Below are 57,060 nucleotides of genomic sequence, written 5' to 3'. Positions count from 1 at the left end.
CCGCCAGGACCACATAGGCATCGTTACTGCCCAGCTCGAGAACCGTTTTCTTCAGTACTTTGGCAGCACGCTGAGCAATCATGCGCCCGGCGTTGGGGCTGCCGGTCAGCGTGACGCCGCGCACCAGAGGATGCTCGATAACCGCGTCTGACACCTCGTGATCAATTAACAGGGTGCGGAAGCCGTGTTCCGGTATGCCGGCATCCCGGTACAGTTTTTCCACTTCCATCGCCATGCCCCACACGTTATTGGCGTGCTTTAAAAGTACCGTATTGCCAGCCATCAGGTTGGCCGCGCTGTAGCGGATCACCTGGTACAGTGGGAAATTCCAAGGCTGTATACCGTAGATCACGCCCTGGGGCTGGTAAGAGACCACGGCGCTGCCCCCCGGGAGTTCCCTGGCCTCATTCGCCAGCACGGTGGGGCCCTGGTCGGCGGTGTATTCGCAAATGGCAGCGCACAGCTCGCATTCCTGCTTGCCTTCCGCCAGGGTTTTCCCCATTTCACGGGTCATTAAGTCGGCGTAGTCGTTCTGGCGTTCGCGAATCAGGGCCGCGGTCTTGCGCAGAACCTCGGCACGCTCGGCGAAGCCGGTTTTACGCCAGCTCTGAAAAGCCTGGTGGGCCAGTTCGATGTTGCCTTCGGCCTCTTCTCTGGTCATCAGAGTGTAGGTTGCAAGTGTTTCTTCGGTGGCAGGATTGATGGTTTCATGCTGGTTTGACATCGGTTTGCCTCCTCAATAGGCAATGAGGATTGAGCCTGCGACGGTTCAACCCTCCTGAAATGGAACCGCACGTATAATCTATCACGGCCGCCCGGCCGACAAAGCGAAGGTTACATAATCGTATAATTGAGTATGGAAGTGGGCTCGGACGTTCGTGCCGGGGGAAACACGCCCACAACCTTGGTAGGATTCCGTTATTCGTTATTAACTGGCATGCTTCGGCTTATGCTGGCTGATGGGAAGCAACGCTCAGCCCAACAACCAGGCAAGCTGGGGCGTCGTACTATCCCGGTACTTTAATTGGTGGAGTTTATTCATGCAGCCGAAAGACCTAGTGGCAAACTACATTGCCCATATTCATGCCCAACGATTTGATGAGGCAAAAGCCTTACTGGTTGCAGAGGGGTTCGAGTACGTGGGGCCAAATATGCGGTTTCTGAACCCGGACGACATGATGTCCTACCAGTTCGGTATGGCTGCCATCCAGAAAGATCTGATACTTCGTCAACTCAGTGCTGACGGCGAGCACGTGTTTGCAATTCTGGATTATCAAACCAACTTTGAGCCTATTGGCGATGTGCGGCTGGCCGTGTGGTTTCGCGTTCGGGGAGATAAAATTCAAACCGTTGAAGCGTTTTATAATGCAGCCATTGTTGAAAACATGTTGGGCGGCATTCTTCCTCCCGCTGGTTAACGCCTGCCAGTGGGCCGGTGTCAGTATAAGGTTTGCGCGTGGGGGGCAACCTGAAAACAAAAAACCGGTACTTGCACGAAAGCAGGTACCGGTTTTGTCAGTCAGTTACGGTTATAAATGCCTAGAGCCTGGAAAGCTTTTCCCATTCTTTCTCTGCATCATCTTTTTCCATACCGTACCTCTCTTGAACCTTGCCAATAAAGTGGTCGCGACGGCCGGCAATTTCGTCTACATCGTCGTCTGTTAGCTTGCCCCAGTTTTCGCGTACCTTGCCTTTCAGTTGCTTCCAGTTACCTTCAACAATGTCGTTGTTCATAACCATTCCCTCGCTTTAAACGGGCGGCGTCTAAAAAACCACCAAGTGAAAGACCTGTGCATGCGATTTGCCGTTCCTACAGCAACTCGCGATGCCAATTACAACTTGTCACAGGCGTCTTCGTTTGACAATGGTTTGCATGTTTCGATTTATTCATCCGGATGATCACCGGGCCAGCCCTGCACATCGCCCCGCCAAAATCTCAATATATGCCCTTTAAAAGGTCGTTCAAGATAATCGGTATGCTGGGGCTTTGTGTGGGAATAATTATAACCATGGGTTTCCATGCGCCGACTGAATTTGTTTTTGCGGCCTCGGCCGGGGTCAACCAGAATCACCTCACAGGTGGGATTTGAGTGCTTGTGGATGAAGTCGGCTAGCAAGCCAATATGTTCGTCTTCGTATAGCAGGTCACTGCCAATGATCATGTCGAACACACCGAGATCGCTGGTTTTATCTGCCCAATCAAGCCGCTGATACCCTATGGCCCTTCCCTGATTCAGCTCAGTGTTTCGCTCAAGAAAAAAACCGACCTCCGGGTGGTAATCTGTCGCTGTGATGTCGTCATGGCGCTGATTCAATAACAGGCTGGACAACGCCATTCCACAGCCAATCTCTAAAATGCGCTTGCCCGCGGTTTGGTGAACGGCCATGTAATGGGCAAGTACCATGCTGGATGGCCAGATTATGCCAAAGAGCGGCCAGGTGGCGGATGAAATGCCCAACTTGAGGGCAACGTCGTTAGGGTCGTCAAATTGCTGGTTATCACGCAGGGTGCAAACGTGAATATCCACGTTTCCGAATTCAATGGTTTGATAACGAAGACGCAGTGGTGCTTTCATTGTGGGTCACACTTAAGGAGTTAGGCCCGCCAACCTGTGGAAAGAAGCGGCAAAATCCTATACGTCCCGAGTATACCTGCATTGTGCATCCACAACGACACTACTGTTTTTCCAAATCTTCCAGAAAGGTCTGAATTCGTTCGGCATTGGTGCCCACATCGCTCGTCCCCACCCTTGAGGCGGAGCGCATATCAACCTTTACGCCGCTTGCCAGTTTTGTCATACGGATAACCACATCGTCTTTGAAGCCAAACCAGCGAGTCGTCGCCGTCGCCTCGATGGTATTGCCGGTTGTGTCTGCAATATCCCAATCACGAGCCCGGACGATCGCTATCGCATTATCCATGGCTTTCGCCAATGGCATGTTGAGGGTAATCGGTTTCAGCTGTGGGTAGCCTGCTTTTTGCTGGCGCGCTGTATCTGCTCCTGGGTAGTCGACTTCATTTGGCGCTTCTTCCCGGGCGGTGGCCAGCGCCTTAAAAGCCGGAGGGTTTTCCATATCGGTCGTAATATCGTGAATAGGCGGCACACTCTGGGCACGTTGTTTAAGCTGCATAGGCATAGCAATCATGGCTACCACCGCCAGGCTTACCAATGCTCCCACCAGCGCCGGGCGCCAACGGCGGCAAACGGCACCCAAAATCAGTGCAAAAACACCCACTACGGCGGCCGCTACCGAGAGCTTTGCTCCCTGGCTCAACCATACAAAAGATTTACCTAACCCAATCCACTCAGCTTTGTACGCATACCCGGAACCAGCCATTAACACGGCGGCTGTCAACAGCAGAATAATGGCAAGCCAGGCAATAATTAACGGCCACTTTCCACCACGGCGCGAGGTATTTGTCAGTGCAGACATTTTCGTTCCTTTCTTTATGTATGAGCTGTAGATTACGCTGTTAAGGCTACGCCCCCACACCTTAGCCCGATCACTGCAGCTTTGGTATGCTGAAACCTCAAGCACTTTGCAGGAGCAACATTATGGCTGGTGGCTGGGCCCGCGATGGGGCCGTTCAGGATCAGATTGATGCCAGTGTGGAGGATGCCGTTGCCGAGGCCCGTAGCCGGTTAAGCACGGGTGAAAGCGCAGAGTTCTGTGAAGAGTGCGACAACCCTATTCCGGAAGCTCGGCGAAAAGCCATTCCCGGCGTGCGGCTATGTGTAAACTGCCAGGCAGAACTGGAAAAGCAAGACACGTCAGCAGGCGGCATTAACCGCCGGGGTAGTAAGGATAGCCAGCTGCGATAGCCCAGCTGCAACAACGAGGGAGCTAGTATGAGTGTTCAAAACGAATTACGTTCAACCATTCAGGATCTTGTCCAGCCAGGCAAAGGCATTCTTGCCGCCGACGAAAGCCACCCCACCATAGCCAAGCGCTTCAAGGCCGTTAATGTGGAGCCCACAGAGGATAAACGCCGGGAATATCGCAGCCTGATTTTCTCCACGCCGGGGCTGGGTGAGTTCATCAGTGGTGTGATTCTTTTTGAAGAAACCCTGGGGCAAAACAGCCTGGATAACCTACCCATGGCAAAGTTGCTGGAAAGCCAAGGCATTGTTCCAGGCATTAAGGTAGATAAGGGAAAGAAGTCTCTGATCAACGCCCCCGGTGATGAAATAACTTATGGCCTGGACGGCCTGGACGACCGACTGGAAGCCTACAAAAACCAGGGTGCCCGCTTTGCCAAGTGGCGCGGTGTGTACAACATTGCCGACACGCTGCCGTCTCGCGCCGCAATGGAAGCCAACGCTGAAATGCTAGCCAGGTACGCGGCACTGTGCCAGTCGATGGGCATTGTCCCGATTGTGGAGCCGGAGGTTTTGATTGATGGGGATCACACCATTGAACGATCTGCACAAGTGAACGAGTCGGTGATTGCGGAAGTGTTCAATGCACTTCGTCGCCACCGTGTGCAGCTGGAAAGTATCATACTGAAGCCAAGTATGGTGACGCCCGGCAAAGCCTGCGCAAAGGCATCTCCGGAGGCGGTGGCAGAGGCCACCTTGCGGGTATTCCGCAACGTTGTCCCGGCGGCGGTTCCGGGGATCAGTTTTCTTTCTGGCGGACAAACGCCCGAAGAAGCGACGCTCAACCTGAACGCCCTCAACAGTCTTGGCCAACTGCCCTGGCACCTGAGTTTTTCCTACGGCCGCGCGTTGCAGGAACCCGCTCAGAAAGCCTGGGCCGGAAATTTGAACAACAGCTCAGAAACCCAATCAGCGATGCTTAAGCGGGCACGGCTGAACGGGCTTGCAACGAAAGGCCAGTACGCGCCTGATATGGAAGATTAAGCAGGAGGTCAGGCTGCCTGAATGGCAGCCCTGGAAGTAATAACCGAGGCAGGAACAACCTGTTCAAGGCATGCCAGCATGGGCGCAACCTCACGAAACTTCCGGGCCTGCGGCCATAGAGCTTCTGCTTCGGGAAACCCTTGCCGTAAAAAGTTCAGCCATTGCTTGATGCGACCGGTTACAAACCGGTCCTCCAGCCAGCCCTGAAGCACGCTGGCGTATTCTTTTACCAGTGCCACGGCTTCTGGCCAGGTCATATCTGCTACCTGTGCGCCCTGCTGGCTGGCTTTGATTTGCAACGCCAGGTCTGGCCTGGCAATCAGGCCGCGGCCAATCATCACATCCTCACAGCCAGTAACCTCAAGGCAGCGCCAGTAGTCTGCCACGGTCCAAATCTCACCATTGGCGATTACTTTAGCCTTCACCGCTTCCCGTGCCTTGGCGATTTCTTCCCAGTAAGCCGGTGGTTTGTAGCCATCCACTTTACTGCGGGCATGGATAACAATTTCCTCTGCTCCGGCCGCATCCAGCGCCTGAGCACAGGCAACGCCCATAGAGCGGTCGTCATATCCCAGGCGCATTTTTGCCGTTACAGATACATACGCAGGAACAGCCTTGCGAACCGCCGCTACAATCTCATGCATCAGTTCTGGCTCACGCATGAGCACACACCCGCCTTTGTGCTTGTTCACGGTTTTGGCGGGGCAGCCAAAATTAATGTCTACCTGAGCAGCACCCAACTCCACAGCTTTGAGCCCACTCATGCCCATGCTCTGTGGGTCTGAACCCAAAAGCTGAACCGCCACGGGTGTACCTACCTGCGTAAAGCACTGGTTATACAACTCGGGCGCGTACTTATAGAAAACCCGAGGCGGTAACGGGGTCCGGGTCACGCGGATAAATTCGGTTACGCACCGGTCGATACCACCAACTTTGGTCAGGGTTTCACGAATAGGTGCGTCAACTAACCCCTCCATCGGGGCAAGAATTATCCGCATGAAGTCTCCGGGTATTTAGGAATGTGTTCAAAGAAGCGAGCGCGATTGTAGGCAATTCGCGCTCGCTTTGGTAGTAAAGGCTACCTGCCTATTGAACGGACTTGGCCCACTCCTCTTGAGGGCGTTTTCATTGCAGGTCGATATTACTCTGCCAATTCGGGGTCGGCAGACAGCTCATCGGGCGACTTGGCCGACATACCCAGAGCCTTGGCAACCCCTTCGCCATAAGCCCGGTCGCAACGGGTGCAGTTGTCGATGTGACGCTGTTTAATGAAATCCGGTGCGTCCCCCATGGCTCGTCCCGTATTTTCAAATAGAACCTGTTGTTGTGCAGGTGTCATCAATTGAAAAAGTGCACGCGGCTGGCTGTAATAATCGTCATCATCCTCGCGGAAATCGAACATGGCCGCATTGCCATCAATCTTGAGCGGTGGCTCTGCAAATTCTGGCTGATCTTTCCACTGACCAAAGCTGTTTGGCTGATAGTGAGGCAAACTACCGTAATTGCCATCCACCCGGCCAATACCATCCCGGTGGTTGCTCATAACCGGGCATTTGGCAGCATTCACTGGCACCTGTTGATAGTTTACGCCCAGGCGGTACCGCTGCGAATCCGGGTAGTTGATAAGCCGCGTCTGCAGCATCTTGTCCGGAGACACGCTGATACCAGGCACAAGATTAGCTGGCGAGAAGGCCGCCTGCTCAACATCCATGTGGTAGTTTTCCGGATTCCTGTTCAGTTCAAATTCGCCTACCTCGATGAGTGGGTAATCCGCTTTTGGCCATACCTTGGTCAGGTCGAACGGGTGAACGTGATAGGTTTCCGCGTCGGCTTCTGGCATGACTTGTACATACATTTTCCAGCGCGGGAAATCGCCACGCTCGATCGCCTCAAAAAGATCCCGCTGATTGCTTTCGCGGTCATCAGCAACAACCGCTGCTGCCTCGGCGTCGGTCAGATTCTCGATGCCCTGCTGGGTTTTGAAGTGAAACTTCACCCAGTAACGCTCACCTGCCTCGTTCCAGAAGCTGTAGGTGTGGCTGCCGAAGCCATGCATATTACGGAAGCTTTTGGGGATACCCCGATCCGACATGACCACAGTTACCTGGTGCAGAGCTTCGGGCAGAAGCGTCCAGAAATCCCAGTTGTTCGTCGGGGAGCGCATGTTGGTTTTCGGATCGCGTTTTACTGCTTTATTCAGATCCGGAAACTTCTTGGCATCCCGCAGAAAGAACACAGGGGTGTTATTACCCACCATGTCCCAGTTGCCTTCTTCGGTGTAGAATTTTAACGCAAAACCGCGAATATCACGCTCGGCATCAGCCGCGCCCCGCTCCCCTGCCACCGTGCTGAAGCGGGCGAACATTTCGGTCTTTTTTCCTACGTCGCTGAAAATACTGGCGCGTGTGTAGCGGGAAATATCTTTGGTGACGGTGAACGTGCCGAACGCACCAGAGCCTTTGGCGTGCATACGACGCTCAGGGATGACCTCGCGCACGAAGTTGGCGAGCTTTTCGTTGAGCCACACGTCCTGGACCAATACGGGCCCGCGCTTGCCAGCGGTCATCGAGTTCTGGTTGTCGGCGACTGGAGCACCAAAGGCGGTTGTCAGGTGTGATACCGGACATTTGCTTTTGTTCGACTTTTCATCGGTCATGGTAAATTCCTCCGCAGTTCATAACACTGTTAAACAGCTTATACCCAGACTTGGAGTTACTAAAGCGTTCGAGAATGGATAAGCCAAAGTTCGTGCTTAACAATTCTTCCCCAAACGCTTGTTTCGGTATAAGCCTCAAGCACTATTGAGCCACTGCAATCGCGGTCTGGATAATCAATTCGGGAAAAGATCTCTATAGCTTAACGCTATTAAAATAGAGGACTCGTTAAATGCGCTCGATATACTCAAACTTGCCCTGTTCATTGAACACAATTCGGAAGGAGCCGCGAACGCCGTCGCGCAAATAAAAGCGGGAAAGAATACGGGCCGGGAAGCGGACGGAGCGTCCGTCCCGGGCCGTGGTGCGGACATCGATGGCAACGCCCTGGTAGAGTTTTATCCACTCTTCAGGGCTGATGCTTATGTCCACAATAATCTGATGCATGGCGCTTAGTTAGCCAGTTCCAGCAACAGACGGTTCAGGCGGGTTACATAGGCGCCCGGATCCTGCAATTGCTCGCCGCTGGCCAGTGTGGCCTGGTCTAGCAGAACCGCGGAGAGCTCACTGAAACGCTCATCGCCCTTTTCACTTTCCAGACGCTGAACCAGCGGGTGATCCACGTTGATTTCAAAGATCGGCTTGCTGTCGGGCACCTTCTGGCCCGCCGCTTCCATGATCTTCTTCATTTGGGCACCCATATCAAAGTCACCCACTACCAGGCACGCCGGTGAATCGGTCAGGCGGTTGGTTACCCGTACTTCCTGCACCCGGTCGGTAAGGGAGGTCTTGATACGCTCAAGCAGGTCTTTGTGCTCTTCTGCGGCTTCTTCCTTGTGCTTCTTGTCTTCCTCGGTTTCCACCTCGCCAAGATCAAGATCACCCCGGGCCACGTCCTGCAGCTGCTTGCTGTCGTACTCGGTGAGGTAACCCATCATCCATTCGTCAATACGATCAGAGAGGATCAACACTTCGATGCCTTTCTTGCGAAAGACTTCCAGGTGCGGGCTGCTTTTGGCAGCCATGAAGTTATCAGCGGTAATGTAGTAGATCTTGTTTTGACCCTCTTTCATCCGCTCGATGTACTGGTTCAGAGACACGTTCTGGGTCTCTTCGCCTGTGTGAGTAGACGCAAAGCGCAGCAGGCCGCCGATTTTTTCACGGTTGCCGAAATCTTCAGCCGCACCTTCTTTGAGAACCGTGCCAAACTCGCCCCAGAATTTCTGGTACTCGTCTGCGTCTCTCTTGGACAGCTTCGACAACATATCCAGCACACGCTTGGTCAGTGCGGTGCGGATGCTGTCTACCGTAGCATCGTTCTGCAGGATCTCACGGGATACGTTCAGGGACAGGTCGTTGGAATCCACGATACCTTTGGCAAAGCGCAGATAAAGCGGCAGGAACTGTTCGGCGTCGTCCATGATGAATACGCGCTGTACATATAGCTTCAGGCCACGGGGTGCGTCGCGGTTGTACATATCAAACGGCGCACGGGCCGGGATATACAGCAGGCTGGTGTAGTCGAGCTTGCCTTCAACCTTGTTGTGCGACCAGATCAGTGGGTCTTCAAAATCGTGAGCAATGTGCTTGTAGAACTCTTTGTATTCCTCGTCTTTAATTTCGGTACGGGGAAGAGTCCACAGGGCAGTTGCGTCGTTAACGGTTTCGTCTTTGCTCTCTTCGCCTTCTTCCGTCGGCTCGGATTTCATGATCACCGGGAAGGAGATGTGGTCAGAGTACTTCTTCACGAGGTTGCGCAGGCGTGAGCCGTCGGCAAACTCGGTGGCTTCATCTTTCAGGTGGATCACTATTTCGGTGCCGCGCTTTTCGCGGGCAACCTGTTCAATGGTGAACTCGCCGTCGCCGGCAGATTGCCAGTGAACGCCCTCTTCAGCCGGTGCACCTGCACGGCGGGTGAACACGTCTACTTTGTCGGCAACGATGAAGGCGGAGTAAAAGCCCACACCAAACTGGCCGATCAACTGGCTGTCTTTTTTCTCATCGCCGGATAGCTGCTGCAGGAATTCTGCAGTGCCGGAGCGAGCGATGGTGCCCAGGTTTTGTACCACGTCATCACGGGTCATGCCGATGCCGTTATCGGCCAGTGTGATGGTTTTGGCGTCTTTGTCGAAATCCAGGCGGATTTGCAGATCGGAATCGCCTTCGTACAGGCCGTCGTTTTTAAGCGCCGCAAAGCGCAGTTTGTCTTCGGCATCGGAGGCGTTGGAGATTAGCTCTCGGAGGAAGATTTCCTTGTTCGAGTACAGGGAATGGATCATCAGCTGAAGTAGCTGTTTTACTTCTGTCTGAAAACCCAGGGTTTCTTTTTGCGTTTCAACCGTCATTTTATTTGTCTCTCCTGCTGCAAACTTGGGGGGAAGACGCGGGAGCAAAGGGCCTTTCCAAAACACGCTGTGAATACATCCCTGTACGCTCGGCTCCACCTCTCACTGCTTCTTGCTCCTGCGTCGCAGTGAGAGTCCTGGGCTGGCCGTCCTTGGCCAGCCCGTAAAGAGCGACAGCTCTTTACCCATGGCTCCGCACGGTTTTTGAAAGGCCCTTTGCTCCCGCGTCGTCTAGCTTTTAATTTGATCTTGCAGCAAAAGTGGGGGCAGGCCGGGGCATTTCAAGGCCCCGGGGGCGAACCAGATCAGTCTTCTAACAGAAAGTGCGCTCTTGCGGTTGAAATAGGCGTGGAGCGGGATTTTTGCCAGGCGGTGATCATTACGTTTGCTACCCGGTTTCCCTGTCGGGTTAGCTGGCATTCTGCGTAGGTTTCGCGATCTAGGCCGGCGCGCAGGTAATCCAAAGAGAAGTTGACGATTCTAGGCATGCGAACGGTTTCTTGAGCCAGCATTAAGTAGATCGCGGCAGAAAGTTCCATAAAACCGCCGATTACGCCGCCGTGAATGGCGGGTAAAACTGGGTTGCCCAGGTTTTGGTCTTTTGCCGGTAGGCGGAAGATCAGGTCGTCGCCGAACTGGTCACACTCCACGCCAATGAAGTCTGCGTAAGGAATGCTTTGGATCAAACGCGAGAAATCGCCTGTTTCGCGGGTGTAGCGCAGAATTTCCGGGTCGGTCATAGCGAACCTCCGGTAATTTGTTCGCGGTAGGCTTTTGGCAAGGCTTGCGGGCCTATGCGCATGAAGGTGCCCACGCAGTTAGCCACTGTTTCGCCACCTTCCTGGTAGGCTTCACATCGGGTAAACACAATGTTTCGGGTCATTTTATAGACTTCGGCCCTGGCATATACGGGCTTGCATGGTTCGGCCGGGCGCATGTAATCCACTCGCAGATCCAGCGTGGGGCAAAGCTCGAATTCGTCGAGCGCACATATAAAAACAGATCCGGAGGTGGTATCCATCAACGTTGTGATGGCACCGCCGTGTATTACGCCGGTATCCGGGTTGCCGATAATCCGGTCGCTGTATGGCAGGCACAGAGTAAGGCTGTTCCCGGTGGTTTCGGTAACAGCCAGGCCAAGCTCTTTGGCTTGATTAAGCGATTCAATAAACCGGGTAACCCGGTCGGTTCGGTTTTGATCGTCCATTCAGAACAAACCTGTGGTTCGTGTGTGGGTTTTGGGCCTTCGGTATTTAAAGCCGGAATTAGCCGTGTAATTATATCTGTCAGGATAGTCAATTACAGGAGTCGAGAGTGAAAAACGCCATCTTGCAACGCTGTGCCGCCGTTATGGCACTTATGCTGCTTTTTACCGGATGCTCAGTTAACCCGGTAACTGGCGAAAATGAGCTTTCGTTGATTGGCGAGAGTCAGGAACTCGCCATGGGCGCGGAACAGTATAAGCCCACTCAACAAACCCAGGGCGGGCAGTTTTATATCGATCCCGAGTTGACCCTGTACGTTCGGGAAGTTGGCAACAAGCTGGCCCGGGAAAGTGATCGCCCTGACCTGCCCTACGAGTTTGTTGTGCTCAATAGCAGTGTGCCCAATGCCTGGGCTTTGCCTGGTGGCAAGATTGCCGTTAACCGCGGTTTGCTGACCAAGCTTGAAGATGAGGCGCAACTGGCCTCTGTGTTGGGTCACGAGATTGTTCACGCTGCGGCACGACACAGTGTTCAGCGTATGCAGAAGGGTATGCTGATCAACGTTGGTATGGCTGGCCTTGGCTTTGCGCTTTCTGAAAACGAGTGGGCTGGCCTGCTTATGGGCGGTGCGTCCGTAGGTGCACAGCTTGCGCTGGCTCAGTACGGCCAGGGGGATGAATTGGAGTCGGATCACTACGGTATCCTGTACATGAAAGAGGCCGGTTATGATCCTCAGGCTGCGGTAGAACTGCAGGAGATTTTTCTCAGGCTTTCCGAAGGCCAACAGGCAGGATTTGTGGATGGCCTCTTCGCTACGCACCCCCCCTCCAGCAAACGTGTCCGCGAGAACAGCAAACTGGTTGATGAGATAGGCGGCGGTGGCTACCGGGGCGCCGATGTTTACAAGAAAAAAACCGCCACCCTGCGCAAGGTTCAACCAGCCTACGAGGCCCACGATCAGGCTATGAAGCTTGCCTCTGAGGGCGACATGGATGCGGCTTTGAAAAAGATCAACCGGGCCATAGAGATACTGCCCCGCGAAGCTATGTTTTACGCCCTGCGCGGCCGTATTTATCAGGAGCAGAAAAAGCAAACCAGGGCGACCGAAGATTTCGAGAAAGCCGTGTCCATGTACCCTGAAATGTTTATGTATCGCATATATAATGGCCTGAACGCACTGAAACTCAACAATCTGAGTAAAGCACGGGAAAACCTGGCCAGGGCAAACGACGTTGTACCCACCTCTATCGCGTTTCTGCGGCTTGGCGATGTTGCAGTAAAGGAAAACAAACGCGACGAGGCCATCGCTTATTACAGCAAAGCGGCAGAATCCAGTGGTGACATCGCGGAGGAAGCACGCCGAAAACTGGCCGCCCTTACTCGCTAACACCGTCATTATGGACATTGACTTTTAGAGCAATAACTCTAAAAATCAATGAATCAATAATCAACAGCGGAAAACGGTCATGTTAGCGAAACGTATCCAGCCTATGGCCTCCCAGGCTCGGCGCCTGTATGTCGAGCTTATGTTTCAGGTAATGGGCCGGGCTCTTCAGGCGGTCAGCGAAGTGGATCGCGAAGTGCGCCAGGAAACCTGGACGCTGCCAGAAGGTTTCCTGTTTGAAATGATGGTAATGCCCGATGGGCCAAAGCTGATTGTGGAACACGTTGGTGAAGGCCGCCTCAGTTATCACGGCAAACGGCCTCCCAGCCCTGTAGATGTATCCATCCAGTTCAAACACGTTACCCACGCCTTTTTAGTGCTTTCATTCCAGGAAAAAACGTCCATTGCGTTTGCCAACGACCGCATGCTGGTGGATGGCGACGTGAGCTACGCCGTGCGCATGACCCGTGTGCTCAACCGGCTTGAATCTTTCATTCTGCCCAAGGTTGTTGCCAAAAGAGCAGTGAAAGAATACCCGGAAAACCTGCACTTGCCTGAAAAGCTGATCAATGCCGCTCAGATTTACCTGAAGATTGCCACTCACTTTACCCAGACAGCGAGAGCCTGATGACCAATACTTACTATGAGTTCTTCTGCCCGGTAAAAGTCATTGCCGGTAAGGCCGCCCTTGAACATATTCCCTACGAATTGAATGGGCTGGCTGCCAGGCGCCCAATGATTGTGACTGATAAGGGCGTTCGTGCTGCAGGGTTGCTGGACCCGGTGATTACAGCCTGCGAAGAAAGCGGGCTGGATATCATCAGTATTTACGACGATGTTCCACCCGACTCTTCAACCGATGTTGTGGGAACTATCGCGGCGATTTATCGCAAGGAAAAGTGTGATTCCATTATTGCTGTGGGTGGTGGTTCGGCCATTGATACGGGCAAGGCGGTAAACATACTGGTTTCTGAAGGCGGCGATGATGTTGCCAAATACACGGGTGCCGGTGTACTCAAGCGCGCCCTTAAACCATTTTTTGTGGTGCCCACAACGGCGGGCACTGGTTCTGAGGTAACGTCTATCGCAGTGATTACCGACGAGGCCAAAGGTGTGAAGCTGCCTTTTACCTCCTCTTTTCTTTTACCAAATGCGGCCATTATCGACCCGCGCATGACCCTCACTCTGCCACCGCACGTTACGGCAGCAACGGCCATGGACGCTATGACCCATGCCATCGAATCCTTCACTTGCATGGCCAAGAACCCGCTGAGCGATGCCTACGCCACCGCAGCGGTTAAAAAAGTGAGCCAATCCCTCTTGCAGGTGATGGATAACCCGAAAGACAGCCTCGGCAGGCTGGAACTGGCACAAGCTTCCACCATGGCGGGCATTGCTTTTTCCAACTCTATGGTTGGGCTGGTGCATTCTCTTGGTCATGCCACCGGTGCCATCTGCCACTTGCCTCATGGGTTATGCATGAGCCTGTACTTACCTTATGTGCTTGAGTTCAATCTGGAAACCATACGCGAGCCGCTGGGCGAGCTATTGCTGTACCTGGAAGGGCCAGAGGTGTACGCCGCCACGCCCGCCAGTCGCCGGGCAGAAGCCAGTATTTCAGCCCTTCGCATACTCAGAGATGCACTTTACAAGCGCTGTAAGTTACCTAGAACGCTTAAAGAAACAGGTAAGGTGACTGAAGATCAGCTGGACCAAATTGCAGGTATGGCGATAAATGACGGCTCCATTATGTTCAACCCAAAAGAGGTTTCGCTAAAAGATGCCCGAGCGGTTCTTCAACGCGCCTGGGCCTGATTTAGCCCAATACCAGGCTTCTGGGCTCAACACCAAGTCCTGAAGCCTGAAAACGTTACACTCAAAAATTGAAGTACTAGGGCAAAACAGTAACAATTATATCTTTTCTGGCAGGGATAAAGCCGGGGCAGTTCGCTTATGGACAGTATTGGCCGCTTAGAGTCCCTCCTGATGACACATCGAAAATACCCCAGGCTTACAGTCTTCGCAAAACGCTTGGCTTTCCTGCTGTCTTTGCTCACGTTTGCAGCTAGCTCACACGCTGCCCTGTCAAGTGATCAAAAAGTATTCCGCTTCAACATATCGCCCAATGGTTATCCGCCTTACATGATTGTGGATCAGGGAGAGCCCTCCGGCATTATGTGGGATGTCGTTGCGTTGATATCGAAACGTTTGGGATACCAGATTGTCGCTAAGCAAATCCCGCGCAAGCGCGTGGACCGTATGCTTCAGAATGGTGATATCGATGGCACATCACGAGCTAAAGAATGGACACACGAGCCGGCGAACTTCCTCTTTACTCAGCCGATAGTGAACATACAGGAGATGTTCTTTACGCCAAAGCATGCCGGGGTAACCTATCAGTCTGCGGAAGACCTTTTTTCAAAAACGGTAGTGGCTCATCTGGGCTATCTATACCCGGAGCTGCAGCCACATTTTAAATCTGGCGCTATAACCCGTTTTGATGTTTCCAAAGATCGGGATATGTTTACTTTTGTACTTCACGGTGACCAGTTTGACGCCGCAGTGGCCGATTTGCTTGTGGGTAAGTGGATACTAAAACAAGAGGGGTTACAGGATAAGTTCACGACATCTGAAAGAGGGATCACTTCGTACGGCTTTCGAGTAATGCTGAACAAGGAATGGCATTCTTTTGCCAGCAAGTTCAATGCCGAGCTTGCACGTATTCGCGAGAACGGCGAACTGGAAGCCATCCTCGCGAGCTACCGATAAACCGGCCTTACTCCAGCCTGCGCAGCAACAGCATGGGCGAAACACTTAACACCGGCCGAAGTTGCCAGCGCCCGAACAAGGCCAACACCAATGCGCTCATAACAGGTATGGGAAGCACTACTTGCCAATGCCAACTGAACTGACCCTCAAACATTCGGAACTGTAACGCCCATACAGCCGCCTCGGCCGCCGCAACGCCTAAAACGCCCGCAAACCCACCAAGCAGCGCAAACTCCAGCATAGTGCTTCGTACCAGCAAGCTTTGGCGACCGCCAAGTGTGCGCAACAGCGCCCCTTCCCTCTGTCGATCTTGAAGTGTAGCGCTAACAACGGCGGCCATTACCACAAGCGCTGCCGCCAGTATGAGTACGAGAATAGCCTCTATGGCTTGGGTCACCTGCCGAACAATTTCCTGTATGCGTTCAATAATGTTGTCAATTTCCAGCAACGAAACCGTCGGAAAGCGCCGGGAAAACTCATTAAGCGCACTTTTTTGATCTCTCGGGAGATAAAAACTGGTTATCCAGGTAGCCGGCATACCAGTAAGGCCGCCATTTGGTGGAAAGGCCATGTAGAAGTTGGGCTTCATGCTGTCCCATTGAACCGTGCGAATGCTGGTGACAGCTTCCGTAACCTTGTCAGAACCGATGGTGAACGTAAGCTCATCACCCAACGTCAAGCCAAGTTTGCCGGCCAGCTCAGCCTCCACCGATACACCTTTGTTATCATCGCCTTCAAACCAACTGCCCTCGACGATGTTGTTGTCTTCCGGCAATGCAGTCATCCAGGTCAGGTTCAATTCCCGGTTAAGCGCCCCCACCCTTTGATCTTTGCTCACCACTTCTTTTACCGGCTGGCCGTTAAGTTCCGTTAGTCGGCCACGCACCATGGGGTAAAGCTGATCGAGCGGCTGGCCGCGTTCTTCCCAGAAGCTTGCAACCTCATCTACCGCGTCCGGGGCAATATTAATCAGAAAATGATTAGGAGCGTCGTCCGGAAGTTGTGCTTGCCAGTCATCCAACAAGGACGTGCGCACCAGAATCAACGTGGTCGCAAGCATCAGTGTCATAGCAAACACGGCAATTTGGGACAGGCTGGCACGGCGGTGGCGATAAAGCCCTACCAGGGCCAGGCGCCAGGAATGGCCACCGCCACGCACCCTTCGAAGTGCAGCCACCAAAAGCCAGCCCAACGATGCCAGAGCACCGAGCAACAGCACCAGACCGCCCAACAAGGCCACAACCAATGACAGCTCGCCGGCGTACAGCCACACCAGCCCAAACACTGCCACAATAGCGATCAACATATCAGGTATGGCTTCGCGGCCAGTTTCACCCGGCTGACTTCGCAGCACCCGCATGGCCGGTACGTGCTTCAAACGCCGAATGGGCGGGTAAGCGAAGGCGAACAGTGAGACCAGTGCCGTAAGCAATGCTGGCATAAGGGCTGATGAATCCAGTTGAAACGCTACCGGCCGGTCGAGTGCTTCACTTAATAGTTGAGTGAGCAGCCAGAACAACGGCACAGCCACCAGAAGGCCACCAACCATACCGGTTACGCCCCACAGCGCTAGCCGCTTCAGATACAGCGCACCTATTCCGGAACTGCCCAGGCCCAGGGTTTTCAGTAGCGCGACGGTATCGCGCTGGGATAATGCATATTGTCGGCTGGCGACTGCCACGGCAACAGCTGCCAGCAATACCGCCAGACTACCGCCCAACAGCAGAAAGCGTTCAGCCCGCTCCAAAGATCGTGAAAAGGTTTCGCCATCGCGAACGCCTTCCCATTCATGGCTGGGCTCAAGCTGTGGTTGCAACCATTGATAGTAGCTCTCAAGCGCAGTTTCGGTGCCGGCAAACAGGTAAATATACTCCACCCGACTGCCCTCCTGGATAACGCCGGTGGAGGCTACGTCATCCACATGCATCATTACCCGGGGCGCGAGTGCAGAAAGGCTGAAACCGCCATCAGGTTCCCGGAGCAGCACGCGGGACACGGTCAGGTTCCGGCTTCCCACTTCCAGAGTGTCGCCGGTGCGCATATCCAGCAACCGTAACAACCTGGGGTTAATCCAGACCTCACCGGGCGCCGGCCCATGTTGCACCTGCTCCCGAGAGTCTTCTGAACTACCCTGGATTTCGAGCTCCCCCCGTAGGGGGTATTCGTTGCTCACGGCTTTTACCGACACCAGCTGGAACGCATCACTGCCAAACACCATGGTGGAAAATTCAACCATGCGCCCGGTTTCAAGCTCACGCTTTGCCGCTTCGGTAATCCACTCCTCAGGCACTGGCCGGCCGTTTTCAGCTTCCAACTGCCGATCAGCTGCTAAAAATGAGCTGGCAGAAGACACCAGTGTGTGTTGTAACTGGCTGGCGAACAAAGCAATGGTGGCAACCGTGGCAACGGCAATAATCAATGCCGCCAACACCACACGCACATCCCGTTCACGCCAATCACGGCGTACAGACATCAGTTTTTTTGCAGCAGCCATCAGTCTGCCAGCTCCAGCTGGGTAGCCGGCTCGGTTAGCTCACCGGCTTCAATATGGAACTGCCGGGCACAGCGGGCCGCAAGTTGTTCATCGTGAGTCACCATCACCAGTGTGGTGCCTTGCTCCTGGTTCAGGGCCATCAGCAAGTCTGAAATGTCCTGACCGGTGCGGTTATCCAGGTTGCCGGTTGGCTCATCGGCAAACAGGATGGCCGGATTGGACGCGAACGCGCGGGCAATCGCCACCCGCTGCTGTTCGCCGCCAGACAATTGCCTTGGTGTGTGAGCAAGGCGCTCACCCAGCCCTACTCGTTCAAGAAGCTCCCGGGCACGTTTTTCAGGCGCATCCATACCGGCAAGCTCCAACGGTAACATCACATTTTCCAGTGCAGTGAGTGCCGGCAAAAGCTGGAATGACTGAAATACAAACCCTACCCGGTGAGCGCGCAATTTGGCCCGCTCGTCTTCACTGAGCCGGCTGATAACCGAGCCGTCGAGCTCAACAGTGCCTTCGGTTGGTGTGTCCAGACCGGCAAGCAAGCCCAGCAACGTGGTTTTTCCCGATCCGGAACGGCCCACAATGGCTACGGACTCTCCCCGATTGATTTTGAGACTGACCCCCTTCAAGATCGTCAGCGTATCGGTTTCCAGGCTTACACGATGGCTCAGGTGTTCAACGCGCAGCATTGGGGGCTGGCTATCAGGGTTAGTAGTCGGCATGTTGCTTATGGGGCTCCCGAAAAAACAGGTTCATTTATCAAGGGTTACAGGCTGTCTATGAATACGGTGCTGCTGTACGTCAGATCAATTATCTTCCTTCTCGTGGCCTTGTTTGCCCTGCCAGCGATGGCGGGTCAGCAAACGCTTCTGATTCTGGGCGACAGCCTGAGCGCAGCTTACGGCGTACCATCGGAAACCGCCTGGGTGCAGCTTTTGCGCCAACGCATGCAAGACAACGGCCTGGACAACTGGCAGGTGGTAAATGCCAGTATAAGCGGCGAAACCACCGACGGCGGCGTTCGCCGGTTGCCTGAGCTGATTGAGAAGAACAGCCCCTCAGTGGTTATTATTGAACTAGGCGGTAACGACGGCCTGCGCGGTTTTCCCCCCAAGGTGATCAAATCCAATCTTGCCTCGATGGTTGAGCGTGTTCAAAATTCCGGCGCCCAAGCCGTTCTGGTTGGCATGCAAATACCGCCCAACTACGGCCAGCGCTACACACACATGTTTGCCGAACTCTTTCCAGCGATTTCAGACAGCTACAATACCGCTCTGGTTCCCTTCTTTTTAGAAGGGATCTACAACAAAGACACATTAATGCAGGATGACGGCATTCACCCAACCGCCGAAGCCCAGCCTATGTTGCTTGAGAACATTTGGCCGGTGCTCAGCCCTCTTCTGGAATAACACTCTGTAAAAACGCCAGTGCGCGGCGCTCAGACCAGTAATAGCCATTAGGGCTATGCTCTACAAATCCTACATGGCCACCCCACCTGGGTGAATCCAGGCGCACATGGGCGCCAAGCACAGAAGGCGATTCAGGAAAGCACTTTGCGGATAAAAACGGATCGTCTGCCGCGTTAACCATCAGAGCTGGTACCCGGATATCCTTCAGTCGGCCCAAAGCAGAGCTCTTGGCCCAGTAATCTGCCGCACTGCTGAACCCATGCAATGGCGCTGTGTAGAGGTCATCAAACTCGTGAAAACTCTGAATCCTGTCAAAGCCGGACACATCAATAAGATCGGGGAATGTTTGCGCTTTTACGGTCATTTTTACACGCAGGTCCTTCAAAAATCTCTGCATGTAGAGCTTACGACTGGGCAACGCCAGCATGTCCGCACTGCCCGCCAGGTCGCAGGGTACTGAATAAGTGACGGCGCCGCAGATTCTGCTGTCCACACGTTCACCTTGTTCACCGAGATACAGCAGCGTGAGGTTGCCTCCCATACTGAAACCAGACAAAAACACGGTTTGATAACCCTGCGCCAGGCCATGGTTGACCACCTGGCGCAAATCTTCAGTGGCACCGCTATGGTAAAACCTTGGCTGCCGGTTCATCACTCCGCCGCAGGAGCGAAAGTTCCAGGCCAACACATCCCAGCCCTCCGCCAACAGCGCCCGGGTTAGCCCCAACACATAAGGCCGGCGGCTATGCCCCTCAAGCCCATGGGAGACAATGGCTAACCGGTTGTTCCCCCGGCGATGCCAATCGAGATAGAGCTCATCGTTATCGGTTGTTGGCAGCCGTTCCGTTTCAGGCTCCGCCACTTTCACCTTGCGAAATAATGACGGCCATACGGATTGCAAATGACCACTGCGCAACCAGCGAGGAGGACGATATTGCCGAGCCATACCAGAGTACAAATTTTGACCTTTTATATCAGGGGGTTGACCAGTTAATTCAAAGCGCTTACTATGCCGGCCGTCTCACCGCTGTTCCCCGATAGCTCAGTTGGTAGAGCAACGGACTGTTAATCCGTTTGTCGCTGGTTCGAGCCCAGCTCGGGGAGCCATTTCTTTTTTCAGAAAACCTTCTCACGCTGCATGAATTCCGCCAACACGCGGTATAACGTGAAGCCATCTTCAGTGCCTATCAGTTCACGAATAGAGTGCATACCAAACTGCGGTACGCCAATGTCCAGCGTGGTAACCCCCAGACTAGCAGCTGTCAGTGGCCCAATTGTGCTGCCACAGGCCATATCACTGCGCACCACAAACGTTTGGTGAGGCAAACCCAGTTCGTCACTGATATGCCGGTAAACGGCGGCTGAACGGCTATTGGTCGCGTAGCGCTGATTGTGGTTCACTTTGATGACCGGGCCCTGATTCAGGATGGGGCCATGGTTTTCATCGTGTTTATCCATATAGTTCGGGTGCACACCGTGGGCATTGTCTGCCGAGATCATCATGGAACGGGCAATGGCCTTGGCCTTGCCGGCACCACACCAGCGATCAAGCACTGAAATCAGGAATGGCCCCTGCGCTCCCTCCGAAGACACACTGCCTACCTCTTCATGATCGTTGCACACCAGCAACGCAGCCTCATCGCCGGAGGTGTTCAACAAAGCCTGCAGGCCAATGTAGCAGCTCAGCAGGTTATCCAGCCGGGCCGACGCAATGAATTCATCGCGCAGACCAACAAACCCGGCCTCCTGGGCATCGTAAAAGCCCAGCTCATAGCCCAGAACCTTATGAACCTTGGCTCCGGATTGGCGGGCAGCCTGCAGTTTGATCAGATCGTCAAAACTGGTTGTATCACCCTCCGCAACCTGCATCAGAACCGGCGGCAAATCTGTTTGAGGGTTAACGGTGCGGCCGGTGTTGGCCTCTCTGTCCAGGTGGATTGCAAGGCTGGGAATAAAGGCGATGGGCTTGTGGAAATCGATCAGGGTATCGTTAACCCGGTTGCTGCCATCGAGAAACGTCACCCTGCCAGCCAGCGAGAGATCCCGGTCGAACCAGGGGTTCATCAACACGCCACCGTAAACTTCGACACCCAGCTGAAAAAAACCTTTTCGACGCAGCTCGGGGTTGGGCTTCACTTTCAGGCAGGGGCTATCGGTGTGAGCGCCCACCATGCGAATACCCGATGCGGTGGCATCTTGAACGCCAGTGCGAAAGGCAACGATAGAGGAGCCATTACGAACCACGTAATAACCGTGACCCGGCTCAAGAGACCAATCCTCTTTCTCATCCAGCGCCTCAAAACCTGCCGCATCCAGTTGCTGTTTCATGGTTGCCACGGCATGCCAGGGCGTGGGTGATGCATTCAGAAACTTCAATAAATCTTTGTTGAATTCAGCGTGTTCCATGGTGTCCCTGATAGAATAGTAACAATAGCAGTAGTATGGCATGAAGCCTCAACACCTCATACCGCCCAGCAGGCATCAGCCTTAACTCAAAAAACGGAGCCCCACATGCCAGCACCCAGATTTATAGACATCGAATACTGCCAAACTGACGATGTTCTTTTTCCAACTGCCATGGCCTGGTCACTGGAAAATGGCCAGATGAAAACTGTGGTGATTGCGCCCGCAGACGATTGGCTGCCCGAAGACGGCGACCTGGGTGATTTCGATTTGCACTACCTTGAAGAACAGGGCGTGCCATTGCTGGAACTTGTGCATGAACTGCACCAGGACCTGCCAGACCAGACAGTATACGCAGATGGCCTGGACCCGGATGAAATACTGGTTGACCTTATTTTCAGTGCCATGAACCAGGAGCCGCCTTTTGAAATCGCACCCATCACCGAGCTAACTGTAGGGCTGAGCAGCGATGTGCTGGAAGATCGACGCCGCGAACTGCTGTTTGAGGATAGCCTCGAGCCACAACTGCCAGAAAATGGCGTTTATGCCCTGTTAAGGATGGCCCAGGAGGAAGGCTTGTTCGAGGAGGACTAAAATGTGACACGGGTCGACGTAACAATAGGTTACACAAGGCAAACTCATGCCGTAACCGCCTACGTCAGGAAGCCCGATAATAATGAACAAGGTTTTGCGAACACCGGCAGCACTCGTATTGATGCCTGCCTGTCTGCTTTTTGCCCATACCGCTCTGGCCCAGGAATCCCTCCGGGAAGACAAGCACTACGTTGGCTTACTGGTAACAGCGTTTAATCACCGCTCTATTGGTACCGTATCCAAGGAAAGTGCCACCGGAACAGGTGGCACGCTGATAGCGGGCAGCCACCTGAACGACCTGTTTCATGCAGAGTTTCGAGCGGGGGGAGGTTATCGGGATGCAGAAGTGCCTGGCAGCGATTTTAGCCTTTCAATCGATTACTTTGCCAGCTGGTACATAGGCCTGCACTACCCTGTCACCCATTACGCCAACGTTTATGGCCAGGCGGGGTTCTCGTTCATTCACGGAACCGGCAAGCTAGGCTACCCGGAAGAAAAGCGAAATGCTGAGTTTCGTGAACTGGAAGGCGACTTTCCAGACAGCAGTTTTGGCGTTGGTTGGGTAGTGGGGCTTGATGTTGAAGTTCTGAACGACACCTTCCTGGTTTTTGAGGGTGGAAAACTACTGAAAGATACCGGCACAGATGCCAATATCTTTCAGTTCTCCACCGGCCTCAAGTACGAGTTTTAACGCATCTGGCGTTTGTACTTGAGCCAAACGTCAGGTGCTTTGCCGAATATGCCAGCACCGGTGAATGCGCGCGTTGCGCTGAAAATCCTTATCCAGAGTGCTGCGGCTAACCTCTTCCACCTCAAACTCCGAAACCAGCACTTCATCAAGCTTAAAGCGACGGAAGTTATTGGAAAAAATCAGCAAACCGTCTGAACTTAACCTGGCCATTGCCTGGCGAATCAGTTTGGCGTGATCTTTCTGAATATCCAGCACGCCCGCCATACGGGCCGAGTTGGAAAAGGTTGGCGGGTCCATGAAGATAAGATCGAAAACCTGGTCAGGCCTGGGCTTTGCCGCCAACCAAGCCAGGCAGTCTGTCGCCTCCACCTTGTGCTTGCGAGGGTCTGCCCGGTTCAGTGCCAGATTATCCTCAGCCCAACCCACATAGGTCTTCGACAAATCCAGGCTCAGTGAGCGGCTGGCCCCACCAACAGCGGCATGTACCGTAGCGGCTCCGGTATAACAGAACAGATTAAGAAAACGCTTACCCTGAGCGTTATTCTGAATCCAACGGCGAACCGGACGGTGATCCAGAAACAACCCGGTATCCAGATAATCTTTTAAGTTAACCTTCAAGGTGCAACCGTGTTCCTGCACCCGAAAAAACTCACCGCTAACATCTTGTTTTTCGTACTGGTTAGTGCCCGACTGCCGCTGGCGTTGCTTACAGACCATTCGTTCTGGCTCCACGCCCAGTGCCCCGGGTATAACAGCCAGGGCTTCAGACAAGCGCTCTTTAGCGGAGCGCTCATCAATGGACTTGGGCGCGGCGTACTCCTGCACATGCACCCAGCCTTCATAGATATCAATAGCCAGTGCAAACTCCGGCATATCTGCATCGTACAGGCGGTAGCAGCCTATCTGCTGCTTGCGGGCCCACTGACCCACGGTTTTCATGTTTTTCTTTAACCGGTTGCGCAGCATGGCCGCGCGTTCTTCATTGGCAATTCGGGGCAAAACTTCACCTGGCGCCGCGGGCTCCCGAGGGGTGCGCACACTGGCTTCATCGACGGTAAACAGTAAAAGCTGCGCCGGCAGCTTGCCGTTAAACAGCTTGTATTGCTTAAAACTGCGCAGGCCTATGGATTTGCCAAACTCCGGGGCGCCGGTAAACACACCCAGGCGCCAGCCTGACGCAGCCCTTTTTACAGCGTCGCCAAGTGACTCATACAGGCCGGCAAGGGCCCTCCTGTCGCTTAGCCGCTCGCCATAGGGAGGATTTACCAGAACCAGGCCCGCCTCAGACAAATCGGCTGCCAAGCCAAGTTCCTCAATCGGTTGGGCCTGAAACTCAATCAGGCTATCAAGGCCTGCCCGCTGAGCGTTATTTTGCGCCGTGGCAATGACTCGGTGGTCCTGATCGAATCCCAGGAACCTTGGTATTCTGCCCTGCTTGCCTTCGTAGGCGCGCTTTTCGGCCTCCTGACGCAGTGAAAGCCAGATTTCTGGCTGGTGCCCGAGCCAGTTTTCAAAGCCAAACCCGTCACGGCGACGTCCCGGCGCAATATCCAGCGCCATCATTGCGGCTTCAATAACCAGTGTGCCAGAGCCGCACATGGGGTCGACAAAATCGCCACCAGCGGCTGCAATGTCTGGCCAACCGGAACGCATCAGCAACGCGGCTGCAAGGTTTTCTTTCAACGGTGCCAACCCCTTCTCTGTTCGGTAGCCACGCTGATGCAAACTGTGCCCGCTGATGTCTATACCCAATGCAAGCCGGCCACGGTGCAGCCGCGCTGATACAATTACATCGGGCATTTTTGCCTCTACCGCCGGGCGCTTTCCGCCGCCCATTGTGAAACGATCCACTATGCCGTCTTTTACCCGCTGGGCACCAAACTGGGTATTGCGAATCTCTTCGTTTTCACCAATAAAATTAACCCGAAAACTGCCATTCACCGGAATGTGCTGCTGCCAATCAAGATGAACCACGCCATCGTATAACTGATCAGCGCTGGTGGCTGCCACTTCGTCCACATGAAGGATCACCCGGTTTGCCAGGCGTGACCAGAGGCAAGCCCGATAGCTGGCTTCCAGCGCCCCCTCTACCCATGCGCCCGCAGGTGCGTTTTTTACCAGCCCAAGACCAAAGGTGCTGAGCTCGTCCGCCAAAAGGTACTCGACTCCCTTTGGGCAGGTTACAAAAAAGACAGATTTGGACAAGTTCAACTCCAGATTCTTTGGCAATTCACGGTAAGTCACGGGAATTGCAGCGTTCATAGGTTTGGGTAAATCTTTTATTCATTATCAATCTATTAAACATAGTTTATAGACTAAAATGATGGTGTACTTATGCGCAAGATTAAGCTTACCTTGTAACTGACGCGTCGTTCGGGAAGGGTAACTCCCCTTCAGTAACAGGATCCTGACTGCTCTGGCTAAAGCTGGCAATAGTGGGTTATCCCGGAGGGGATTCCACAGGCCATGGCCACGGCAGAAGTGTACACGCTTGTTCTGTTAATCCATTAGTGAGGAACGGCATGAAAAGACAGAAAAGAGATATGTACGCTCGTGCATTCAAGCGGGGCTACCTCGCCGGTGTGTCCGGTAAATCCAAAGACAGCTGCCCTCTCAAGCAGGCAGAGGTTCGACAAGAATGGTTGAATGGGTGGCGTGAAGGCCGCACTGATCAATGGGATGGCATGACCGGTGTTTCGGGTATTCACAAGCTGGCAAATGTCACCACAGCGTGATATTCGCTTCAATCCCGATATCGTAATCTGATCTTTCAAGACTCAAGTAACGGGGTCTTTTCCCCGCAAGGGCCCGCTATGCGGGCCCACTCAGTTCAGGGCATCCTTACGCTGATTTCAGACCGCGAATTGCCTCAACCGTTTCATTAATGAGTTCCGGCCCCCGATAAATAAACCCCGTATAAAGCTGAACCAGCCTGGCCCCTGCCCGGATCTTCTCTGCCGCACTTTCGCCATCGGTAATGCCGCCCACACCGATAATTGGCAGATCGTCGCCCAGCTCAGCATACAGTCCCTTTATGACCCTCAAAGAAGCCTCCCGAACCGGTGTGCCGCTTAACCCTCCCGCTTCTTCAGCATGGGCGTGTCCCACAACCGCTTCCCGGCTTATGGTTGTATTGGTTGCAATAACGCCATCCAGACCGGCTTCTTTCAAGGCAGACGCCACAAACCGGACACCTTCGTCGTCCATATCCGGGGCCATTTTTACCGCGATGGGTACGTAGCGATCGAACCGGCTCTGGCATTTAAGCTGTTCATCCTTGATGGCATGCAGCAGGCCTTTCAGGGGGTCACCAAACTGCAAATCACGCAGGCCGGGCGTGTTGGGCGATGACACATTCACGGTGATGTAATCCGCCCGGGTGTATACGGCAGCAATCCCCTTGCGGTAATCAGCCTCGGAATCTTCATTGGGCGTATCTTTGTTCTTGCCCACGTTAATGCCGAGAATTCCCCGGTAGTGTCGTTTATCGACGCGCTCCAGCATATGGGCCAGACCTTCATTATTGAATCCCATACGATTAATAATGGCCTGATGCTCCGGCAGCCGGAACATGCGAGGTTTCGGGTTACCTGGCTGCGCCACAGGTGTCACGGTTCCCACTTCTATAAACCCAAAGCCCAGCGCTCCCAATGAATCCAAATGATCTGCGTTTTTGTCCAGCCCTGCCGCAAGCCCTACCGGGTTAGGAAAATCCAATCCCATAACGTTCACCGGCAGCGCTTCTGCTTTCGGTGAAAAAGCACCCAACATACGCAAGCGATACGCAAGGTCCAGACCGTTTAAGGCAACGGAGTGGGCCTGTTCGGGTGATAACCGGAAAAGCAGATTTCGGATAACGCCGTACATCGGAAAACTCCTCAAAAAAACACGAGTGCGAGTATACCGCAAGTTTTCCACAGCGGCTCAGGTTGAACCAAACACCCAGCTAAACATCTGTATCATTGAGCTCTCACGAGCTTGTCCACGGAATCTGTGGATAACCCTGTTGAAAATTGCGCCACAATGATGCCAATCCCTTGTGACCTGCGCCAATCTACAGATTGATCATTTTTTGATCAATTTATTTTATCTTTATTTTCAATGAGTTATTATGGTTTTAGATTAGAATGAAGGAAACCTGAACAGCCTGTCATTAAAAAACCATTACTGCTATGATGTGCATAAATCAAGTAGTCATTCGGAAAACCCGGAGTCTTTTCATGCAAAAACCCGACTCACCGGCTCAGCGTCATCGTGAAAACCTGGTGATGGAAATGAAGGCGGCTTCTCGGGTTACCGTTATAGGAATGATTCTTGATGCTTTCCTTGGAATCATTAAGGTTATTGGCGGCGCCCTTTTCCATTCTCAGGCGCTCCTTGTTGACGGCATACACTCGTTTACTGATGTAGCATCCGATTTTGTTGTGCTCGGCGCAATGAAACTGTCTCGCCAGGAACCCGATGAAAACCACCCTTACGGCCATCAGCGCATAGAAACCTTTGGCACCCTGGTGCTGGGCAGTATTCTGATTGCCGTAGGCGCCGCCCTTGCCTGGGAAAACACCCTACGACTGGTTGAAGGCAATATTGATACCATTCCCGAGTGGCCGGTACTGGTGGCAGCCGGGATTTCTGTTGCCTGTAAGGAGTGGATCTTCCGTTACACCCGACACATTGGCCAGGCCATACGCTCAGACCTCATTATTGCCAACGCGTGGCACAGCCGCACAGATGCTTTTTCTTCTGCGGTGGTTCTGGTTTCAACGGTTGGCGCCATGTTGGGGCTGGTGTGGCTGGATGTGCTTGCAGCCGTGGCTATTGCCGCCATCATTATTCACATCGGCTGGAAGTTTACTTGGGACAGTGTTCAGGAGCTTGTGGACACCGGGCTTTCTGCAGACGATACCAAAACGCTAATCAACATTGCACGCAATACCGACGGCGTTCTTAACGTACATGAGCTGCGCAGCCGTCGCATGGGGCAAGATATTCTACTGGACATTCATCTAGTGGTACGGCCAGAAATCAGCGTATCGGAAGGTCATCAGATTGGCATGCAGGTAGTGGCAGGCATGCGAAATTCACTGGAGAACATCATCGATATCAACTTTCACATTGATGCTGAAAACGACGAAGACCAGTATCCGACAACCGAAAAACTACCCTCCCGTGCTGAAGTTACAAGCATTATTGCAGAACACTTAGGGGAGATTCCCCAGCGCAGCCGTTTGCGGCTGCACTACCTGAGAAACAAGCTGCACCTTGAGATTTTCCTGGGTGAGCCCTGCCCTGAAACAGTGTTTACGCCCGACAATATCCGGCGCCACCTAGAGGGCTACCCTTGGTTTGGCAGCGCAAGGGTTTGGGTAGCAAGTGATGCGGCCCCGGAACGCTAAAGAAAGGCTACCCGGTTCGAAGGGCGGCTTCTTTAAGCTCTGAAATTTCATCCCGCAGGCGAGCGGCCGACTCAAAATCCAAATCAGATGCTGCCTTATACATGTCATCTTCAAGGCGAGAGACTTCTTTAAGCACTTCTTGCGGAGACCTGTCACCAATCTTTGCCCGGTACTGCTCCGCTTCTTCTGCCGCTTTACTCCCCGGCCTGTTCGATTTGAGTTTACCCCGGCCACCGCCGGCACCCTCCATGATATCTGCCACTTTTTTGCTCAGGCCCTGGGGTGTAATGCCGTGAATCTCGTTGTGCTCTGCCTGCTTGGCCCGCCGACGATCCGTTTCGTCAATGGCACGCTGCATGGAACCGGTAACCCGATCACCATAGAGGATCGCCTTGCCATTAAGGTTTCGTGCGGCACGACCAATGGTTTGAATCAGTGCACGCTCTGACCGCAGGAAGCCTTCTTTGTCGGCATCCAAAATGCTGACCAGCGACACCTCGGGCATGTCCAACCCTTCTCGTAGCAGGTTGATACCTACCAGCACGTCGAACTCACCACGGCGCAAATCCCGGATGATCTCGACCCGCTCAACCGTATCGATATCCGAGTGCAGGTAGCGCACGCGAACATCGTGCTCCATCAGAAAATCTGTAAGGTCTTCTGCCATGCGCTTGGTGAGTGTCGTCACCAGCACCCGCTCTTCAACCTTCACCCGCAAGTGAATTTCCGAGAGAAGGTCATCCACCTGGGTCGACGCAGGGCGAACTTCAATCACCGGATCCAGCAATCCGGTAGGTCTCACAACCTGCTCAACCACCTGCCCTGCGTGCTCGGCTTCGTAATTACCCGGCGTGGCCGAAACAAAGATCATCTGCGGGGCAATGCGCTCCCATTCATCAAACCTCATGGGCCGGTTATCAAGGGCGGAAGGCAGGCGGAATCCGTATTCCACAAGCGTCTCTTTGCGCGAGCGATCCCCTTTGTACATGGCGCCTATTTGCGGCACCGTCACGTGAGATTCATCCAGAACCAACAGCGCGTTGTCGGGCAGGTAATCAAACAAAGTGGGCGGCGCTTCGCCCGGCAAACGACCTGACAGGTAACGGGAGTAGTTTTCAATGCCATTGCAATAGCCCAGCTCGTTCATCATTTCCATGTCATAACGGGTACGCTCTTCGAGCCGCTGAGCCTCAACAAGGCGATTGTTATCGCGCATTTGTGTCAGGCGTTCGTCCAACTCAACCTTGATATGCTCAACCGCATCGAGCACTTTCTGGCGCGGTGTTACATAGTGAGACTTGGGATAAATCGTAACCCTGGGCACCCGGCGGAATACTTCACCCGTGAGCGGATCAAAGTAACTGAGGTTTTCTACCTCGTCATCAAACAACTCAATGCGAACCGCTTCTTTTTCGGATTCCGCCGGGAACACATCAATCACATCACCGCGTACGCGGTAATTTGCCCGATGGAATTCAATATCGTTACGGGTGTACTGCAATTCAGCCAGCCGACGCAGGATGTCTCGCTGATCAATTTTGTCTCCCCGATCCAGATGCAACATCATTTTCAGGTAGGACTTGGGATCACCCAGACCATAAATAGCCGACACGGTTGCGACAATAATTGCATCCGGGCGCTCCAGCAGCGCCTTGGTTGCAGAGAGCCGCATTTGTTCGATGTGCTCGTTGATGGAGGCGTCTTTCTCAATAAAGGTATCAGACGAGGGAACATAGGCTTCTGGCTGGTAGTAATCGTAATAGGACACGAAGTACTCCACGGCGTTATCCGGGAAAAATTCACGGAACTCACCGTACAACTGGGCCGCCAGAGTTTTGTTATGGGCCATAACAATGGTCGGCCGCTGTATGTCTTCGATCACTTTGGCAATGGTGAACGTTTTGCCCGACCCGGTCACACCCAGTAATGTCTGATGTGCCAAGCCGGAATGAATGCCGTCAATCAGACCTTCAATTGCTTTGGGCTGATCGCCCGCAGGCTGAAACGGTGAATCAACTCTGAAGACGCCGTCTATACTCGAACTGCTGGAATCGTTACTAGCCATAATTGGCAGACAACCTCCGCTCACTCAACATGTGTATCCAGGCCATACGCTGCGTATGTGGAACTTGGCCTGTGAGAGAAATTTATTGTTACGCCAGCTTCATGGTACCATCAACTCGATCGACGGCTGGGCGAAAATCAGCCGCCATATGGCAAGGATTCAGACACCCCGCCGGTCACGGACCTATCAGACGCAGCTTTAAGGAGCGCAAGTTTGGACCTTCAACTTTCCAGCCGAGTACAGGCAATCAAGCCATCCCCCACCCTCGCAGTGACCAACAAAGCTGCCGAACTGCGCGCAGCAGGCCAGGATATAATCGGCCTTGGTGCAGGCGAGCCAGACTTCGACACCCCGGAACACATCAAGCAGGCAGCCATCGAGGCCATCAAAAATGGCCAGACAAAATACACAGCTGTAGATGGTACGCCAGCTCTCAAGAAAGCGATTATTGCGAAGTTCAAGCGGGACAATGGCCTGGAATACGAAGCCAACCAGGTTCTTGTATCAAGTGGTGGTAAACAGAGCTTTTTCAACCTCGCTCTTGCCACCCTTAACCCAGGTGACGAAGCCATCATTCCTGCGCCTTACTGGGTATCCTACCCGGATATGGTTCTGGTTGCTGAAGGCAAGCCAGTTATCATCGAAACCGGCGCACAAACTCGCTTCAAGATCACGCCAGAGCAGCTTGAGAACGCCATTACCGAGCGTACTCGCCTGTTCGTAATCAACAGCCCTTCCAACCCCAGCGGTATGGCCTACACACTGGAAGAGCTGCAGGCGATTGGTGAGGTTCTGAAAAAGCATCCGAACATCATGATTGCCACCGATGACATGTACGAACCTATACTTTGGACAGGCAAACCGTTCTGCAACATCCTGAACGCCACGCCCGAGCTTTACGACCGCACCTTTGTGCTAAACGGCGTATCCAAAGCCTACTCAATGACTGGCTGGCGCATCGGCTATGCCGCAGGCCCGACCAGAATCATAAGTGCCATGAAAAAAATCCAGTCCCAGAGCACATCCAATCCGGCATCTATCTCCCAGGCGGCGGCACGAGCTGCCCTGGAAGGCCCACAGGATTGTGTGAGTGACATGGTTACGGCGTTCAAGGAACGTCATGACTGGCTGGTAGAGGCTCTTAACAAGCTGCCTGGCGTTGAATGCCTGAAAGGCGACGGCACCTTCTACGTATTCCCCAGCTTTCAAAACGCCATTGATGCAGATACCAGCGTCGGCAGCGATGTGGAGTTTGCAGAGAAGTTACTGAGCGAAGCCGGTGTTGCGCTGGTTCCCGGCTCTGCATTCGGTTGCCCGGGTCATATGCGCTTGAGCTTTGCCACGAGCATGGAGAATCTGGAACAGGCAATTGAACGTTTGCAGAAGGCTCTGAGCTAAAAACTTCAGTAAGGGGTTGACGAGGCGGGAATGTAATCTTAATATACGCGCCTCGTCACACGACGACGTTCCCCGATAGCTCAGTTGGTAGAGCAACGGACTGTTAATCCGTTTGTCGCTGGTTCGAGCCCAGCTCGGGGAGCCAATATTACGAAAACCCGCTAATTCTCTGAGTTAGCGGGTTTTTTCGTTTTGGGGCTGTTAGCGCCCCATCACCTCTGTATGAATAGCCTCCAACGCCACCAGAGGGTCAGTAGCCCGGGTAATAGGCCGGCCGATAACCAGGTAATCAGAGCCGGCTTTCAGGGCATCCCCAGGCGTCATGATGCGTTGCTGGTCGCCTTTGTCGGCCGTGAGTGGCCGAATACCCGGAGTCACCAGCTTGAAATCACCGCCCTGCTCTGCTTTCAACTTAGGGGCTTCCTGTGCGGAGCAGACTACACCGTCCAGGCCACAGTTTTTGGTCAGCGTGGCCAAGCGGGAAACCTGCGCGTCTGGCGAGCCGGCAATACCTATACCGGCAAGGTCGTCGGCGCCCATACTGGTGAGCACTGTAACGGCAATCAGCAGGGGCTTATCTGCCCCGAAGGCATCCAGACGCTCACGGCAGGCAAGCATCATCGCCTCCCCTCCTGAGGCGTGCACATTTACCATCCATACTCCCAAATCGGCAGCAGCGGCCACGGCAGCCGACGCAGTATTGGGAATATCGTGAAATTTCAAATCCAAAAATACCTCGAAGCCGCGCCTCTGCAAACCTTCAACCAGCTGAGGACCAGCACGAGTGAACAACTCTTTGCCCACTTTCAGTCGGCACTTGGCAGAGTCCAGCTTGTCTGCCAGTTCCAAGGCCTGGATTTCAGACGGGAAGTCGAGGGCTACTATAATTTTGGGATCGTTAGAAATTTGCACGTTGGAATGTCCTGGAAGGGGGGTCAGAAAAAAGTTATTCAGCTTCTACGCCCTGAATTGGGCGAATGGTTTCCCATTGCTTGCAGCTCGGGCAAAGCCAATGCAGTTGCTGGCCCGAGAAGCCACAGCTTACACAGCGATAAACCGGCCGGTTGGCAATAATCAGAAGACCGATACGGCTAACCAGACGACCTTCATCGGTGGTCATGCCCTTCTCGTAGCCTGCCATCTCTACCAGCCGTAAAAGAGCCCGTACACTGGGCCGGCTTTCAAGCTCCCTGCGCAGCAGATCTATAGCCGCCGGCCGGCCAGATACTCGTTCGACCGACTCCACCAGAGCCAGCAGCAAGCTGGTGCTTGGGTGAGCTTCGTAAAGCTTACGCAGCTTTTTAACAAGCCGGCCAATATCGCCATGCTCATGTTCCAGCTTCATCAGGCGATCTATGGCTTCCGGGCCGAAATCCGGGTTTTGGGCAAACACTTTTAGCCCCTGGTTTCCTGCCTCACGGTAACTGCCCTGGCGAATCAAAATGTTCATCAGGATCAAGGTGGCCCGAACACAGGAGCGATCATAATCCAGCGCTTCTTTGGCTAGCTTCTGCGCAGTCCAGCGATCATCCAGCACCAGAGCCTGATCTGAAAGCTCGCAGGTTAAATACGCCAGATCCTTGTACATTGCCGGGTCTGCGTCGTTTTTGGTCAGAGCTCGGGCAACATCAGACGCTTTACCCCACTCTTTTTCCTGCTGATAAAGGTCAATCAGTTGCCGGGAGGCTTGCCGGCCATATTCGCGATCGCTCATCATTTGCTGCAGCAACGCCTCAGCCCGATCCAGCAGGCCGGCATTCAGAAAGTCCATGGCAAGCTCAAGCGTTACCTGCGGCGAAAAGCGCGTAGGCAGCTCGGGGCGTGCGAGTAGATTTTGATGAACCAGAATAGCGCGATCTGTCTCGCCTTTGTTGCGAAAGTGTCGGCCAATAGAAAGGTGGAGACTTACAGTGTCCTTGTTGACGGCCAGCGACTGAACAAAATTGTCGACGGCTTCATCGGAATAATTCGTGAAGAGAAACTGCATTCGGTCTTTAACCGACTCTTCATCTGCAATCTTTGTTCGGGCCCGGCCGCTACCCAGCCGGCCAACAAACCAGCCAACAGCAACTGCAACCGTTAACAGCAGCCACTGGAACACTATATCCATTAAACAGCCTGATCGTTCTGGGCCCTGGATTTCTCCAGTGCCTGCTCGGCGCGATCAAGTCGTTTCTGAAGAGTGCGACGGGAAACAGAGGTGCGGAAGGTAGCCAGAGCAGTCATTAAAATGCCAACCAGCGCACCAATAACAAAAGCCATCATAAGCCACACGGCCACACCGTGGGGCTCGGTCTCGAATACCAGAAAGTTGAGGGCAACCGCCATCTGGTTATTCAGCGAAAACACGAGCGCCAGCAACACCAGGACCAGTACCAGCAGAATCAATAGGATCTTCTGTAATCCTGCCATAACCTTAGCTCTCCCAAATATCAACAAGTGCGCAAATTATAGATGTTCTGCTTCAGGGATGGAATGCGGTTAAAAGCCCTGTTTCAAACTATCATTCACTTGCTCTCGCAGCTCCTTGCCGGGCTTGAAGTGCGGAACATGCTTAGCGGGTAGCTGCACAGCCTCACCGGTTTTTGGGTTCCGGCCAGTGCGGGCCGCCCGGTGATGCAGGGAGAAACTGCCAAATCCACGTATTTCAATTCGCTGCCCATTAGCCAGTGACTGGGACATATGCTCAATGATTGTTTTTACTGCCAGTTCAACGTCTTTAACCGACAGCTGCGTTTGTTTTGAGGCAATTAATTCAACCAGTTCAGACTTCGTCATGAGGCACTTCCCTCTCTTCTTCGTTATTCGGCTATTGGTTGCCGGATTCCCACTCCACCAGTTTAGACAAATCAAAAAAAAACACAAAAAAAACGGGCTCTTAGAGCCCGTTTTTTTTCGTACCAACTGAAGATTAGTCTTTGTTGGTGTTTTGCTGCTGCATTTGTTCCTTGATGAGATCACCAATGGTGGTCGCACTAGAGGACGTTTCGGCAGCTTTAGTCCGTACAGTATCAAGAGCCTGCTTGTCGTCTTCAACGTCCTTGGACTTGACAGACAGGTTGATAATGCGGTTTTTACGGTCGATGCTGATGATCTTCGCTTCGACTTCTTCGCCTTCTTTCAGTGCGTTACGCGCGTCTTCAACGCGATCACGGCTGATTTCAGAGGCTTTCAATACAGCTTCAACTTCTTCGTTCAGGGAAATAGTCGCTGCCTTCGCATCAATAGCGGAAACAGTACCCTTAACGATAGAGCCCTTGTCGTTCAGCTGAACAAACTCGGCGAACGGATCGCTCTCAAGCTGCTTGATACCCAGGGAGATACGCTCACGCTCGGGATCTACAGACAGGATGACGGTATCAACATCGTCGCCCTTCTTGTATTCACGAACGGCTTCCTCGCCTGTTTCGTTCCAGCTGATATCTGACAGGTGAACCAGACCATCGATGCCACCGTCCAGACCGATGAAGATACCGAAGTCAGTGATTGACTTGATCTTACCGGAGATACGGTCGCCCTTGTTGAAGTTGCCGGAGAAATCTTCCCATGGGTTGGAAACACACTGCTTGATACCCAGGGAAATACGACGACGCTCTTCATCGATATCCAGAATCATCACTTCCACTTCGTCGCCAACCTGAACGACTTTGGAGGGATGGATGTTCTTGTTGGTCCAGTCCATTTCGGATACGTGAACCAAACCTTCAACACCTTCTTCCAACTCGGCAAAGCAGCCGTAGTCAGTCAGATTGGTTACGCGTGCAGTAACGCGGGTGCCTTCCGGATAACGTCCCTTGATATCAACCCAGGGATCTTCGCCCAGCTGCTTAAGACCCAGAGATACGCGATTGCGCTCACGATCGAACTTGAGAACCTTAACGTTGATCTCGTCGCCAACATTCACGATTTCGCTCGGATGCTTGATGCGCTTCCAGGCCATATCAGTGATGTGTAGCAGGCCGTCAACACCGCCCAGATCTACGAACGCGCCGTAGTCGGTCAGGTTCTTGACGATACCCTTGATAGTCAGACCTTCGGTCAGGGTTTCCAGCAGAGCTTCGCGCTCGGCGCTGTTTTCAGCTTCCAGAACGGCGCGGCGAGAGACAACCACGTTGTTACGCTTCTGGTCGAGCTTGATAACCTTGAATTCGAGTTCCTTGTTCTCCAGGTGCGCGGTGTCGCGAACCGGACGAACGTCTACCAGAGAGCCTGGCAGGAACGCACGAATACCAGCCAGATCAACGGTGAAACCACCTTTGACCTTGCCATTAATAATACCTTTGACCACTTCTTCCGCTTCGAAGGACTTTTCAAGTACCTTCCAGGCTTCAGCGCGCTTGGCCTTTTCGCGGGACAGACGGGTTTCACCGAAGCCATCTTCCACTGCATCCAGAGCTACGTCGACAACGTCACCGATAGCTACTTCCAACTCGCCTTTTTCGTTCAGGAACTGGGAGGCGGGGATAACGCCTTCGGACTTAAGCCCGGCGTTAACTGTGACCCAGTCGCTATCAACATCAACTACGGTTCCCTGGACAATGGAACCTGGTTGCATGTCAATTTCTTTTAGGCTTTCTTCAAAAAGATCCGCAAAGCTTTCGCTCATTATGAGTCCTATAGGTTCAACGCAAGTATGCTCCGTGCCGCCAGCAACACGGTCTGTTAATAAGTTCCGGAATCAGCCAGCGGCTGGCAGATTTCGCTGTTTCCGGCATTTCAACGACAAAAAAGTGTAGTCAGATCCGGCCTGCTGCTGCCATGCATCTGCCTAACACCTCCTGTATACTCAACCCTGTAGAATCAATGACTTGCGCATCATCTGCAGGCTTGAGGGGGGCTGCAGAACGGTTCATATCCCGTTCATCACGAACCCGTATCTCCTCTAAAACGGCGTCAATACTAACATCGACTCCTGCCGCCTTCAACTGGCTGAAACGCCGGTGAGCGCGCTCTTGCGCACTGGCTGTCAGGAAAATTTTAGTCGTTGCATCCGGGAAAACAACCGTGCCCATATCGCGACCATCGGCAACCAGCCCCGGCTTCAGTTGAAAGTCTCTCTGGCGCTGCAAAAGCGCATCACGAACCGACTGAATGGCGGCAATACACGATGCCTTATTACCACAGGCTTCCGTACGAATATCAGTCGTAACATCCTTTCCCGCTAGAATAACTTTTACCGGCTCACCTTCTGGCGTGGGTTCGAAAGCAACATCCAGTGATGCGGCCACTCTCACCAGGGCTGGCTCATTATCCAGCGGTACATTCTGTCGGGTGGCAGCAAGAGCTGTCAGACGATAAAGCGCGCCGCTGTCGAGCAGGTGCCAGCCCAGTTTTTTAGCCAGCATTTGCGTGATTGTGCCTTTACCTGAACCGCCCGGGCCGTCAACAGTAATAACAGGCGCGCTGCTTTCGGACATTACTGTGCTCCCTGGTCAGCGCCCGCCGCGGACCTTTCCGCTGAAATATTAATGCCTGTTTCCCGGGCAAGCTCTACAAACCGCGGGAAAGATGTCGCCACAACGGAACAACCGTCTATTTCGATTTCCTCAGTGGCTCGCAACGAAGCCACGGCAAAAGACATCGCAATACGGTGATCATGATGACTGTATACGGAGCCGCCCTTAATTGTCTGACCGCCTTCAATTACAATGCCATCGTCGGTCACTGTGGTTTCAACGCCTAATGTGGCAAGGCCATCCGCCATCACCTGAATACGGTCACTTTCTTTTACCCGCAGTTCTTCAGCACCAGTTAAAACAGTTCGGCCGGTTGCGCAAGCCGCAGCAATAAACAGCGCCGGGAACTCATCAATAGCCAGGGGTACCTGATCTTCCGGGATAGTAAGGCCCTTAAGCTCTGCAAAACGAACACGCAGATCAGCCACCGGCTCGCCACCGACCTCCCGCTCGGCCATAATTTCAATGTTTCCGCCCATCTGCTGCAGAATATTGATGACACCTACCCTTGTCGGGTTCATACCCACATGCCGCATAACGAGATCAGACCCCGGGGCGATACTTGCCGCGACCAGAAAAAAAGCCGCAGATGAAATATCGGCGGGAACATCAATGGTGTTAGCCGTCAGTTTACCACCGCCCCTCACACTCGCTATTGGCCCATCGCGTTCCACTTTATAACCAAACCCGGTCAGCATGCGCTCGGTATGATCACGGGTTGGTGCAGGCTCAGCAACCGAGGTAGTGCCTTCAGCATACAAGCCCGCCAGCAACAGGCAGGATTTTACCTGGGCGCTGGCCACCGGCATATCGTAGTGAATGCCTGTCAGCTTTTTGCCCTGGCTACCACGGATTTTCAACGGCGGGCGGCCGCCCTCCGCTGCATCAATGACCGCTCCCATAGATCGCAGCGGATCCGCAACCCGGTTCATTGGCCGGCCCGAGAGACTGGCATCACCGGTCAGTTCGGATTCAAAAGGCTGCGCTGCCAATAGCCCGGTGAACAATCGCATGCCAGTACCGGAATTACCTAAATATATCGGCCCGCGAGGAGCCTGCAAGCCATGCATTCCAACGCCGTGTATGCGTACAAACCCATCATCCGGGCCTTCAATAGTCACGCCCATATCCCGGAATGCCTGAATCGTTGCGAGGCTGTCTTCGCCTTCAAGAAAGCCTTTCACCTCGGTAATGCCCTCGGCAATCGCACCCAGCATAATCGAGCGGTGGGACATGGATTTATCGCCGGGCACCCGTATATCGCCAGTTACTGAACCGCCTGGCTGGAGACGGAACGTTACCTGCTTTTCACTATTATTTGTCACGTAGGCCTGTCCTGAAAGCATTTTTGAAAAGTGATCGCGCGCTGCCTTGGCACGACTGAATACCCGTAACAACATGTCGCCATCTTGCTCGGCAACGGCGGTGCGCAACTGATCCAGATCATGGGTAAAATGATCTATCATCCGAATAACAGCATCCCGGTTGGAAAGAAAAATGTCGTGCCACATTACCGGGTCGCTCGCGGCAATTCGGGTAAAATCACGGAACCCGCCTGCGGCATACCGGAAAATGTCCATATTCTGATCTTCACCGGCCAGTGTATCGACCAGCGAAAATGCAATCAGGTGGGGTAAATGACTGGTCGCCGCCAATACTTCATCGTGATACGCCACAGACATAGTGAGCACGGTGGCACCACACACCTCCCACAAGGCCTGGAGTTTCGCGAGATGTTCGCGACTGACATCATCCGGGGGGGTCAGTATGACCTTATGCTTGTTGAATAATTCTGAATTCGCAGCGCGAATGCCACTTTTCTCAGACCCGGCAATGGGATGTCCGGGAATAATGCGAGGCAAAAACGCACCAAATACAGCCTCAACGTCTTTCACAAAACCCGTTTTGGTGCTACCAACATCCGTTAAAATGGCATCGGCTCCCAAGTGCGGGCGCACGGCCTCAAGCACTTTACGGGTTGCCCGCACTGGCACCGCCAGCACAACAAGATCCGCGCCCTGCACTGCCTCAGCTATTGTTTGTGCAACTGTATCAATCACTCCCTGAGACAGGCCCAGCAAAAGATCGTCCTGGTGCTGGTCCGCTGCAACAACTTCACTGGCCAGCCCGTGCTTGCGAATAGCTCCAGCGAGTGAGCCACCTATCAGGCCCAACCCAATAATGGCCACACGCTGAAAAAGTGGTTCGCGGGACAACACTCAGGCTCCCTGCCCGGCTGCAGCCAGCGCCTTTGCGAGAGCATCTATAAAGTGCTCGTTTTGGGCGAACAAGCCCACCGTAACCCTAAGGTGGTTTGGCATGCCGTAACCGGCAACAGGCCGAACAATCACACCGTGGGCCAGCAATGCCTGATAAACGCCCATGGCTTGCGGCCCTACTTCAACAGCCACAAAATTCCCGGATGATGGAATATATTTCAGGCCCATGCTGTCAAACGCGTCTTGTAACTGTTTCAGTCCCGCAGTATTTATTTCGCGGGAACGTTTTAGATAGTCCTCGTCATCCAGCACTGCAGTAGCCGCTGCAAGACCCACTGAGCTGACGTTAAACGGCTGGCGAACACGGTTCAGGATATCGGCGATAGCCGGTGAGCTTATACTGTAGCCTACACGCAAAGCAGCTAAACCCCAGGCTTTGGAAAACGTGCGACATACAATCAGATTCGGGAAGCGGGCCAGCAAAGCAACACCATCGGGATCATTTTCCCCGGTCATATACTCGCAATAGGCTTCATCCAGTACCACCAGCACATCTTCAGGAACCTTACCCAAAAATGCCTCGATAGCCTCTGCGTTATGCACAGTGCCCGTAGGATTATTGGGATTGGCTATAAATATGAGCCGGGTGCGCTCTGTTACGGCTGCGGCCATTGCATCCAGGTCGTGCCCCCAGTCCCGGGCAGGCACGGCAACCGCCTTCGCGCCAATGGCCTGAGTAACAATCGGGTAAACCGCAAACGCATATTGGGAGAACACAATCTCTGAGTTCCCGTCAGCAAAACAACGGGCGATGACTTCAAGCACATCGTTCGACCCGTTTCCCAGCGTGATTTGATCAGCATCCACACTAAGACGGCCAGATAACTTCTGTTTCAAGTCAAACCCATTGCCATCGGGATACAAACACAAGTCTGCCAAAGCGCCTTCAACGGCGGCGGTCGCTTTTTTGCTGGGGCCAAGAGGGTTTTCATTGCTGGCAAGCTTGATAATTTCAGCCGGATTCAGCCCCAACTCCCGGGCCAGTTCGCTGATTGGTTTACCTGGCTCGTACGGAGACAAAGCCTGAACACCTTCGACAGCAAGGCTTTGGTAATCAGTGGTCATAACCCTTCCTTCAATTGCCTGATGCTAAGCTCTCATGCCAACGACTAGAGAACACCGATAGGGTAAGAGCCCAACCGCTTGAGCTCAACAGCCTCTTCGTCTACCTCGGAAAGCACTTTACGTGCTTGTTCGTCATCCATGTGCCCTTCAAAATCTATATAGAATACATAGGCCCAGGTGCCACTGGGTGAAGGCCGGGTCTCGATCCGCGTGAGGCTGATGCCATGACCGTGGAACGGCTCCAGAAGTTGATACAGTGCGCCGGGTTTGTTTCTCATGGAAACCAGAATCGAGGATTTGTCCTGGCCGCTGGCAGGCACCTCCTCACGGCCAATAATCAAAAACCGGGTAGTATTGTCCGGACGGTCTTCAATACTGTTGGCCAGTTTTTCCAAACCGTAGAGCTTTTCTGCCATATCACCGGCAATCGCAGCCGCGCCTGGTTCCTGCGCTGCCCGGCGGGCTGCCTCAGCATTACTCGAAACGGTTACCCGTTCAATGCCATACCGATGAGTATCCAGCCATTGCCTGCACTGGGCAAACGACTGCTGGTGCGAATAAATACGGGTTATTTCCTGATCCCCGAACTCCGGTGAAACCAGTAGATGATGATGAATCCTCAGCTGCACTTCACCGCAGATTTTTAGCGGCGAGGACATGAACATATCAAGGGTGTGATTAATCATACCCTCGGTAGAGTTCTCAACCGGCACTACGCCGTAGTGCGCCGACCCGGATTCCACTTCGCGGAAAACCGCATCAATAGCAGGCAGAGGCACGCTAACCACCGAATGCCCAAAATGCTTAAGCGCTGCCGCCTGGGTGAAGGTGCCGATTGGCCCCAGAAAGGCAATGTGCATGGGCTTTTCCAGTGCCAGGCAAGCCGACATAATTTCGCGAAACAGCCGGGCCATTTCCTCACCAGCCAGAGGGCCCGGGTTGGCCTCTTTAATACGGCGCAGAACCTGCGCTTCCCGCTCGGGGCGGTAGAAAAATACGTCCTGTTCAGGGTTGGCGGCCATCTTCACATGGGCTACCTCCTGGGCGCACTTGGCACGTGTGCTGATCAACTCCATGATCTTCTGATCAAGGCTGTCTATTTCTACCCGTAGCTCCCCGAGGCGGATTTGCTCCTCACTCATGATCAGCCCTGCTCCTTCGCAAATTCTGTCATGTACTGAATCAAGGCATCCACACCCGCCTCTGGCATAGCGTTATAGATGCTGGCACGCATGCCGCCAACAGAGCGATGGCCTGCCAGGTTCAACAAGCCCCGGCTATTGGCACCTTCAAGAAAAGCACTGTTCAGAGCATCGTCCTGCAACGTAAAAGGCACATTCATCCAGGAGCGGAAACGCGGCTCTATAGGGTTGGCGTAAAACTCGTTAGTGTCGATAAAATCATAAAGCTTTTTTGCCTTCCGCAAATTGGTTTCACCCATCGCTTTCACACCGCCTTGAGCTTTCAACCATTTGAACACGAGGCCCGCAAGATACCAGGAATACGTCGCCGGGGTATTATACATAGAGCCGTTATCGGCAATCACCTGATAATTCATCATGGTCGGTGTTTCTTTGCGGGCTTTGCCCAAAAGCTCTTTCCGAATGATAACCACAACCAAACCAGAGGGGCCGATATTCTTTTGCGCACCGGCGTAAATCATCCCGAATTTTGAGACATCCACGGGGCGCGAAAGCATGGTAGAGGACATATCCGCCACCAATGGCACACCGCCGCTTTCAGGAACAAAATCAAACTCCAGGCCGCCTATTGTCTCATTTGGTGTGTAGTGCAAATACGCTGCCTCGGCACTGGTCTGCCAGGACGCCTGATCCGGAATACTGACGAAACCGCCCTGCTCCGAACTGGCCACAACATTTACATTAGCATAGCGCTTTGCCTCAGCTATGGCCTTTTTCGACCAGATACCGGTGTTTACATAGTCCGCAGACGTTTTGTCGCCAAGCAGGTTCAGAGGAATTGTGGAAAACTGACTGGAAGCGCCACCCTGCATGAAGAGAACAGCGTAATCATCTGATATACCAGCCAATTCACGCAGGTCTTTCTCAGCCGTTTCGGCAATTTCCACAAACTGCTTGCTGCGATGGCTCATTTCCATCACCGACATGCCTGTGCCACGCCAGTCCAGCATTTCATCCCGTGCCTGTGCCAGCACACTTTCCGGCAAGGTTGCCGGACCTGCACAAAAATTATACGCCCTGGTCATGTTCCTGCGATCTCTCACGTCTTGCGGATTCTGTGTTAAACAGTGCCGGCTTATTCCTCGCCAGCATCCTGCTCCGGATTGCTATCTGCATTTTCATCTGTGGAAGCGTCGTTGCCTTCAGTGCTCTCGCCGTCAACTTCATCAATATCTTCGTCGTCGGTTTCGGCAATTCGCTCCACGCCTACCAAACGTTCGTCCTCCTGGCTTAGCCTGATCAAACGCACGCCCTGGGTGTTCCGGCTGAGAACCGACACTTCGTCCGTGCGGGTACGAACCAGCGTGCCCTTGTCGGAAATCAGCATCATTTCGTCACCTTCAAACAGCTGCAAAGCCGTGACCAGGTCGCCATTACGATCGGAGCACTGCATGGCGATAACGCCCTGGCTGCCTCGACCGTAAGTTGGGAACTCGTCAAGAGCCGTGCGCTTGCCATAACCATTCTCACTGGCAGTCAGAATCACGCCGCCGTCCTGGGGAATGATCAGGGAGACCACATGATGGTCTTCGGGCATTCTGATACCACGCACCCCACGGGCGGTTCGGCTCAGTGGGCGAACGGCCTCTTCATTGAAGCGAACCGCCTTGCCGGCTGTCGAGAACAGCATGATTTCGGCATCACCTTCGGTAATTGCTGCACCGATCAACGTATCGCCCTCATCCAGAGACAAGGCGATCAGGCCACTGCTACGGGGGCGGGAGAAGTTCGGTAAGCGCGTTTTCTTGACCACGCCCGCAGACGTTGCCATGAGAACAAATTGATTTTCCGGATAATCCCGAACCGGCAAGAATGTGGTAATACGCTCACCTTCATCCAGCGGCAGGATATTCACCATCGGCCGACCACGGGACGCGCGGCTGGCACGGGGAATCTCAAACACACGCAACCAATAAACTTTGCCCCGGTTGGAGAAGCACAAAATAGTGTCGTGGGAGTTGGCAACCAGCAGTTTTTCAACGAAATCCTCGTCTTTCATAGAGGTTGCAGCTTTACCACGGCCACCACGGCGCTGTGCCTGATAATCTTCAACGGCCTGGGTTTTGGCGTAACCACCATGGGAGATCGTTACGACCAGATCTTCTTCGTCAATCAGATCGGCAACCGTCAAATCGCGCTGAGAGCTGGTTATTTCCGTGCGGCGCACATCACCAAACTCGGCTACCACAGCTTCAAGTTCTTCACGGATAACCTGCATCAGGCGATCAGGATCAGCCAGAATTTCCAGCAGGCTGGCGATCTTTTCAAGAATCTCTTTGTACTCGTTCTGGAGCTTTTCAGTCTCCAGGCCGGTCAAGCGGTGCAGGCGCATGTCCAGGATAGCCTGGGTCTGCTCCGGAGACATGAAGTACAGGCCATCGCGCAGGCCATAAACTTCTGGCAGATCATCCGGGCGGCAAGCGTCTTCGCCGGCACGCTCAAGCATCGCCATCACGTTACCGGGCGCCCAACCTTGGGCCATCAGCTTTTCTTTGGCTTCCAAAGAGCTTGGAGACGCTTTGATCAGCTCAATCATCTCATCGATGTTGGCCAGTGCAACGGTCAGGCCTTCAAGAATGTGGCCACGCTCGCGAGCTTTACGCAACTCAAACAGGGTACGTCGGGTCACCACTTCACGGCGGTGACGCACGAATGCATCCAGCATTTCTTTGAGGTTCAGTATCTTAGGCTCGCCGTTGATCAACGCAACCATGTTTATGCCGAATACCGTCTGCAACTGGGTATGCTTAAACAGGTTATTGACCACTACTTCCGGGTTCTCGCCGCGGCGCAGCTCTATAAAGATGCGGATACCTTCCTTGTTGGATTCGTCCCGCAGTTCAGTAATGCCTTCCAGGCGCTTTTCTTTCACCAACTCGGCAATCTTCTCGATCAAGCGCGCTTTGTTAAGCTGATACGGCAACTCGGTGATAATGATCGCATCGCGATTGGTTTTCTTATCGGTTTCAATCTCATGACGGGCGCGGATATGAATGCGGCCACGGCCAGTACGATAAGCTTCAACAATGCCGGCACGGCCGTTGATAATGCCTTCAGTCGGGAAATCCGGCCCCGGAATGAACTCCATTAGCTCATCGCAGGTGAGGTCCGGGTTATCGATCAACGCCAAACAACCGTTAACGACTTCGGTCAGGTTGTGAGGCGGGATATTCGTCGCCATGCCTACGGCAATACCCGAAGAGCCATTCACCAACAGGTTAGGAACTCGGGTAGGCATCACTTCGGGAATGCGTTCTGTGCCGTCGTAGTTGTCGACAAAATCTACGGTTTCTTTCTCGAGATCCGCCAGCAGTGAGTGCGCGATTTTTTTCATGCGGATTTCGGTGTAACGCATGGCTGCCGCGTTATCGCCGTCGATAGAACCAAAGTTACCCTGACCATCTACCAGCGGATAACGCAGGGAGAACGGCTGGGCCATGCGTACAATGGTGTCATAGACAGCAGAGTCACCGTGCGGGTGATATTTACCAATCACATCACCCACCACGCGGGCAGACTTCTTGTAGGCCTTGTTCCAGTCGTTGTTCAGTTCGGACATAGCGAACAGAACACGACGGTGAACCGGCTTGAGGCCATCCCGCACATCAGGAAGAGCCCGCCCAACGATTACACTCATGGCGTAATCCAGGTAAGACTGCTTCAGCTCATCTTCAATATTGACCGGCAGGATCTCTTTGGCTAATTCACCCATCGAGAAAGGTTCCTTTGCGTTATCTGGAAGTCGTTTCAGGGCCATTTTCCGGCCCCGTAGTTATTCTTGAACAAGCCGCTAACTGTATCACAACAGCCCCCTCAGTGGCATTTGTGAGGCAGCCTTAGTCAAATACCACGGTCTTGTTTTCGTGGGTAATCACGCGATCCTCAATATGAGAGCGCAACCCTCGAGCAAGAACGTTTTTCTCCACATCCTTACCCAGGCGCACCATATCCTGAATGGAGTCACTGTGATTGATGCGAATAACATCCTGTTCGATGATCGGGCCTTCATCGAGGTCCCGGGTCACATAGTGGCAGGTAGCCCCAATCAGCTTGACCCCCCGGGTGTAGGCTTGATGATAAGGCTTTGCACCAGCAAAAGACGGCAGAAAGCTGTGATGAATATTGATCACCTTGCCTGCATGCTTTGCGCACAGTTCTGCGGGCAGGATCTGCATATAGCGAGCCAAGACCACCACATCGGCTTCGTAGCCCTCAATCAGCTCGTCGATATGGGCAAACGCCTCTTCCCGGTTATCCTTGCTTACCGGGATGTGGTGGTAGGGAATGTCGTGCCACTCAACCATACGACGCAAATCGTCGTGATTGGAAATGACCGCAGCAATTTCAGCGTTGATGTCATTGCTGTGCCAGCGATACAGGAGGTCGGCCACACAGTGGGACTCCTTGCTGCACATCAGAATCACTTTTTTGGGCTGTGCCGAATCGGCGATGTGCCACCGCATATCGAATTCTTCAGCGATCGGCGCAAACGCAGTACGAAACTGTTCAAGGCCAAACGGAATAGACTTGGCTTTGATTTCGTGACGCATAAAAAACCAATCGGTGTAAGTATCCGAGTGGTGGCTTGCTTCGGTGATCCAGCCGTTATAGGTCTGTAAAAAATTACTCACCTTGGCGACAATTCCAACCCTGTCCGGGCAGGAAATCACAAGACGGTAGGTATGCTCCATGAAAGCCTTTCCTTAACTGACAAACGGGAAAGCAAGTGCGCCGGGACCGTTGCCGGAATCTACAGTCGGAACTGGATTTAGTGCTAGCGGTACGCACAAGATAAAATGACGGGCTATCATAGCCTATCTGAACACCAGAAACGAGGAGTGGAGACATGGGTAGAGGTATATGGCACCAATCACACAAAACACGACTCACTGAGCGCTCAGGCAGTCTGCGCGTAATTATCGCAACCTTAAGCCTGTCAATACTGGCCACACCGGCGCTCAGTCAAGCCATCCTTGAAGGCGAGCGGTTTCACCCCACCAGCGCCAGCCAGGGCATGGTGGCAACCAGCCACACTCTGGCCACAAAGGTTGCCCTGAACGTTCTGAAAGACGGTGGCAATGCAATAGATGCCGCCGTAACCGCCGGATTTGCGCTGGCCGTGACCCAGCCGAGGTCCGGGAACATCGGTGGCGGCGGGTTTATGCTGGTATCCAAAGGCGATGGCTCTGCACCGGAAGCCATAGATTACCGGGAAAAAGCCCCTTCGGGCGCCACAGAAACCATGTATCAGAATGAGTCTGGCGAAGTGGTGCAGAACCGCAGCCGGTTTACCCATTTGGCGGCGGGCGTACCCGGTACAGTTGCAGGCCTTGCCATGGCACTGGAACGCCACGGCACACTATCTCTGAAGCAAGCGCTTGCCCCGGCCATAAAACTCGCCAAAGAAGGTTTTATCGTTCCAAAACGTTTCAGTGAAGGCCTTGAGCAGGCGCGGGAACGGCTGCAACGCTGGCCTGCAACGCTTGAAACCTTTTATAAAGAAGACGGCTCTGCCTGGCAAGCGGGCGAACGTTTTCGTCAGCCAGACCTGGCAGCCACCCTGCAACGCATTGCAGACAAAGGCGTAAAAGGCTTTTATGAAGGTGAAACCGCACAGCTGATTGTAGACGAGATGGAAAAGCACGGAGGCCTGATTACCCGGCAAGACCTTGCGGACTACCAGCCAGCTATACGCGAACCCGTAAAGGGCAGCTATCGGGGTTACGATATTTACTCCATGTCACCGCCCTCCTCCGGCGGCACGCATATTGTCCAGATACTGAACATGCTTGAAGGCTACCCGATCCAGGAACTTGGACATAACTCAGCCGAGACAATCCACTACATGGCCGAGACCATGAAACTGGCCTACGCCGACCGCTCGGAATATCTGGGCGACACAGATTATGTAGATGTACCGTTAAAAGGGCTGACCAGTAAATCTTACGCAGAAGAACTTCGCCAAGGCATAAAGCCCGACAAAGCACGACCCGCCGGGGACATTCGTTACGGCGAGCCCTCAGGGTACGAAAGTCCGGAAACCACGCATTTTTCGGTTGTCGACAAATGGGGCAATGCCGTATCAAACACCTACACCATCAACTTCAGCTATGGTTCAGGTATTACTGTGCAAGGTGCCGGCTTTTTGCTCAACAACGAAATGGATGATTTTAGCGCCAAGCCAGGCGTTCCCAACGCTTATGGGTTGATTGGCGGCGAGGCCAACAAGGTGGAGCCCGGCAAACGCATGCTCAGCTCCATGTCGCCCACCATTGTTCGCAAAGGCGACCATAATTTTCTGGTCACCGGCAGCCCGGGCGGCTCGCGTATTATCACCACCACACTGCAGGTGATCATGAACGTGATTGATCACGGCATGAACATACAAACTGCCGTTAGTGCGCCTCGCATCCATCACCAGTGGTTGCCGGATGAAGTCCGCATAGAACAAGGCATCAGCCCGGATACCGTCCGCTTACTGGAAAGCCGCGGTCACAAAGTAGTGAGCAAGTCGGCCATGGGAGCCATTCAGAGTATTATGATTGGAGAAGACGGTACCCTGTACGGTGGCGCAGATCCGAGGCGCAGTACGTCCTCGGCCATGGGCTACTAATACAAGTACCATTGGCAATACCTAATGAATATGAAAGCGGGAGATTCTTATGTTCTTGTCAGTACAACTTAGTTGCTACCCCCTGAAAGAGGACTACAAACAGCCCATCCGGGACCTGATCGCCCGGCTGGAAAAAACCAACCTGGAAGTAGTCGCCGGCCGTATGAGCACGGAAATTTTCGGTGAGTATGATGAGGTTATGAACGTGCTTTCCGATACCATGAAATGGTCTTTTGAGACATATGGTAAATCGGTTTTTGTGGCGAAGATTATGGCGGGGGACCGCAGGCCGAAGTGACCGCTACCACAAAGAGTGGCTTCAAGCCTGTGCAACCAACCTATCGCTGAACAGCGCCAGACAAAAGCCGAGCACCGCACCAAGCAGAGCCCCCCAGTGCTTGTCCAACCGAGACTGGGGGGGGGCAATATGTCCGGCAGTCGCAAGCCCCAACATTACACCTAGTGTCTTTTTCGACGTATAGCCGGGCCTGTTACAGCCCCGGTGTTGAATTATGACTTGCCAGAGGCCGCATCGAGTTTGTCCTGGGTTTTGTGCTCAAAGTCACTGGCGTCGTGGCGTTCAGGCAGCTGCCCTGCTGGCTCGCCCCAAGTACGGTTCACTATGCGCCCGCGCTGTACAGCCGGCCGCTTTTTAATCTCGTTCGCCCAACGCAACACATTGGTGTAGGTGTGCGCTTCCAAAAATTCAGCCGCATCGTAAACCTGATTAGTGACTAATGCGCCGTACCAGGGCCAGATCGCAATGTCTGCAATGGTGTATTCATCACCCGCAATATACTGGTTATTTGCCAGTTGCCGATCCAGCACATCCAACTGCCGTTTCACTTCCATGGTGTAGCGGTTTATGGGGTATTCATACTTCTCGGGTGCGTAGGCATAAAAGTGCCCAAAGCCGCCACCCACAAACGCCGCACTGCCCATTTGCCAGAACAACCAGTTAAGGGTTTCGGTGCGCCCTGCAGTATCCGATGGCAGGAGCCGATCAAATTTTTCCGCCAGGTACAGAAGAATAGAGCCAGACTCAAACACCCGAACAGCGGGATCCTGAGAATGATCAAACAGCGCCGGTATCTTGGAGTTGGGGTTCACGCCCACAAACCCGCTACTGAACTGCTCGCCCTCGTTGATGCGGACCAGCCAGGCGTCGTATTCAGCCTCCTTGATGCCGAGCTCCAACAATTCCTCAAGCATAATCGTGGCTTTTACGCCATTTGGCGTGGCCAGTGAATAGAGCTGAAAAGGATGCTTGCCAACGGGCAGTTCCTTGTCGTGGGTGGGGCCAGCAATGGGGCGATTGATGTTTGCAAAAGCGCCACCGCTTTCAGCTTGCCACTTCCAGACTTTTGGTGGCGTGTAGGTTGGATCGCTCATAATGATGAATGCTCCTTTCTTCGTGACGAATTAATGCACAACTGCTTTCGAATATTCCGCCAATTGAATTGTGTATGCTAAACCCTGTGCTTCACTATAGAGATAACTACCCCAACAAGGGAGCCATATGTATGTCGGCAATAGGATGGATTTTTCTGCTGGGCGCCTTGGCCTTGGTTGCAGGCAGCCTTTTAATGCTCTGGAAGTCTGCCAGGAAGATGCACATCCCGGAAGACAAAATAGACAAAGTCCGCCAGCGTAAGGCCGAGCTTGAGGCGCAGGAAAAAGCTGACGATCAGTGGTAAGCCGAGTCTGTTCTCGCGGCCATGATGAAATCATTTTGGTGCAGCCCGCCGATTGCGTGAGTCCACCAGCTCACGGTTACCTTCCCGTATTCCAGGAAAATGGCCGGATGATGATTTTCAGCTTCAGCCAATTCGCCAACCCTGTTGGTAAACCCCAGGGCCTGGGCAAAATTTTTGAATTTAAACACTCGGCGTAATTGCTCTTCGCTGTCTATTGTAAGGATGTCCCAGTCCTGAACACCTTTGTGCAACCTGCGCTTCTCACCATCAGTTATTCCAGAGGTGCCTGCGTTACACGCTTCACAATGCTGTTCAGCCAACCCACTCATATACAGCCTCCGCGCCTGATGTTCAGAATTTTACAGCTTCACCGGCGATACAATCGTGGGCTCGGTTACTCATTTTATCAACCTGCTTCTTGAAATTAGCCTTTTTTCGGAATACTGTATATTTAAACAGTATTCCGAGATTTCACCATGAGCGAGATTCTTAACACGCTAATGCAGGATGCCCGTGTTTGGCAGGGGTACAAGCACAACAAAACCACACAGCCTGCAGAGCCAACGGGTTACCAAGCTCTGGATAACCAGCTTGGTGGTCTGGGGTGGCCCCGGGGTGCTTTAAGTGAATGCCTGCTGGATGCCTCCGGTATTGGTGAGCTGAACCTGTTGATACCACTTATGCAGCGGCTGTCGCAGGCGGGTAAAACCGTATTCTGGTTGAACCCTCCGCACACGCCTTATGCCCCGGCACTGGCGCGGGCAGAAATCAACCTGAATCAGGTAATCATGATCCAGACTGAAGACACGGGCGATTTCCTGTGGACGCTGGAAAATTGCCTGCGTTCTCGGGTTACAGGTCTGGTGATGGCCTGGCCCGGCAGGCTGGCGGCTCGAGAAATCCGGCGTTTGCAGTTAGCAGCTGAGACCGGAAGCAATGTGTGCGTGCTCTTTCGTGAGCGACACTACGCCGAACAGAACTCCCCGGCTGCCTTACGCCTTGAGCTGGAACCCGACGATCAGCAGGGCCTGAAAGTAAATATCATAAAGCGCCGAGGGAGTTGGCCCGGCCAGCGTTGTTCACTTGCCATGGCTCACCGGGCGGGACTGTTTTACCCCGAAGCACCCCGTGTGGTTCAGGGTCCCTGGCCTACGTCAGCCCGGTAATTTTTATGCTTTGGCTGTATTTACACTTCCCACACCTGCTGCTGGATCACATTCTCCGCTCCAGTGAACACACGGCTGCTCTGGTGATCGTAGAAGGTTCCAGGCAGAAAGTCATACAAGCTTGCCCGGCTGCCCGGGATTTAGGCGTGAACACGGGCATGCGCCTGAAAACAGCCGTCAGCCTGGCGCCAAATTTAGGCATAATCCGTGCGGATGAACAGCAAGAAGCCCGAATTCTGGAAGACCAGGCCCGCTGGCTGCACCATTATGCTGCCCACATTGTTCTGGTCCCGCCAAACGGTTTGTTGGCTGAAATTGGCAGTTTGCAAAGGCTATACGGTGGCCTTCCGGCGGTCTGGCAAACTGTGGAAGAAGCACTACACAAACGCCACCTTACTGCCTGGCCCGGCATTGGTCATACGCCACAGGCCGCCCGCTTGCTTGCACGTACTGGCAAGGGAGAGTGCACATCCGACAAAGGCAACATTCTTCACACCCTTGGCTTAATGCCGTTGGTGGCTGCGGAATTTGACAGGCGCACCTACACCCGCTTGCAGCGGCTGGGGTTGAACACTTTAGGAGAGGTATTCAGCTTACCGCCAGCAGAAATGGCGCGCAGGCTTTCACCAGAAACCCTGGCGTATATTCAGAAAATTCAGGGGTCCAGATCAGACCCTCAGGAATTTTGGCAGCCGCCTGGTTACTTTCGGCAACAGGCCGACTTTGTGCAAGAAATTGAACACTCACAAGGACTGCTGTTTCCGCTTCAGCGTATGCTTTCTGAACTGGAAAATGATTTGTGCTGGCGCCAGCAGGATACGGATAGCCTACTGTTGGTGCTTCGATACCGCCATACTGAACCAACGCTTCTGCGCATCCGCACCTCCGGACCAGAGCACCGGGCAGACGCATTTCTAAACCTGATCAGCCTGCGGTTTGAACAACAACCATTGCAAGCTCCGGTTGTTTCACTTCAATTAAGCGTAAAGCGCTTTCTTGGACGGGAGGCTGCCGGAGGCCAGGATTTGCTGGGCGAAAGCCAGGATCTGAGCGAAGCATGGCACACCCTGATGAGCCGACTGCAAGCAAGGCTTGGAGAAAATGCACTGAAGCAGCTCGCACCCCGGCCAGATCACCGGCCCGAATACGCCTGGAGTGCGTCACGGGTACAGTTAAAAAACAGTGCCGCGCAGATAAAAGCCTGGCAATTACCTGGCAGGCCTTTGTGGCTTCTTCACGGCCCTCAACCGCTTACAGAAGCGCCGCAAGCCTGGTTTACCGGCCCGGAACGGATCAGCGGCGGCTGGTGGGACGGCCAGCGGGTACACCGGGATTATTACATTGCTCAATTGAACAATGGCCAGTTGGCCTGGGTGTTCCGGGATGTGCGGGATGGCTGGTTTGTACATGGCTGGTTTGGCTGATGGGTGAAGCTGTCTACGCCGAGCTGTTTTGCTTCAGTAACTTTACCTTTCTGACCGGAGCATCCCATCCCCATGAGCTTGCGGAACGCGCGGCAGAGCTTGGATACACTGCACTGGCAATGACCGATACTTGTTCGGTAGCGGGTATTCCCCGGGCCTGGGCGGCACTGAAAGAAAGCCCGGTAAAGCTGATTACCGGAAGCTGGTTTGAGCTGGATGATGCTCCACCCGGTGCCAACACACCCCGGTTTATTCTCCTGGCCCGCACCCGCAAAGGCTATGGCCAGCTTTGCCAGCTGATAACCACCGCTCGACGCCGCGCAGACAAGGGGCAGTACCAGCTGTTTTGTAGCGACCTGGAAACACATGCCCTGGATGACTGCCTGTGTCTGTGGCTGCCGCCCTCACCGCCCGAAGCCAGTGCAGATCAGGCCTTGTGCTGTGGCAAATGGTTACTCCGGTTGTTTGAACACCGCCTTTGGATTGCCGCTGCACGCACACTGGAGTCAGGCGAGGAACAACAGTTGGCCCGGGCCCGCTGGCTCTCTGAGGAGTTGCGCTGCCCGATTACAGCGGCGGGCGAAGTTCACATGCACAGCCGGGAACGCCAACCGTTACAAGATGTGCTCGCTGCTTTGCGCAACCACACCAGCTTGGAAAATGCCGGCCACTGCCTGTTCCAGAATGGCGAGCGCTATCTGCGCCCACTAACAGTAATACAGCGGTTGTTTCCCGAAACCTGGTTGAAGGAGTCTGTGAGCATTGCCCAACAATGTACCTTTGAGCCAGGGAGCTTACGCTACGAATACCCTCCGGACCTTGTGCCAGCAGGAGAAAGCCCAGCAGCTTACCTGAAGCGGCTCACCCGGGAAGGTGAACGGCAGCGTTATCCAGAAGGCACCCCTTTATCGACTCAAGCCCTGATTCGCAAAGAGCTTGGCCTGATTTCAGAGATGAAGTACGAGCACTACTTTCTCACCATCCAGGACATAGTTGCCTTTGCCCGCAGCCGCGGCATTCTGTGTCAGGGTCGGGGGTCTGCCGCCAATTCGGCCGTGTGCTACTGCCTGGGCATTACCGAGGTAAATCCGGCCCGGGTAGAAGTATTGTTTGAACGTTTTATTTCAAAAGACAGAAATGAGCCGCCGGATATCGACGTGGATTTTGAACACGAGCGGCGAGAAGAAGTTATTCAGTACATCTACCAGCGGTATAGCCGGGAGCGGGCCGCGCTGGCCGCAACGGTTATTCGCTACCGCCCCCGCAGTGCCATTCGTGATGTTGGTAAAGCTCTCGGATTTGATCCGGCGCTGGTGGAGCAGTTGCTGGAAGGCATAGATTGGCGTGACCAGGCCACCAATTGGCGCCAGCAGATTCTCGATAAACGCCTGACCCGCAACCCGAAGGTAGCCGATCAGTTCTTTGCGCTGGTAAACACCCTGCTCGGCTTTCCCCGCCATTTATCCCAGCATGTGGGCGGATTTGTGATCAGCGCAGGGCCACTGGCCGATCTGGTGCCGGTAGAAAATGCCGCCATGGCTGACCGTACCGTTATCCAGTGGGATAAAGACGATCTGGAAAGCCTTGGCCTGATGAAAGTGGATATTCTCGCGTTGGGTATGCTCACGGCTATCAGAAAAGCTCTGGAACTGATCAGCCAACAAAAAGGCCACCCCTTCCAGATGCAGGACATCCCCCAAGAAGATCCCGCCACCTACGCCATGCTGCAAAAAGGCGACAGCATTGGTGTATTTCAAGTGGAATCCCGAGCCCAGATAAACATGCTGCCAAGGCTGAGGCCTGAAACCTACTACGACCTGGTGATTGAAGTCGCCATCGTTCGTCCCGGCCCTATCAAAGGCGATATGGTGCATCCTTATTTGCGCCGTAAACATGGCTTGGAACCCGTTGATTACCCCAACGACGCCATTCGTGGTGTGCTCGAACGCACACTGGGCGTGCCGATTTTTCAGGAACAAGTCATCAAACTGGCCATGGTCGCCGCTGGCTTTACGGCTGGCGAAGCCGATCAACTGCGCCGGGCCATGGCTGCCTGGAAATCCCACGGCGACATGTCCCCTTTCCGGGAAAAGCTCATTAATGGCATGCTGGAGCGCGGCCACGATGCCGACTTTGCCGAGCGCCTTTACCTGCAAATTTGCGGCTTCGGCGGCTACGGTTTTCCAGAATCCCACGCAGCCAGCTTCGCCCTACTGGTTTACGTCTCTTCCTGGATCAAACGGCATCACCCAAGCGCCTTCTACTGCGCCCTGCTTAACAGCCAGCCCATGGGGTTTTATTCCCCATCGCAACTGGTACAAGACGCCAAACGCCATAACGTGGTGGCATTACCGCCAGACATAAACAACAGCCAGTGGGACCACACCCCAGAAAGCCCGAAGAGCCTGAATGGTCCCAACCGCCCGTTACGCCTTGGCCTTAGAATCATACGGGGGTTCCCGAAAAGCGCCGCCGAGCGCCTTTGCCAGCACCGTCCAAAAGCCGGCTATAAATCCTCTGCCGAGTTACGCCAACTGGCAAATCTCAACCAACGCGAAATGGAACTGCTAGCCGGCGCCAATGCCATGTCCGCTTTTGCCGGTAACCGCCACCAAGCGTACTGGCAGTTACTGGGCCATGAAGAACCCGCTGAGCTGTTTTCAGTAGCTGGAACCGCAGAAGACAATGAAAACTACAAACCGGAACCCTGTAACCAGTTACCAGAGCCCAGCGAAGGCCAGAACCTGCTTGCCGACTACGCCAGCCAGGGCTTAACACTCCAACGTCACCCACTGGCCCTGCTTCGAGAGCAAGGTCACTTACAGTTCTGCCTTAGCGCAGAACGACTCAAAACCGCAAAAGCCGGCACTCCTGTACAGGTAGCCGGCCTGGTAACCGGCCGCCAACGCCCAGGCTCTGCCTCCGGTGTCACCTTCGTAACCCTGGAGGATGAAACCGGCAACGTTAACGTTATCGTTTGGCTGGAAACCGCCCGCAGACAACGCAAACCGTTAATCACTGCAAGGCTGTTACATGTGAAAGGCACTCTGGAAAGAGAGGGAGAGATTGTTCATATCGTGGCAGGAAAGCTGTCAGACCTGAGCCACCTGATACAGTCACTTCCGGTCAGCTCCAGAGATTTTCACTGACCTGCCGTAGCATCACTGTCTTGCTGTAAAAACTCCAGTGCACGCCGGGTGGCCGGCCACATAACACTCCCGTGATTCTCCCCCGGGAAGGTCGCAGCTTCGATACCCCAACCGGGATAGCGGGTTTCAAGCCAGCCTGCCATCAAGCCCACATTATCAACCATGGCCCGGGCTTGTCTCACCTTCGCCTTTGGCGTGCCTCGCTCTGTTTTTCTTGGCGTTTGTTCAAGACCGCCAACGCCGATCAGCAGCCGAGGGGCGACACCTGCCGCCGCAACAGGCAAGGCAAGCTCAGACAAAACCTTTAGAGGATGGTCGCCATACCACCATAACGAGGGGCTAATCGCGATGTAGCGCTCAAAGCTGGCAGGTGCCGTCAATAGTGTATGCATAACAAAGAGCCCGCCAAAAGAGTGGCCAAAAACCGCTTCCCGGGCCGAATCCATTTGAAAGCGCCGGGCAAGGCAACCTCACCCGGTACAGCACCAGCATAAGATGTGACTGGTAACATACTGAAAGCCATAAACGCTCCGAAAAACAGCCACACTCCAAGTAAAAAATGGCGCTTCAGACTATCGTAGCGCCACGGGAAACACTCAGAAATCATAACGCAACGAGGCAACAGCATTGGCTGGAGCGCCCGCCATATTGAAGGTATTCGCTCCTCCAACACGGTTGTAATACTTGCGATCCAGTAAATTGTTGATGTTGAGCTGAGCACTGAGATTTTTGCTGAAGTCATAACCGACCATGGCATCCACTACCGCATACCCCGGGGCCTCAACACCCTGACTAGAGGCAAAATCGCTCATCGCGGTTACGCCACCGCCTATGCGCAGGCCGTGCAACACACCGCCAGCGAACCCGTATTGTGTCCAGACCTTCACCTGGCTGTGCGGCATTAACAGAAAGATACCGTCATCACGGGCAGTGGAGGCTTGCTCCACTTCTGTGTCCAGATAGGTGTACCCAGCAATCAAATCCCATTGTTCTGTTAAACTGCCGCTGACTTCCAGTTCTGCGCCCTGAATACGCATTTTACCTACAGAAACAGAATAGACGGCGTTAGGAATATTCGGAGTGGCAGCGCGATTTTCATCGTACAACCGGAAAACGCTGGCCCGTGCGTTCAAATTTCCACGAAAGTAACTGCCCTTCGCGCCAAATTCATATTGTTCGCCTTCACGTGGTTTGAGGAATTCTCCGTTGGCATCAACGCTGGTTTGCGGTTTGAAAACCTGCGAGTAACTGGCGTAAAGCGAGTGGTCGGCATTAAGATCAACAACTAGCCTGAATTTCTCATAGTGTCCCAACAAGCGTCGCAGGCCAAGGCAGAAAGC

The 57,060-nt window shown here is 53.7% G+C and carries 51 protein-coding genes, 2 tRNA genes and 1 pseudogene (1 of these 54 only partly in view); 21 read left to right on the top strand and 33 right to left on the bottom strand.

What is annotated here, in order from left to right; genetic code table 11:
• Window positions 1-724, bottom strand: the 5' portion of a protein-coding gene (locus tag ACTHYN_RS06320; protein WP_441811625.1) for an NAD-dependent succinate-semialdehyde dehydrogenase. 656 nt of this gene lie to the left of the window's left edge; only the first 724 of its 1,380 coding nucleotides appear in the window; it begins with the start codon at window positions 722-724; the stop codon falls past the left edge of the window.
• Window positions 725-1,040: 316 nt separating this feature from the next.
• Here ACTHYN_RS06320 and ACTHYN_RS06315 point away from each other — a divergent pair, with 316 nt between their 5' ends.
• The gene (locus tag ACTHYN_RS06315; RefSeq protein ID WP_441811624.1) at window positions 1,041-1,418 is read left to right on the top strand and encodes a nuclear transport factor 2 family protein; all 378 of its coding nucleotides are present in this window, start codon (window positions 1,041-1,043) and stop codon (window positions 1,416-1,418) included.
• Window positions 1,419-1,539: 121 nt separating this feature from the next.
• Here the strand turns inward: ACTHYN_RS06315 and ACTHYN_RS06310 are convergent, their stop codons facing one another.
• The 3 genes from ACTHYN_RS06310 to ACTHYN_RS06300 all read right to left on the bottom strand — a co-directional run bounded on the left by ACTHYN_RS06310 (window position 1,540) and on the right by ACTHYN_RS06300 (window position 3,435).
• A complete protein-coding gene (locus tag ACTHYN_RS06310; protein WP_441811623.1) occupies window positions 1,540-1,734 on the bottom strand; it encodes a CsbD family protein in 195 nt (64 codons plus the stop codon).
• A gap of 149 nt (window positions 1,735-1,883) precedes the next feature.
• Window positions 1,884-2,576: a class I SAM-dependent methyltransferase gene (locus ACTHYN_RS06305; RefSeq protein ID WP_441811622.1), complete on the bottom strand. Its 693-nt coding sequence runs from the start codon at window positions 2,574-2,576 to the stop codon at window positions 1,884-1,886.
• 100 nt (window positions 2,577-2,676) lie between these two features.
• Window positions 2,677-3,435, bottom strand: coding sequence for a DUF1499 domain-containing protein (locus tag ACTHYN_RS06300; RefSeq protein ID WP_441811621.1), 759 nt, complete (start codon window positions 3,433-3,435; stop codon window positions 2,677-2,679).
• Window positions 3,436-3,557: 122 nt separating this feature from the next.
• Here ACTHYN_RS06300 and ACTHYN_RS06295 point away from each other — a divergent pair, with 122 nt between their 5' ends.
• Both ACTHYN_RS06295 and ACTHYN_RS06290 read left to right on the top strand, forming a co-directional pair.
• Complete coding sequence (locus ACTHYN_RS06295; RefSeq protein ID WP_441811620.1) at window positions 3,558-3,824, top strand: DksA/TraR family C4-type zinc finger protein; 267 nt, start codon at window positions 3,558-3,560, stop codon at window positions 3,822-3,824.
• A gap of 27 nt (window positions 3,825-3,851) precedes the next feature.
• On the top strand, window positions 3,852-4,865 hold the full coding sequence (locus ACTHYN_RS06290) for a class I fructose-bisphosphate aldolase (RefSeq protein ID WP_441811619.1): 1,014 nt from the start codon (window positions 3,852-3,854) through the stop codon (window positions 4,863-4,865).
• A gap of 8 nt (window positions 4,866-4,873) precedes the next feature.
• On the opposite strand, the gene ACTHYN_RS06285 is transcribed toward ACTHYN_RS06290, so the two are convergent.
• From ACTHYN_RS06285 to ACTHYN_RS06260, 6 genes are all read right to left on the bottom strand, one after another.
• Window positions 4,874-5,863: a tRNA dihydrouridine synthase gene (locus ACTHYN_RS06285; RefSeq protein ID WP_441811618.1), complete on the bottom strand. Its 990-nt coding sequence runs from the start codon at window positions 5,861-5,863 to the stop codon at window positions 4,874-4,876.
• A gap of 143 nt (window positions 5,864-6,006) precedes the next feature.
• Entirely contained in the window at window positions 6,007-7,521 is a 1,515-nt protein-coding gene (locus ACTHYN_RS06280) for a catalase (protein WP_441811617.1), read from the bottom strand.
• 226 nt (window positions 7,522-7,747) lie between these two features.
• Complete coding sequence (locus tag ACTHYN_RS06275; RefSeq protein WP_441811616.1) at window positions 7,748-7,966, bottom strand: DUF2835 domain-containing protein; 219 nt, start codon at window positions 7,964-7,966, stop codon at window positions 7,748-7,750.
• 5 nt (window positions 7,967-7,971) lie between these two features.
• Window positions 7,972-9,864 (bottom strand): molecular chaperone HtpG, encoded by a 1,893-nt coding sequence (htpG, locus tag ACTHYN_RS06270; protein WP_441811615.1) that lies wholly within the window; start codon window positions 9,862-9,864, stop codon window positions 7,972-7,974.
• Window positions 9,865-10,169: 305 nt separating this feature from the next.
• Entirely contained in the window at window positions 10,170-10,604 is a 435-nt protein-coding gene (locus ACTHYN_RS06265; protein ID WP_441811614.1) for a PaaI family thioesterase, read from the bottom strand.
• Window positions 10,601-11,071: a PaaI family thioesterase gene (locus tag ACTHYN_RS06260; protein WP_441811613.1), complete on the bottom strand. Its 471-nt coding sequence runs from the start codon at window positions 11,069-11,071 to the stop codon at window positions 10,601-10,603. Before ACTHYN_RS06260 ends, ACTHYN_RS06265 begins: the two co-directional genes overlap by 4 nt.
• A gap of 143 nt (window positions 11,072-11,214) precedes the next feature.
• Here ACTHYN_RS06260 and ACTHYN_RS06255 point away from each other — a divergent pair, with 143 nt between their 5' ends.
• The 4 genes from ACTHYN_RS06255 to ACTHYN_RS06240 all read left to right on the top strand — a co-directional run bounded on the left by ACTHYN_RS06255 (window position 11,215) and on the right by ACTHYN_RS06240 (window position 15,222).
• Window positions 11,215-12,456, top strand: coding sequence for a M48 family metalloprotease (locus tag ACTHYN_RS06255; RefSeq protein ID WP_441811644.1), 1,242 nt, complete (start codon window positions 11,215-11,217; stop codon window positions 12,454-12,456).
• Window positions 12,457-12,535: 79 nt separating this feature from the next.
• Window positions 12,536-13,081 carry a hypothetical protein gene (locus ACTHYN_RS06250; protein WP_441811612.1) on the top strand — a complete coding sequence of 182 codons (546 nt, stop codon included), beginning with the start codon at window positions 12,536-12,538 and terminating at the stop codon, window positions 13,079-13,081.
• The gene (locus tag ACTHYN_RS06245) at window positions 13,081-14,268 is read left to right on the top strand and encodes an iron-containing alcohol dehydrogenase (protein ID WP_441811611.1); all 1,188 of its coding nucleotides are present in this window, start codon (window positions 13,081-13,083) and stop codon (window positions 14,266-14,268) included. The genes ACTHYN_RS06250 and ACTHYN_RS06245 overlap by 1 nt, the downstream gene beginning before the upstream one ends.
• 138 nt (window positions 14,269-14,406) lie before the next feature.
• Entirely contained in the window at window positions 14,407-15,222 is an 816-nt protein-coding gene (locus ACTHYN_RS06240; RefSeq protein ID WP_441811610.1) for a substrate-binding periplasmic protein, read from the top strand.
• 7 nt (window positions 15,223-15,229) lie between these two features.
• Here the strand turns inward: ACTHYN_RS06240 and ACTHYN_RS06235 are convergent, their stop codons facing one another.
• Together ACTHYN_RS06235 and ACTHYN_RS06230 are read right to left on the bottom strand one after the other, a co-directional pair.
• A complete protein-coding gene (locus tag ACTHYN_RS06235) occupies window positions 15,230-17,716 on the bottom strand; it encodes an ABC transporter permease (RefSeq protein WP_441811609.1) in 2,487 nt (828 codons plus the stop codon).
• Window positions 17,716-18,435 (bottom strand): ABC transporter ATP-binding protein, encoded by a 720-nt coding sequence (locus tag ACTHYN_RS06230; RefSeq protein ID WP_441811608.1) that lies wholly within the window; start codon window positions 18,433-18,435, stop codon window positions 17,716-17,718. The genes ACTHYN_RS06235 and ACTHYN_RS06230 overlap by 1 nt, the downstream gene beginning before the upstream one ends.
• Before the next feature lie 57 nt (window positions 18,436-18,492).
• Here ACTHYN_RS06230 and ACTHYN_RS06225 point away from each other — a divergent pair, with 57 nt between their 5' ends.
• Window positions 18,493-19,122: an arylesterase gene (locus tag ACTHYN_RS06225; protein ID WP_441811607.1), complete on the top strand. Its 630-nt coding sequence runs from the start codon at window positions 18,493-18,495 to the stop codon at window positions 19,120-19,122.
• Here the strand turns inward: ACTHYN_RS06225 and ACTHYN_RS06220 are convergent.
• Entirely contained in the window at window positions 19,103-20,023 is a 921-nt protein-coding gene (locus ACTHYN_RS06220) for a YheT family hydrolase (protein ID WP_441811606.1), read from the bottom strand. The two genes, ACTHYN_RS06225 and ACTHYN_RS06220, sit on opposite strands and share 20 nt — an antisense overlap.
• 130 nt (window positions 20,024-20,153) lie before the next feature.
• Here ACTHYN_RS06220 and ACTHYN_RS06215 point away from each other — a divergent pair.
• Window positions 20,154-20,229 (top strand) — tRNA-Asn (locus tag ACTHYN_RS06215).
• Window positions 20,230-20,238: 9 nt separating this feature from the next.
• Here ACTHYN_RS06215 and ACTHYN_RS06210 read toward each other — a convergent pair.
• Entirely contained in the window at window positions 20,239-21,528 is a 1,290-nt protein-coding gene (locus ACTHYN_RS06210; RefSeq protein ID WP_441811605.1) for a M18 family aminopeptidase, read from the bottom strand.
• 105 nt (window positions 21,529-21,633) lie between these two features.
• On the opposite strand from ACTHYN_RS06210, the gene ACTHYN_RS06205 reads away from it, so the two are divergent.
• A complete protein-coding gene (locus ACTHYN_RS06205; protein ID WP_441811604.1) occupies window positions 21,634-22,119 on the top strand; it encodes a hypothetical protein in 486 nt (161 codons plus the stop codon).
• Between the two features lie 82 nt (window positions 22,120-22,201).
• Window positions 22,202-22,810 (top strand): outer membrane beta-barrel protein, encoded by a 609-nt coding sequence (locus tag ACTHYN_RS06200; protein WP_441811603.1) that lies wholly within the window; start codon window positions 22,202-22,204, stop codon window positions 22,808-22,810.
• A gap of 30 nt (window positions 22,811-22,840) precedes the next feature.
• Here ACTHYN_RS06200 and rlmKL read toward each other — a convergent pair whose 3' ends face one another.
• Entirely contained in the window at window positions 22,841-25,015 is a 2,175-nt protein-coding gene (rlmKL, locus tag ACTHYN_RS06195) for a bifunctional 23S rRNA (guanine(2069)-N(7))-methyltransferase RlmK/23S rRNA (guanine(2445)-N(2))-methyltransferase RlmL (protein ID WP_441811602.1), read from the bottom strand.
• Window positions 25,016-25,332: 317 nt separating this feature from the next.
• On the opposite strand from rlmKL, the gene rmf reads away from it, so the two are divergent.
• Window positions 25,333-25,545, top strand: coding sequence for a ribosome modulation factor (gene rmf / locus ACTHYN_RS06190; protein WP_441811601.1), 213 nt, complete (start codon window positions 25,333-25,335; stop codon window positions 25,543-25,545).
• A 106-nt stretch (window positions 25,546-25,651) separates the two neighbouring features.
• Here the strand turns inward: rmf and ACTHYN_RS06185 are convergent, their stop codons facing one another.
• Window positions 25,652-26,677 (bottom strand): quinone-dependent dihydroorotate dehydrogenase, encoded by a 1,026-nt coding sequence (locus ACTHYN_RS06185; protein WP_441811600.1) that lies wholly within the window; start codon window positions 26,675-26,677, stop codon window positions 25,652-25,654.
• 353 nt (window positions 26,678-27,030) lie between these two features.
• Here ACTHYN_RS06185 and ACTHYN_RS06180 point away from each other — a divergent pair, with 353 nt between their 5' ends.
• Entirely contained in the window at window positions 27,031-28,206 is a 1,176-nt protein-coding gene (locus ACTHYN_RS06180) for a cation diffusion facilitator family transporter (RefSeq protein WP_441811599.1), read from the top strand.
• A 7-nt stretch (window positions 28,207-28,213) separates the two neighbouring features.
• On the opposite strand, the gene uvrB is transcribed toward ACTHYN_RS06180, so the two are convergent.
• Window positions 28,214-30,271 carry an excinuclease ABC subunit UvrB gene (uvrB, locus tag ACTHYN_RS06175; RefSeq protein WP_441811598.1) on the bottom strand — a complete coding sequence of 686 codons (2,058 nt, stop codon included), beginning with the start codon at window positions 30,269-30,271 and terminating at the stop codon, window positions 28,214-28,216.
• A gap of 213 nt (window positions 30,272-30,484) precedes the next feature.
• Here uvrB and ACTHYN_RS06170 point away from each other — a divergent pair, with 213 nt between their 5' ends.
• Both ACTHYN_RS06170 and ACTHYN_RS06165 read left to right on the top strand, forming a co-directional pair.
• On the top strand, window positions 30,485-31,669 hold the full coding sequence (locus tag ACTHYN_RS06170) for a pyridoxal phosphate-dependent aminotransferase (protein WP_441811597.1): 1,185 nt from the start codon (window positions 30,485-30,487) through the stop codon (window positions 31,667-31,669).
• Window positions 31,670-31,738: 69 nt separating this feature from the next.
• Window positions 31,739-31,814, top strand: a tRNA-Asn gene (locus ACTHYN_RS06165).
• A gap of 56 nt (window positions 31,815-31,870) precedes the next feature.
• On the opposite strand, the gene pyrF is transcribed toward ACTHYN_RS06165, so the two are convergent.
• The 12 genes from pyrF to purU all read right to left on the bottom strand — a co-directional run bounded on the left by pyrF (window position 31,871) and on the right by purU (window position 46,362).
• Window positions 31,871-32,581, bottom strand: coding sequence for an orotidine-5'-phosphate decarboxylase (pyrF, locus tag ACTHYN_RS06160; RefSeq protein ID WP_441811596.1), 711 nt, complete (start codon window positions 32,579-32,581; stop codon window positions 31,871-31,873).
• 34 nt (window positions 32,582-32,615) lie between these two features.
• Entirely contained in the window at window positions 32,616-33,779 is a 1,164-nt protein-coding gene (gene lapB / locus ACTHYN_RS06155) for a lipopolysaccharide assembly protein LapB (RefSeq protein WP_441811595.1), read from the bottom strand.
• On the bottom strand, window positions 33,779-34,081 hold the full coding sequence (locus ACTHYN_RS06150; RefSeq protein WP_441811594.1) for a LapA family protein: 303 nt from the start codon (window positions 34,079-34,081) through the stop codon (window positions 33,779-33,781). Before ACTHYN_RS06150 ends, lapB begins: the two co-directional genes overlap by 1 nt.
• Before the next feature lie 69 nt (window positions 34,082-34,150).
• Window positions 34,151-34,447 (bottom strand): integration host factor subunit beta, encoded by a 297-nt coding sequence (locus ACTHYN_RS06145; RefSeq protein ID WP_071268191.1) that lies wholly within the window; start codon window positions 34,445-34,447, stop codon window positions 34,151-34,153.
• Between the two features lie 133 nt (window positions 34,448-34,580).
• Window positions 34,581-36,275 carry a 30S ribosomal protein S1 gene (rpsA, locus tag ACTHYN_RS06140; protein ID WP_441811593.1) on the bottom strand — a complete coding sequence of 565 codons (1,695 nt, stop codon included), beginning with the start codon at window positions 36,273-36,275 and terminating at the stop codon, window positions 34,581-34,583.
• A gap of 130 nt (window positions 36,276-36,405) precedes the next feature.
• Entirely contained in the window at window positions 36,406-37,086 is a 681-nt protein-coding gene (gene cmk, locus ACTHYN_RS06135) for a (d)CMP kinase (protein WP_441811592.1), read from the bottom strand.
• Window positions 37,086-39,344: a bifunctional prephenate dehydrogenase/3-phosphoshikimate 1-carboxyvinyltransferase gene (locus tag ACTHYN_RS06130; RefSeq protein WP_441811591.1), complete on the bottom strand. Its 2,259-nt coding sequence runs from the start codon at window positions 39,342-39,344 to the stop codon at window positions 37,086-37,088. Before ACTHYN_RS06130 ends, cmk begins: the two co-directional genes overlap by 1 nt.
• The gene (gene hisC / locus ACTHYN_RS06125; protein ID WP_441811590.1) at window positions 39,345-40,469 is read right to left on the bottom strand and encodes a histidinol-phosphate transaminase; all 1,125 of its coding nucleotides are present in this window, start codon (window positions 40,467-40,469) and stop codon (window positions 39,345-39,347) included.
• Between the two features lie 44 nt (window positions 40,470-40,513).
• Window positions 40,514-41,611 (bottom strand): prephenate dehydratase, encoded by a 1,098-nt coding sequence (gene pheA / locus ACTHYN_RS06120; RefSeq protein WP_441811589.1) that lies wholly within the window; start codon window positions 41,609-41,611, stop codon window positions 40,514-40,516.
• 2 nt (window positions 41,612-41,613) lie between these two features.
• The gene (gene serC / locus ACTHYN_RS06115) at window positions 41,614-42,696 is read right to left on the bottom strand and encodes a 3-phosphoserine/phosphohydroxythreonine transaminase (RefSeq protein ID WP_441811588.1); all 1,083 of its coding nucleotides are present in this window, start codon (window positions 42,694-42,696) and stop codon (window positions 41,614-41,616) included.
• A 50-nt stretch (window positions 42,697-42,746) separates the two neighbouring features.
• Window positions 42,747-45,383, bottom strand: a complete 2,637-nt coding sequence (gene gyrA, locus ACTHYN_RS06110; RefSeq protein WP_441811643.1) for a DNA gyrase subunit A — start codon at window positions 45,381-45,383, stop codon at window positions 42,747-42,749.
• A 124-nt stretch (window positions 45,384-45,507) separates the two neighbouring features.
• A complete protein-coding gene (gene purU, locus ACTHYN_RS06105) occupies window positions 45,508-46,362 on the bottom strand; it encodes a formyltetrahydrofolate deformylase (protein WP_441811587.1) in 855 nt (284 codons plus the stop codon).
• 155 nt (window positions 46,363-46,517) lie between these two features.
• Here purU and ggt point away from each other — a divergent pair, with 155 nt between their 5' ends.
• The gene (gene ggt, locus ACTHYN_RS06100) at window positions 46,518-48,284 is read left to right on the top strand and encodes a gamma-glutamyltransferase (protein ID WP_441811586.1); all 1,767 of its coding nucleotides are present in this window, start codon (window positions 46,518-46,520) and stop codon (window positions 48,282-48,284) included.
• A 49-nt stretch (window positions 48,285-48,333) separates the two neighbouring features.
• The gene (locus tag ACTHYN_RS06095; RefSeq protein WP_441811585.1) at window positions 48,334-48,582 is read left to right on the top strand and encodes a YkoF family thiamine/hydroxymethylpyrimidine-binding protein; all 249 of its coding nucleotides are present in this window, start codon (window positions 48,334-48,336) and stop codon (window positions 48,580-48,582) included.
• A gap of 212 nt (window positions 48,583-48,794) precedes the next feature.
• Here ACTHYN_RS06095 and yghU read toward each other — a convergent pair whose 3' ends face one another.
• The gene (gene yghU / locus ACTHYN_RS06090) at window positions 48,795-49,676 is read right to left on the bottom strand and encodes a glutathione-dependent disulfide-bond oxidoreductase (protein WP_441811584.1); all 882 of its coding nucleotides are present in this window, start codon (window positions 49,674-49,676) and stop codon (window positions 48,795-48,797) included.
• 131 nt (window positions 49,677-49,807) lie between these two features.
• Here yghU and ACTHYN_RS06085 point away from each other — a divergent pair, with 131 nt between their 5' ends.
• The gene (locus tag ACTHYN_RS06085; protein ID WP_441811583.1) at window positions 49,808-49,981 is read left to right on the top strand and encodes a DUF2897 family protein; all 174 of its coding nucleotides are present in this window, start codon (window positions 49,808-49,810) and stop codon (window positions 49,979-49,981) included.
• On the opposite strand, the gene ACTHYN_RS06080 is transcribed toward ACTHYN_RS06085, so the two are convergent.
• Window positions 49,972-50,310: a 4a-hydroxytetrahydrobiopterin dehydratase gene (locus tag ACTHYN_RS06080; protein ID WP_441811582.1), complete on the bottom strand. Its 339-nt coding sequence runs from the start codon at window positions 50,308-50,310 to the stop codon at window positions 49,972-49,974. The two genes, ACTHYN_RS06085 and ACTHYN_RS06080, sit on opposite strands and share 10 nt — an antisense overlap.
• A gap of 147 nt (window positions 50,311-50,457) precedes the next feature.
• On the opposite strand from ACTHYN_RS06080, the gene imuA reads away from it, so the two are divergent.
• From imuA to ACTHYN_RS06065, 3 genes are read left to right on the top strand one after another with little or no spacing between them, the layout of a single operon-like run.
• The gene (gene imuA, locus ACTHYN_RS06075) at window positions 50,458-51,147 is read left to right on the top strand and encodes a translesion DNA synthesis-associated protein ImuA (protein ID WP_441811581.1); all 690 of its coding nucleotides are present in this window, start codon (window positions 50,458-50,460) and stop codon (window positions 51,145-51,147) included.
• A 5-nt stretch (window positions 51,148-51,152) separates the two neighbouring features.
• A complete protein-coding gene (locus tag ACTHYN_RS06070; RefSeq protein WP_441811580.1) occupies window positions 51,153-52,571 on the top strand; it encodes a Y-family DNA polymerase in 1,419 nt (472 codons plus the stop codon).
• Window positions 52,571-55,720: an error-prone DNA polymerase gene (locus ACTHYN_RS06065; protein ID WP_441811579.1), complete on the top strand. Its 3,150-nt coding sequence runs from the start codon at window positions 52,571-52,573 to the stop codon at window positions 55,718-55,720. Before ACTHYN_RS06070 ends, ACTHYN_RS06065 begins: the two co-directional genes overlap by 1 nt.
• Here ACTHYN_RS06065 and ACTHYN_RS06060 read toward each other — a convergent pair.
• Window positions 55,714-56,172: pseudogene (locus ACTHYN_RS06060) on the bottom strand (alpha/beta hydrolase); the annotation flags it as partial. The gene ACTHYN_RS06065 and the pseudogene ACTHYN_RS06060 overlap by 7 nt on opposite strands.
• Before the next feature lie 144 nt (window positions 56,173-56,316).
• Window positions 56,317-57,060: TonB-dependent siderophore receptor (locus ACTHYN_RS06055; protein WP_441811578.1), on the bottom strand; the 744-nt coding region annotated here is incomplete at its 5' end.

Origin of the sequence: Marinobacter sp. (assembly GCF_052091845.1) — a bacterium.
Taxonomy (GTDB): domain Bacteria; phylum Pseudomonadota; class Gammaproteobacteria; order Pseudomonadales; family Oleiphilaceae; genus Marinobacter.
Note: the sequence above shows the minus strand (reverse complement) of the source record. Positions and strands in the feature narration are given on the sequence as shown.

Excerpts from the sequence above, each read along its gene's own strand:
- ACTHYN_RS06315 (WP_441811624.1), top strand. The coding sequence starts at position 1,041 with ATGCAGCCGAAAGACCTAGTGGCAAACTACATTGCCCATATTCATGCC.
- ACTHYN_RS06310 (WP_441811623.1), bottom strand. The coding sequence starts at position 1,734 with ATGAACAACGACATTGTTGAAGGTAACTGGAAGCAACTGAAAGGCAAG.
- ACTHYN_RS06305 (WP_441811622.1), bottom strand. The coding sequence starts at position 2,576 with ATGAAAGCACCACTGCGTCTTCGTTATCAAACCATTGAATTCGGAAAC.
- ACTHYN_RS06300 (WP_441811621.1), bottom strand. The coding sequence starts at position 3,435 with ATGTCTGCACTGACAAATACCTCGCGCCGTGGTGGAAAGTGGCCGTTA.
- ACTHYN_RS06295 (WP_441811620.1), top strand. The coding sequence starts at position 3,558 with ATGGCTGGTGGCTGGGCCCGCGATGGGGCCGTTCAGGATCAGATTGAT.
- ACTHYN_RS06290 (WP_441811619.1), top strand. The coding sequence starts at position 3,852 with ATGAGTGTTCAAAACGAATTACGTTCAACCATTCAGGATCTTGTCCAG.
- ACTHYN_RS06285 (WP_441811618.1), bottom strand. The coding sequence starts at position 5,863 with ATGCGGATAATTCTTGCCCCGATGGAGGGGTTAGTTGACGCACCTATT.
- ACTHYN_RS06280 (WP_441811617.1), bottom strand. The coding sequence starts at position 7,521 with ATGACCGATGAAAAGTCGAACAAAAGCAAATGTCCGGTATCACACCTG.
- ACTHYN_RS06275 (WP_441811616.1), bottom strand. The coding sequence starts at position 7,966 with ATGCATCAGATTATTGTGGACATAAGCATCAGCCCTGAAGAGTGGATA.
- htpG (WP_441811615.1), bottom strand. The coding sequence starts at position 9,864 with ATGACGGTTGAAACGCAAAAAGAAACCCTGGGTTTTCAGACAGAAGTA.
- ACTHYN_RS06265 (WP_441811614.1), bottom strand. The coding sequence starts at position 10,604 with ATGACCGACCCGGAAATTCTGCGCTACACCCGCGAAACAGGCGATTTC.
- ACTHYN_RS06260 (WP_441811613.1), bottom strand. The coding sequence starts at position 11,071 with ATGGACGATCAAAACCGAACCGACCGGGTTACCCGGTTTATTGAATCG.
- ACTHYN_RS06255 (WP_441811644.1), top strand. The coding sequence starts at position 11,215 with ATGGCACTTATGCTGCTTTTTACCGGATGCTCAGTTAACCCGGTAACT.
- ACTHYN_RS06250 (WP_441811612.1), top strand. The coding sequence starts at position 12,536 with ATGTTAGCGAAACGTATCCAGCCTATGGCCTCCCAGGCTCGGCGCCTG.
- ACTHYN_RS06245 (WP_441811611.1), top strand. The coding sequence starts at position 13,081 with ATGACCAATACTTACTATGAGTTCTTCTGCCCGGTAAAAGTCATTGCC.
- ACTHYN_RS06240 (WP_441811610.1), top strand. The coding sequence starts at position 14,407 with ATGGACAGTATTGGCCGCTTAGAGTCCCTCCTGATGACACATCGAAAA.
- ACTHYN_RS06235 (WP_441811609.1), bottom strand. The coding sequence starts at position 17,716 with ATGGCTGCTGCAAAAAAACTGATGTCTGTACGCCGTGATTGGCGTGAA.
- ACTHYN_RS06230 (WP_441811608.1), bottom strand. The coding sequence starts at position 18,435 with ATGCCGACTACTAACCCTGATAGCCAGCCCCCAATGCTGCGCGTTGAA.
- ACTHYN_RS06225 (WP_441811607.1), top strand. The coding sequence starts at position 18,493 with ATGAATACGGTGCTGCTGTACGTCAGATCAATTATCTTCCTTCTCGTG.
- ACTHYN_RS06210 (WP_441811605.1), bottom strand. The coding sequence starts at position 21,528 with ATGGAACACGCTGAATTCAACAAAGATTTATTGAAGTTTCTGAATGCA.
- ACTHYN_RS06205 (WP_441811604.1), top strand. The coding sequence starts at position 21,634 with ATGCCAGCACCCAGATTTATAGACATCGAATACTGCCAAACTGACGAT.
- ACTHYN_RS06200 (WP_441811603.1), top strand. The coding sequence starts at position 22,202 with ATGAACAAGGTTTTGCGAACACCGGCAGCACTCGTATTGATGCCTGCC.
- rmf (WP_441811601.1), top strand. The coding sequence starts at position 25,333 with ATGAAAAGACAGAAAAGAGATATGTACGCTCGTGCATTCAAGCGGGGC.
- ACTHYN_RS06185 (WP_441811600.1), bottom strand. The coding sequence starts at position 26,677 with ATGTACGGCGTTATCCGAAATCTGCTTTTCCGGTTATCACCCGAACAG.
- ACTHYN_RS06180 (WP_441811599.1), top strand. The coding sequence starts at position 27,031 with ATGCAAAAACCCGACTCACCGGCTCAGCGTCATCGTGAAAACCTGGTG.
- uvrB (WP_441811598.1), bottom strand. The coding sequence starts at position 30,271 with ATGGCTAGTAACGATTCCAGCAGTTCGAGTATAGACGGCGTCTTCAGA.
- lapB (WP_441811595.1), bottom strand. The coding sequence starts at position 33,779 with ATGGATATAGTGTTCCAGTGGCTGCTGTTAACGGTTGCAGTTGCTGTT.
- ACTHYN_RS06150 (WP_441811594.1), bottom strand. The coding sequence starts at position 34,081 with ATGGCAGGATTACAGAAGATCCTATTGATTCTGCTGGTACTGGTCCTG.
- ACTHYN_RS06145 (WP_071268191.1), bottom strand. The coding sequence starts at position 34,447 with ATGACGAAGTCTGAACTGGTTGAATTAATTGCCTCAAAACAAACGCAG.
- rpsA (WP_441811593.1), bottom strand. The coding sequence starts at position 36,275 with ATGAGCGAAAGCTTTGCGGATCTTTTTGAAGAAAGCCTAAAAGAAATT.
- cmk (WP_441811592.1), bottom strand. The coding sequence starts at position 37,086 with ATGTCCGAAAGCAGCGCGCCTGTTATTACTGTTGACGGCCCGGGCGGT.
- hisC (WP_441811590.1), bottom strand. The coding sequence starts at position 40,469 with ATGACCACTGATTACCAAAGCCTTGCTGTCGAAGGTGTTCAGGCTTTG.
- pheA (WP_441811589.1), bottom strand. The coding sequence starts at position 41,611 with ATGAGTGAGGAGCAAATCCGCCTCGGGGAGCTACGGGTAGAAATAGAC.
- serC (WP_441811588.1), bottom strand. The coding sequence starts at position 42,696 with ATGACCAGGGCGTATAATTTTTGTGCAGGTCCGGCAACCTTGCCGGAA.
- gyrA (WP_441811643.1), bottom strand. The coding sequence starts at position 45,383 with ATGGGTGAATTAGCCAAAGAGATCCTGCCGGTCAATATTGAAGATGAG.
- purU (WP_441811587.1), bottom strand. The coding sequence starts at position 46,362 with ATGGAGCATACCTACCGTCTTGTGATTTCCTGCCCGGACAGGGTTGGA.
- ggt (WP_441811586.1), top strand. The coding sequence starts at position 46,518 with ATGGGTAGAGGTATATGGCACCAATCACACAAAACACGACTCACTGAG.
- ACTHYN_RS06095 (WP_441811585.1), top strand. The coding sequence starts at position 48,334 with ATGTTCTTGTCAGTACAACTTAGTTGCTACCCCCTGAAAGAGGACTAC.
- yghU (WP_441811584.1), bottom strand. The coding sequence starts at position 49,676 with ATGAGCGATCCAACCTACACGCCACCAAAAGTCTGGAAGTGGCAAGCT.
- ACTHYN_RS06085 (WP_441811583.1), top strand. The coding sequence starts at position 49,808 with ATGTCGGCAATAGGATGGATTTTTCTGCTGGGCGCCTTGGCCTTGGTT.
- ACTHYN_RS06080 (WP_441811582.1), bottom strand. The coding sequence starts at position 50,310 with ATGAGTGGGTTGGCTGAACAGCATTGTGAAGCGTGTAACGCAGGCACC.
- imuA (WP_441811581.1), top strand. The coding sequence starts at position 50,458 with ATGAGCGAGATTCTTAACACGCTAATGCAGGATGCCCGTGTTTGGCAG.
- ACTHYN_RS06070 (WP_441811580.1), top strand. The coding sequence starts at position 51,153 with ATGCTTTGGCTGTATTTACACTTCCCACACCTGCTGCTGGATCACATT.
- ACTHYN_RS06065 (WP_441811579.1), top strand. The coding sequence starts at position 52,571 with ATGGGTGAAGCTGTCTACGCCGAGCTGTTTTGCTTCAGTAACTTTACC.